Origin of the sequence: Alteromonas gracilis (assembly GCF_002993325.1) — a bacterium.
Classification (GTDB): Bacteria; Pseudomonadota; Gammaproteobacteria; order Enterobacterales; family Alteromonadaceae; genus Alteromonas; species Alteromonas gracilis.
Genome location: NZ_PVNO01000022.1, coordinates 115,343 through 168,269, shown reverse-complemented (window position 1 = coordinate 168,269; position 52,927 = coordinate 115,343). Strand labels below are relative to the sequence as shown.

At 44.6% G+C, this 52,927-nt stretch carries 39 protein-coding genes (1 of these 39 only partly in view); 19 read left to right on the top strand and 20 right to left on the bottom strand.

Annotated elements, in window-relative coordinates; translation table 11 throughout:
- From tuf to C6Y39_RS18735, 4 genes are all read left to right on the top strand, one after another.
- Positions 1-1,149 (top strand): elongation factor Tu (gene tuf / locus C6Y39_RS06250; protein WP_105930447.1); only part of this gene is annotated, 1,149 nt, incomplete at its 5' end.
- Positions 1,150-1,852: 703 nt separating this feature from the next.
- Positions 1,853-4,417, top strand: coding sequence for a sensor domain-containing protein (locus tag C6Y39_RS06240; RefSeq protein ID WP_105930436.1), 2,565 nt, complete (start codon positions 1,853-1,855; stop codon positions 4,415-4,417).
- A gap of 167 nt (positions 4,418-4,584) precedes the next feature.
- Complete coding sequence (locus C6Y39_RS06235; RefSeq protein ID WP_105930435.1) at positions 4,585-5,937, top strand: alkaline phosphatase PhoX; 1,353 nt, start codon at positions 4,585-4,587, stop codon at positions 5,935-5,937.
- 311 nt (positions 5,938-6,248) lie between these two features.
- Positions 6,249-6,425, top strand: a complete 177-nt coding sequence (locus C6Y39_RS18735; protein WP_159120431.1) for a hypothetical protein — start codon at positions 6,249-6,251, stop codon at positions 6,423-6,425.
- Between the two features lie 163 nt (positions 6,426-6,588).
- On the opposite strand, the gene C6Y39_RS06230 is transcribed toward C6Y39_RS18735, so the two are convergent.
- Together C6Y39_RS06230 and C6Y39_RS06225 are read right to left on the bottom strand one after the other, a co-directional pair.
- Entirely contained in the window at positions 6,589-8,232 is a 1,644-nt protein-coding gene (locus C6Y39_RS06230; protein WP_105930434.1) for an alkaline phosphatase D family protein, read from the bottom strand.
- Positions 8,233-8,321: 89 nt separating this feature from the next.
- A complete protein-coding gene (locus C6Y39_RS06225; protein WP_105930433.1) occupies positions 8,322-10,559 on the bottom strand; it encodes a DNRLRE domain-containing protein in 2,238 nt (745 codons plus the stop codon).
- Positions 10,560-10,703: 144 nt separating this feature from the next.
- On the opposite strand from C6Y39_RS06225, the gene C6Y39_RS06220 reads away from it, so the two are divergent.
- The 4 genes from C6Y39_RS06220 (at position 10,704) to C6Y39_RS06205 (ending at position 16,252) form a co-directional block, all read left to right on the top strand.
- Positions 10,704-12,203: an ethylbenzene dehydrogenase-related protein gene (locus tag C6Y39_RS06220; RefSeq protein WP_105930432.1), complete on the top strand. Its 1,500-nt coding sequence runs from the start codon at positions 10,704-10,706 to the stop codon at positions 12,201-12,203.
- Between the two features lie 10 nt (positions 12,204-12,213).
- Complete coding sequence (locus C6Y39_RS06215; protein ID WP_167390629.1) at positions 12,214-12,915, top strand: Lcl domain-containing protein; 702 nt, start codon at positions 12,214-12,216, stop codon at positions 12,913-12,915.
- A 102-nt stretch (positions 12,916-13,017) separates the two neighbouring features.
- Positions 13,018-13,572, top strand: coding sequence for a hypothetical protein (locus tag C6Y39_RS06210; RefSeq protein ID WP_105930430.1), 555 nt, complete (start codon positions 13,018-13,020; stop codon positions 13,570-13,572).
- Positions 13,573-13,804: 232 nt separating this feature from the next.
- Positions 13,805-16,252, top strand: coding sequence for a S8 family serine peptidase (locus C6Y39_RS06205; RefSeq protein WP_105930429.1), 2,448 nt, complete (start codon positions 13,805-13,807; stop codon positions 16,250-16,252).
- A 275-nt stretch (positions 16,253-16,527) separates the two neighbouring features.
- On the opposite strand, the gene C6Y39_RS06200 is transcribed toward C6Y39_RS06205, so the two are convergent.
- The 6 genes from C6Y39_RS06200 to C6Y39_RS06175 all read right to left on the bottom strand — a co-directional run bounded on the left by C6Y39_RS06200 (position 16,528) and on the right by C6Y39_RS06175 (position 25,555).
- The gene (locus C6Y39_RS06200; protein ID WP_105930428.1) at positions 16,528-17,157 is read right to left on the bottom strand and encodes a response regulator; all 630 of its coding nucleotides are present in this window, start codon (positions 17,155-17,157) and stop codon (positions 16,528-16,530) included.
- Positions 17,154-17,843: a sensor histidine kinase gene (locus tag C6Y39_RS06195; RefSeq protein ID WP_105930427.1), complete on the bottom strand. Its 690-nt coding sequence runs from the start codon at positions 17,841-17,843 to the stop codon at positions 17,154-17,156. The genes C6Y39_RS06200 and C6Y39_RS06195 overlap by 4 nt, the downstream gene beginning before the upstream one ends.
- Positions 17,836-20,994 carry a protein kinase domain-containing protein gene (locus C6Y39_RS06190; protein WP_105930426.1) on the bottom strand — a complete coding sequence of 1,053 codons (3,159 nt, stop codon included), beginning with the start codon at positions 20,992-20,994 and terminating at the stop codon, positions 17,836-17,838. The genes C6Y39_RS06195 and C6Y39_RS06190 overlap by 8 nt, the downstream gene beginning before the upstream one ends.
- A gap of 150 nt (positions 20,995-21,144) precedes the next feature.
- Positions 21,145-21,984: a GAF domain-containing protein gene (locus C6Y39_RS06185; protein ID WP_105930425.1), complete on the bottom strand. Its 840-nt coding sequence runs from the start codon at positions 21,982-21,984 to the stop codon at positions 21,145-21,147.
- 156 nt (positions 21,985-22,140) lie between these two features.
- Entirely contained in the window at positions 22,141-22,986 is an 846-nt protein-coding gene (locus C6Y39_RS06180) for a DUF6689 family protein (RefSeq protein WP_105930424.1), read from the bottom strand.
- A gap of 91 nt (positions 22,987-23,077) precedes the next feature.
- Entirely contained in the window at positions 23,078-25,555 is a 2,478-nt protein-coding gene (locus C6Y39_RS06175; RefSeq protein ID WP_105930446.1) for a S8 family peptidase, read from the bottom strand.
- A gap of 368 nt (positions 25,556-25,923) precedes the next feature.
- Between C6Y39_RS06175 and C6Y39_RS06170 the strand changes: the two genes are divergently transcribed.
- The 3 genes from C6Y39_RS06170 (at position 25,924) to C6Y39_RS06160 (ending at position 29,441) form a co-directional block, all read left to right on the top strand.
- Positions 25,924-26,979: a chemotaxis protein gene (locus C6Y39_RS06170; RefSeq protein ID WP_105930423.1), complete on the top strand. Its 1,056-nt coding sequence runs from the start codon at positions 25,924-25,926 to the stop codon at positions 26,977-26,979.
- Positions 26,980-27,045: 66 nt separating this feature from the next.
- Positions 27,046-28,098, top strand: a complete 1,053-nt coding sequence (locus C6Y39_RS06165; RefSeq protein WP_105930422.1) for an aldo/keto reductase — start codon at positions 27,046-27,048, stop codon at positions 28,096-28,098.
- A 194-nt stretch (positions 28,099-28,292) separates the two neighbouring features.
- Positions 28,293-29,441, top strand: coding sequence for a Na/Pi symporter (locus C6Y39_RS06160; RefSeq protein WP_105930421.1), 1,149 nt, complete (start codon positions 28,293-28,295; stop codon positions 29,439-29,441).
- 114 nt (positions 29,442-29,555) lie between these two features.
- Here C6Y39_RS06160 and C6Y39_RS06155 read toward each other — a convergent pair whose 3' ends face one another.
- Positions 29,556-30,719: a DcaP family trimeric outer membrane transporter gene (locus tag C6Y39_RS06155; protein ID WP_105930420.1), complete on the bottom strand. Its 1,164-nt coding sequence runs from the start codon at positions 30,717-30,719 to the stop codon at positions 29,556-29,558.
- 256 nt (positions 30,720-30,975) lie between these two features.
- On the opposite strand from C6Y39_RS06155, the gene acs reads away from it, so the two are divergent.
- A complete protein-coding gene (acs, locus tag C6Y39_RS06150) occupies positions 30,976-32,922 on the top strand; it encodes an acetate--CoA ligase (protein WP_105930419.1) in 1,947 nt (648 codons plus the stop codon).
- 18 nt (positions 32,923-32,940) lie between these two features.
- Complete coding sequence (locus tag C6Y39_RS06145) at positions 32,941-33,585, top strand: response regulator transcription factor (RefSeq protein ID WP_105930418.1); 645 nt, start codon at positions 32,941-32,943, stop codon at positions 33,583-33,585.
- Here the strand turns inward: C6Y39_RS06145 and C6Y39_RS06140 are convergent.
- The 4 genes from C6Y39_RS06140 to rimK all read right to left on the bottom strand — a co-directional run bounded on the left by C6Y39_RS06140 (position 33,545) and on the right by rimK (position 37,026).
- Positions 33,545-34,516 carry a type 2 periplasmic-binding domain-containing protein gene (locus tag C6Y39_RS06140; RefSeq protein ID WP_105930417.1) on the bottom strand — a complete coding sequence of 324 codons (972 nt, stop codon included), beginning with the start codon at positions 34,514-34,516 and terminating at the stop codon, positions 33,545-33,547. The two genes, C6Y39_RS06145 and C6Y39_RS06140, sit on opposite strands and share 41 nt — an antisense overlap.
- Positions 34,517-34,592: 76 nt before the next feature.
- Entirely contained in the window at positions 34,593-35,027 is a 435-nt protein-coding gene (locus C6Y39_RS06135; protein ID WP_105930416.1) for an ATP-dependent zinc protease family protein, read from the bottom strand.
- 17 nt (positions 35,028-35,044) lie between these two features.
- Positions 35,045-36,076, bottom strand: coding sequence for a succinylglutamate desuccinylase/aspartoacylase family protein (locus C6Y39_RS06130; RefSeq protein ID WP_105930415.1), 1,032 nt, complete (start codon positions 36,074-36,076; stop codon positions 35,045-35,047).
- A gap of 44 nt (positions 36,077-36,120) precedes the next feature.
- Positions 36,121-37,026 carry a 30S ribosomal protein S6--L-glutamate ligase gene (gene rimK / locus C6Y39_RS06125; protein WP_105930414.1) on the bottom strand — a complete coding sequence of 302 codons (906 nt, stop codon included), beginning with the start codon at positions 37,024-37,026 and terminating at the stop codon, positions 36,121-36,123.
- A 539-nt stretch (positions 37,027-37,565) separates the two neighbouring features.
- Here rimK and C6Y39_RS06120 point away from each other — a divergent pair.
- Positions 37,566-38,189, top strand: coding sequence for a mechanosensitive ion channel family protein (locus C6Y39_RS06120; RefSeq protein ID WP_105930413.1), 624 nt, complete (start codon positions 37,566-37,568; stop codon positions 38,187-38,189).
- A gap of 46 nt (positions 38,190-38,235) precedes the next feature.
- On the opposite strand, the gene C6Y39_RS06115 is transcribed toward C6Y39_RS06120, so the two are convergent.
- Entirely contained in the window at positions 38,236-41,679 is a 3,444-nt protein-coding gene (locus C6Y39_RS06115; protein ID WP_105930412.1) for a PAS domain-containing hybrid sensor histidine kinase/response regulator, read from the bottom strand.
- A 256-nt stretch (positions 41,680-41,935) separates the two neighbouring features.
- On the opposite strand from C6Y39_RS06115, the gene C6Y39_RS06110 reads away from it, so the two are divergent.
- From C6Y39_RS06110 to C6Y39_RS06095, 4 genes are all read left to right on the top strand, one after another.
- A complete protein-coding gene (locus C6Y39_RS06110; protein ID WP_105930411.1) occupies positions 41,936-42,202 on the top strand; it encodes a DUF4212 domain-containing protein in 267 nt (88 codons plus the stop codon).
- Positions 42,203-42,205: 3 nt separating this feature from the next.
- The gene (locus C6Y39_RS06105; protein ID WP_105930410.1) at positions 42,206-43,912 is read left to right on the top strand and encodes a sodium:solute symporter family protein; all 1,707 of its coding nucleotides are present in this window, start codon (positions 42,206-42,208) and stop codon (positions 43,910-43,912) included.
- Positions 43,913-44,091: 179 nt separating this feature from the next.
- The gene (locus C6Y39_RS06100) at positions 44,092-45,933 is read left to right on the top strand and encodes a DUF294 nucleotidyltransferase-like domain-containing protein (RefSeq protein ID WP_105930409.1); all 1,842 of its coding nucleotides are present in this window, start codon (positions 44,092-44,094) and stop codon (positions 45,931-45,933) included.
- Positions 45,934-45,938: 5 nt separating this feature from the next.
- A complete protein-coding gene (locus tag C6Y39_RS06095; RefSeq protein WP_105930408.1) occupies positions 45,939-46,619 on the top strand; it encodes a 3'-5' exonuclease in 681 nt (226 codons plus the stop codon).
- A 4-nt stretch (positions 46,620-46,623) separates the two neighbouring features.
- On the opposite strand, the gene C6Y39_RS06090 is transcribed toward C6Y39_RS06095, so the two are convergent.
- The 3 genes from C6Y39_RS06090 to C6Y39_RS06080 all read right to left on the bottom strand — a co-directional run bounded on the left by C6Y39_RS06090 (position 46,624) and on the right by C6Y39_RS06080 (position 48,772).
- Positions 46,624-47,565 (bottom strand): GGDEF domain-containing response regulator, encoded by a 942-nt coding sequence (locus tag C6Y39_RS06090; protein ID WP_105930407.1) that lies wholly within the window; start codon positions 47,563-47,565, stop codon positions 46,624-46,626.
- Positions 47,566-47,683: 118 nt separating this feature from the next.
- Positions 47,684-48,103: an MAPEG family protein gene (locus C6Y39_RS06085; protein WP_105930406.1), complete on the bottom strand. Its 420-nt coding sequence runs from the start codon at positions 48,101-48,103 to the stop codon at positions 47,684-47,686.
- 162 nt (positions 48,104-48,265) lie between these two features.
- The gene (locus C6Y39_RS06080; protein ID WP_105930405.1) at positions 48,266-48,772 is read right to left on the bottom strand and encodes a fasciclin domain-containing protein; all 507 of its coding nucleotides are present in this window, start codon (positions 48,770-48,772) and stop codon (positions 48,266-48,268) included.
- Between the two features lie 284 nt (positions 48,773-49,056).
- On the opposite strand from C6Y39_RS06080, the gene C6Y39_RS06075 reads away from it, so the two are divergent.
- Positions 49,057-50,214: a tetratricopeptide repeat protein gene (locus C6Y39_RS06075; RefSeq protein ID WP_105930404.1), complete on the top strand. Its 1,158-nt coding sequence runs from the start codon at positions 49,057-49,059 to the stop codon at positions 50,212-50,214.
- Between the two features lie 55 nt (positions 50,215-50,269).
- Here C6Y39_RS06075 and C6Y39_RS06070 read toward each other — a convergent pair whose 3' ends face one another.
- From C6Y39_RS06070 to udk, 3 genes are all read right to left on the bottom strand, one after another.
- Entirely contained in the window at positions 50,270-51,109 is an 840-nt protein-coding gene (locus tag C6Y39_RS06070) for an isopenicillin N synthase family dioxygenase (protein WP_105930403.1), read from the bottom strand.
- A gap of 169 nt (positions 51,110-51,278) precedes the next feature.
- A complete protein-coding gene (locus C6Y39_RS06065) occupies positions 51,279-52,490 on the bottom strand; it encodes a NupC/NupG family nucleoside CNT transporter (RefSeq protein ID WP_105930402.1) in 1,212 nt (403 codons plus the stop codon).
- Between the two features lie 12 nt (positions 52,491-52,502).
- A protein-coding gene (gene udk / locus C6Y39_RS06060) for a uridine kinase (RefSeq protein ID WP_105930445.1) crosses the window boundary here: on the bottom strand, positions 52,503-52,927 show its 3' portion. 199 nt of this gene lie beyond the right edge of the window; 425 of the gene's 624 nt are visible here — the last part of the coding sequence; its start codon lies beyond the right edge, outside the window; it ends in the stop codon at positions 52,503-52,505.

The window sequence follows — 52,927 nt, the reverse complement described above, 5'->3', positions numbered from 1 at the left end:
GTAAACGTGGGTACAATCGGCCACGTTGACCACGGTAAAACTACCCTAACTGCAGCTATCACTACAGTTCTTTCTAAAACTTACGGCGGTTCTGCTCAGGCTTTCGATCAAATCGATAACGCGCCTGAAGAGAAAGCTCGTGGTATCACCATTTCTACTTCACACGTAGAATATGACACTCCTACTCGTCACTACGCGCACGTAGACTGCCCAGGACACGCTGATTACGTTAAAAACATGATCACTGGTGCTGCTCAGATGGACGGTGGTATCCTAGTAGTAGCTGCGACTGATGGCCCTATGCCACAGACTCGTGAGCACATCCTACTTGGTCGTCAGGTTGGTATTCCTTACATCATCGTATTCATGAACAAGTGTGACATGGTTGATGATGAAGAACTTCTAGAGCTAGTAGAAATGGAAGTTCGTGAACTTCTTAACGAATACGAATTCCCAGGTGATGACCTACCAGTTATCCAAGGTTCAGCGCTTAAAGCGCTTGAAGGCGACCCAGAGTGGGAAAAGAAAATTCTTGAGCTTGGTGAAGCGCTTGATTCATACATCCCAGAGCCAGAGCGTGCAATCGACAAGCCGTTCATCCTTCCAATCGAAGACGTATTCTCAATCTCAGGCCGTGGTACTGTTGTAACTGGTCGTGTTGAGCAAGGTATCGTTAAAGTTGGTGAAGAAGTAGAAATCGTAGGTATCAAAGATACGACTAAGACGACTTGTACTGGTGTTGAGATGTTCCGTAAGCTTCTTGACGAAGGCCGTGCGGGTGAGAACGTTGGTGTTCTTCTACGTGGTACTAAGCGTGATGAAGTTGAACGTGGTCAAGTACTAGCTAAGCCTGGTTCAATCACGCCACACGTTAACTTCGAAGCAGAAGTATACGTACTATCTAAAGATGAAGGTGGCCGTCATACTCCATTCTTCAAAGGCTACCGTCCACAGTTCTACTTCCGTACAACTGACGTAACTGGTGCTGTAGAGCTTCCAGAAGGCGTAGAAATGGTAATGCCTGGTGACAACCTTAAATTCAAAGTTGAGCTAATTGCTCCGATCGCGATGGAAGAAGGTCTTCGTTTCGCAATCCGTGAAGGTGGTCGTACAGTAGGTGCTGGTGTTGTATCTAAGATCCTAGACTAATCTAGACTTAGCAACACAAGCCAAAAAAGCGCACTTAGGTGCGCTTTTTTTATGCCTGCGATTTTTAGGTCGGGAGTGAAGCCCCATCAAAAACACGCCGTGAAGCCATCCATGGCGGCTTCGCAGCAGCGTCCCTGCTGCTGAGAGTTTTTGATGGGGCTTTACTCCCTCCTTGCTTGGCATAGCAAAAAGCTTGGGGAGGAAGGGAGTAATACGCCGTGAGCACATTTCACCTTTTATGTAAAAGCTCCGACACCGCATACGTGCGGCGTGTGGATTCAGAGGGCAAACACTCACTCTATCGTTAAACGGCATAACAAGAAGTCTGATGGGGAGAAGAAGTAACACGCCGCGGACCCACCCGTACTTTTGTATTAGCGGCTTCGCAACTGCTTCCATGCAGCTGAGAGTTCTAGAGTGAACAAGCTCCCCCTTTTGAATCTATCGAGCCTGCACGGAGAGGAAGAAACGCACCGTAAAGTCATCCTATCTTTTGTTTCAGCGGCTACGACACCGCATTCACCCTATGGCGGGATTTTGCGAGCAGTCGTTTGACATGGATAAGGGTAGTGGGTAGCTTTAATCGAAAGTTGAGCTAAGCTTAGGTATTGATAAATTTGAGATTTATCATTGCCATGTGTTTCTTTCGTGAGTGCGAAGTGGCAAGCTTCAGTTTAATGTTACATTAAGGTTTTATAAGGTAATGTCATTCGAGTCAGTCCTAAATGAATCAGAGTTCAGCACCATTATTTTGGAAAATCGTAGTGCCTACGAGCAAGATTTAATAGCGTTTAACGAGCTACTACAGGCTGACTATCTCTACTTGGGCGTCAAAAAAACAGATAGCATTTCCGTACTCATTGGGCTGTCTCATAACTCACCGATTTCAGAAATAGAATATGAGCTTAAAGGCTCTCCTTGTGAAAGTGTTTTGTTAACGGGGCCATGTGGCTATGAGTCAAACGTTTGCGAGCATTTTCCCGCCGATCAAACCCTTGAAGCGCTTGAAGCTCAAGGGTATTTGGGCGCAGGACTTATGAATGAAAAAAATCGTGATATTGGTGTACTCGTCGCTATATTTACAACGCCGAAAAAAGACATCACTGAGTGGCTACAAGTATTTTCAATTCAAGCGAAGCTTTTTTCTACGCAGCTTCAAAAGGACTTTTTTGCGATAAAAACTGCACACAACTTGTCGCTTATTGATGAGATAAGTCGTATGTCGCAAACAGGGTCATGGGAGTTTTACCCCGAAACTGAAAAGTTGATATGGTCACCGGAAACCTATCGAATCCACGGCCTGCCAGTAAGTAGTGAGATAAATGTTCAGAAAGCTATCGACTTTATCGCCACTGATTACACAGCCGAAATTACACGTGCATTTGAAAATCTACGCAATAGCCAGCAGCCCTATGACATTCAGTGCCAAATCATTGATACATCTGGTTCAGCAAGGTGGGTAAGAGCTTCTGGAAAGGCTGAGTTTTATAAGAACGGCGAAGTTAAACGTCTTTTTGGTGCGTTTGAAGATATTACCGAATACAAAACGGCGCTGATTCTCAACGAAGATCGCGCCAAAAGAATTCAAAGTATATTGAACAACATTAATGACGCCGTATTTAGTATTGATGCAAAAGGCACCATTACACACTGTAACGATGTTGCACTTAAAATGTTTGGCTATACGCGAGGTGAATTACTCGGTCACTCCGTTGAGATGTTAATGCCAGAGCCTTACGCCTCTAATCATTCTTACTACATGCGTAATTATATGGAGTCGGGAGTAGGCAAAATTATCGGTGTGGGTCGTCAGCTTCCAGCTAAACGCAAAAACGGCGACATTTTTCAGATGGAACTATCATTAACTGAAAGCAGCGACTTAGGTGAGAGGGGCTTTATTGGGGTTATTAGAGATATCAGTGAACGTATTGAAGCGCAGGATACCATTTATAACCTTGCTTACACCGACCCGGTTACTCATCTTCGAAATCAGCAGTGGTTTCATCAGCGTTTTAAAGATTTGATGCTGCGTGCATCAATGAATCAAGAATATATACATATTCTTCTGCTAGATATCGATAACATGGCGCAAATCAACACTCGGTTTGGCTTCGGTAATGGTAACTACGCCATAAGAAAGGTCGCCGAGCAGTTGCTTTTCGTCATCGGACACGACTATGAGATATTTAAGTATGGTGGTGATAGTTTTGTTGTGTTGTCGAAGAAAACCTACAGAAAAGAAGAACTCCACAAATTTGATTCGAGCTTAGTGGAAAGTGCGCTGCTCAATCCTCGTCACTTCGATATTATTCTAAACGCCGTGAAATGGTCTCTAACCGCATCGCTGGGAAGTGCTATTTTTAACCCACAAGGGCAAAGTTTCGAGTCGATTATTAATGTAATTGAACAAGCGGTTAAAAGAGCTAAACGCTCCGCACCTTTTGGGCTATGCCATATATCAGAAGAGGGTTTTAAAGAGTTCGATCGCTACTTAGATATAAAATCTAAGCTTGAGCAAGCGATAGAACACGATGAATTATCAATTGTGCTTCAGCCCCAAGTCACCCATGACGGAACGGTTTCTTCCTTCGAAGCGCTGGTGCGCTGGTATTCGAAAGAATTAGGGCAGGTGAGCCCAAGTGAATTTATTCCTATCGCAGAAGAGAGCTATGCCATCTGCGAAATAGGTGACATCGTTTTACGAAAAGTGCTGAACGTGATTAGTAACTTCGTAAAGAACGGCTTAAATACCAGTATTGCGATCAACATCAGCGCTAGACAAATCGTTATGCCAGACTTTGTTAACACGCTACTTTCTCGCGTAAATCAGTTCGGCATACCACCTCATATGTTAATGCTAGAGCTTACTGAAACCGCTTTAGTCGTAGATATAGAATTGGTTAAGGAAACCATGCTTGAACTGGCGAAGTTCGGTTTTCGTTTTTCAATTGATGATTTTGGTACCGGTTATTCCAGCCTTGCATACCTCAAAGTGCTTCCTATCAGCGAACTCAAGATAGATAAATATTTTGTGGACGACATAGGAAAAGACTTTGACGGAAAAGCCGCGCAGATTGTTGACGCTATTATTGAAATGGCAAGAGCGCTAAACGTTTCCTGCATTGCCGAAGGTGTAGAAAGCGAAGAGCAGTTAAACTATCTGATAGCTAAAGGCTGTGAAAAATTTCAAGGCTATTACTTCTCAAGGCCAGAACCACAAGCACATTGGGAAAGCCTTCAACAAAATACAAAGCTTCCCTACTGTTAAAACAGCGCCTGCAAATAGCGTTTATTGTATTGCTTAGTCTTAAGCGTGTTTTTACCGCTTTTTGTCGCTTTAACAGAAGGCATTCTTGTTAGTTTGCGGATCTCATGCTGTTATAGTGTAACAATACCAAACGATGATATTTACATTTAGCGCAGCAAGAGATTTTTATGATTACACGACGTCAATTTTTAGTGGGCTCTTTGGCATTTGGTGGTCTAGCTACCAGTGCTTTTGGTAAGCAATTGAATGTGGCGTCTATGCCGATGAGCGAAGGGTACGGAGCGCTCTTGCCCGACCCGCAAAAGCTACTCGATTTACCTAAGGGCTTTAGTTATAACGTTATCTCAAGCCTTGGTGATGTAATGTCTGATGGGATGCACGTTCCCGACAGAGCAGACGGTATGGGTTGCTTGCCCTTTAAAGGTAATAGTAACAAAGTGGCACTCATACGTAACCACGAGCTGCACCCTAAACATTTGAGTGCTCAGCCTGAGTCTATTCAACAACATACCAGTAAACTTGCCTACGACAACTACGCTGATGGTGTGGCGTTGCCCGGCGGCACCACAACGATGGTGTACAATCTTACCACGCAAACGGTAGAGCGAGAGTTTATTAGTCTTACTGGAACGGTAAGAAACTGCTCGGGTGGTATCACGCCTTGGGGCACGTGGCTAACGTGTGAAGAGTCGGTAGACCGTCCTCATGGCCCTAACGGTGATGTGGTAAACAAATCTCACGGCTATATCTTTGAAGTGCCAGCAGATGCCGATTCACTGATTGAAGCTAAACCACTTAAAGCAATGGGGCGTTTTAATCATGAAGCGGCTTGCGTTGACCCTAAAACCGGCATTGTTTATTTAACCGAAGATAGGGGCGATAGCTTGCTGTATCGCTTTGTGCCTAGCGAATACGGAAACTTGGCTGCTGGCGGGCAACTAGAAGCCTTAGTAGTAAAAAATAACCCCCAGTTTGATACGCGCAACTGGCGCTCCTCAACGATGCCTTTAGCGACTTGGTTTGACATTGAGTGGGTAGCGCTAGATAACCCAGAGAGTCCGGATGATGATTTACGCAAGCAAGGGTATGACAAGGGGGCTGCCTTGTTCGCTCGCGGTGAAGGCATGCACTGGGGAGACGATGAGTTGTACTTTTGCTGCACCAATGGCGGGAAAAAGCAGCTCGGTCAGGTAATGAAACTTGTTCCTTCCGAAAATGGTAAACAAGACAAGCTTCAGCTGTTTCTAGAAAGCGAAGACAAGAACTTGTATAACTTTGGTGATAATTTGACGGTGTGTCCAAACGGGCATTTGTTGGTGTGTGAAGACCAATACACCGACATCGTCGATAATCATTTGCGCGGCGTCACGCCAAGTGGAGAAGTATATAACTTTGCCAAGTTACACGCTCAAACAGAGCTTGCCGGCGCGTGCTTCTCGCCCGACGGCAATACGCTTTTCGTCAATATTTACTCACCCACTAAAACATTGGCGATTACAGGTCCTTGGGCCAGTGCGTAATACTTATCAATGCGAACTGGTGTATTGGGTATTTTCTCTAAGTAACATTGGAACGGTGTTTTACACATACGCCGTTCCTTACTTATGAGGTTCTTTGGTCTCAGGTTCCTTGCTCTCTCGCTCTAAAACTACATCACCTAGCCCGTGCGGTTTCCGACAATAAATTTGTCTTGAAACATCTGTAGTTTATTGCTGAATTAATTGAGCCAACAGGTTTATAATCTTAATTCTCTATCTTGTGAATCAAATTATCTTATTTTAATAGTTTTTTTAATCAATGATAATGCGCTTACTTTAACAAGGAAAGCGAAATGAACGCATTACTAAAAAAACTAACAATCACGACTAGCCAACGTGTAGCTACCACCCCAAATCAACCAATAAAGGTGCAGTGCAACTACACTGATAACTATTATGGTGATCAAGTATGTGTGGAAGTAAAAGCCCCTAAACCTCTTAGCAACCTTCATGTAGGCGTGCAGCTCTAAGAACCCTGATAAATTGAGTAATAACGAAACATGGTTCAGGTGATGTCCTCGCCATTGCATTTTTATAAAACAAAGAAGAACAGCAAAGGTATTAAGTAAAGGCGTAGAGTAATACTCCACGCCTTGCTAACACCAGCTAATGAGCCGCAGTAGGGGACTAATTTTAATTAAATGGGTTGTGGGTGTAGTCAAAAGATTTACCAAGGCTTTTGCGCTCAGATAGTCGCTGACTTCCACTTACTGTGTACAAACTCTTTGCAAGAAATGCCTTATATTTCGGGCTTTCTATAGTATCTACATACCACCAGTCACAGACTACTTTTTGATGGGTAGCATCAACAATCATAAAGCCGTGAGACTTTAACTCTACATACTTCATGTGAGGGTTCATAGTTGGAATTAACGCGGCAAGGGGATCTGCTACGGGGTCGCTTAGACCTGGTGATGTAACTGACGGCGTTACAAATTCGACTGCTAACGGTTGTTTACCTAGACGAATTCGATCATTGTAGGTGTATCCGTTTGTACTGTCCTCAAAAACCTCCATTCCCCAAGAAGTATGGATGTCGCCAGTTAGTACAACCGTGTTTTCTATGCTAAAGGCTTGTAAAGCATCAAGAATGCGCTGCCTCGATTCTGGGTAGCCATCCCACTGGTCCATGTTAAGCGCAAGAATATCTTTGGTGACCGGAATTCCTGCAGCTTCCAGATTTGGCGCGTTTAGCCCTTTGAATTGGCTAAACATCACCTGCTGTCCTATGAAGCGCCACTTGGACGTTGATGTAGTGAGCTTATCTAACAGCCAGCGCTCTTGCGTGTCACCAAGGAGTGTACGGTTAGTATCGTAGCGCTCTGCGGAAACAGGAGAGTCAACCTGTGGATCTCGCCCTTCAATTCGAGTATCAAGCATATACAAATCGAGCAATGAGCCCCATTCAAAATGGCGATATATGCTGCCTTCGCGAATTGGCACCCATTCATAATATGCCCGAATCGCAAAAGATTTGCGCAGTTGGTAATCGCCTTCGCCCTCGTTGTGGTTTTCAGCTCCACTTTTATTAGCATCGTTTGTTATTTCATGATCATCCCATACCGTAATAAAGGGATAGGTTGCATGAAGTAAAGCAAGATCTGGGTCCGTTTTGTATTGCGCGTGTCGAGTTCGGTAGTCACTTAAACTGGTTATTTCCTTATTTGGTAACGGTGCTCTACCTAAACGCGAGCCATCACCGTATTCATCTTCAGCGTATTCATACAAGTAATCTCCTAAATGAAGAACAGCGTCAATGTCCCCAACCATATTCTTGTTGGTAAGAGCATGATAAACATTGAAAAAGCCCCCAGGGTAATTAGAACAGCTTACCACTGCAAATCGCGCATGATTTGTCGTAACAGGTGCTGTTTTTGTCGTGCCAACACGACTTCTATATCCGTTGACTTCAAATTGATAAAAATACGTAGTATTCGGCATAAGGCCTTGAGCATCAGCTTTAACGGTATAGTCTCTGCTCTCATTCGTGGTCAAACGTTCACTCAACACGGCTTTTTTCATCGCACCGTCTAGAGCAACGTGAAGTGTTACTTGCGTTTCTGTCGCAACGTTGCTTATTCGAGTCCAAAGTACTACAGCATTAGGAAGAGGGTCGCCACTGGCAACCCCATGTCGGAAATAGTGGTTATTATCAAGTTTGAACCGCGTATTAAGCATCTCAAAAGGCACCGCCGAGGCGTTGAAGCCTAAAAGCGAAGCTGTTATTCCTGCACTTTTAAAAAATTGTCGGCGGCCATTATTTATTGAGTTTTTCATTGTATTGTCATCTCGTTAAGTAATGTAAGTAGCGCTTCAGTCACTTATGAATGAAAGGCTCACAATAGGTTAATCGCTTATGTAGGATGCTAATTTTCTGAGATACGCAACCTTAGCCCTTGATATTGAGAGCGAGCATGGACACCAATAGATAAGGCTTGCCCACTCGGGACGTCAATGACGCAGCGCTCTTCATTGTCTATGGCGTTTGAGCGACATGAAAAATCGCTAACGCTAACTTTTTGGCCAATTTGAACGTACAAGTCAGCATCGCCAAAGCCGTTTTCTAAATTGATGGATAGAGTCCTTGAACGCTGAGCAGCACTCACGACATAGGTTTCAAAAACGCCTCGTCTAGCGTGTAAGTTTTCAACAGTTTGAGGTGGAGTTAGCAGATTGTTGGGTGTTGAAAAGCACGATTCGCTTCCTGAAAAGTCCACGTGTAAAACAGGCGCTTTGCTGTTCTCGCTAGCGTCGATAAAGCGTTTTTGCAAAGGATGGTTCGATGATATTCCCACGCCAAATGCTGCGTGCTCTTTAAATTGTTGTTGAAGTGCTCGGACGGTAGCTTCATCAAGGGGGAGCGTGATGTTATTGCCCGCATCAATCACATCTATTACAGCGAATGTATCGTTGGAAAAGAGTGAATGACCGTTGTGCCAATTAACCGTATTTTCATTGAAGCTTGGTGTAACGAGAGATATTGCTATTGGAGTAGGGTTTGGATAAACGGGAACGATTTCACTAGCAAGTCCGGTAATCAAGCTTGTTTTGGCGGGATTAGATTGAAACGATAACGTTGCCCTATCTAGAGTGGCACATTTTGCAATATCACTCGCATCAAAGCTTATTAGCGCCTTCGTTTCACCGTACTTGGAATCGTTTTTAACTACCATCATACCGCTGGGGTAAGCATTATAGTTCATTGTGGGCTTCGCGCTGGCAATAAAACTGTCGTGTTGTGCCGTAAGTGTATATGCCCGTCGATTCTCTAAACCGGAAGGCGAGTAAGTTGTTAGCCCCTTTTCATTTTGTGTGAGTGTAAAGACTGCGCCAACGTCGTTGGCTACCCACCATTTAACATTTTCGGGAAGCGCTAGCGGATCCGCCTCCCTTTCTTGAACCGACAGTGTGCTGGCAGTATCGTCAAACTCTGCAGTGCGCACTTTTATCTCGCTTGCCGTAACGCTCAGTACTTTAAACTGTTGAATACTGGCAAGGTCAATGGTCCATGGATACGACTGGTTAGCTGAGCGTGCTGGCGCTCCCCAGCTGCCTTCTCCAACATAAACGGTGCCGCCATTATCTGAGCGAGCAAAAGCCATCGAGTTTGGCTCTGGAATCATTGGGTAAGTAAGTTTATTGATATGTGTATCGGACTCAACGACAAGGTTCATATTGTGCTGATAAAACAGAGACGCCCACCATTGAAACAAGCCTTCGTTAGATGACTTACCATCAAAATGAGGGAAAATAGGTTTATGATATTGCGCTAGACGCCATAAGGGTAAGTGCTCATTTGATTGTAAATCTGAAGCTAACCATTCATTCATTTGATCTGCATAAACTTGCCAACCGCTTTCTTGGAACTGGCTATTAAGCGTATAAACTCTGGCGAGTTCATTGACTGTTAACGCGCCATACGTATCTTGTTCGTCACAAACATTGTCGCGTACGAAATCAACGCCGAAGACCTGGCACAAGGTGGCATAGTTGGTGTCTTCATGATTACCGTGGGTAGGTATAACGGGATAAATGCGCTTATATATCTTTCCATCAATTACATCGTTTGACAGGGTTAATTGCCAATCTTCAAGAAAACCCGCCATTTCAAAAGGGGTATTACCATTGGTGAAGTCCCCGCCATGCATTACAAAAAGTGGGCGAATTTTAGCCACTAACTTGTTGCCTTCTCGCCGAGTTGTCCACCCCGTTCGTGTGTCGCCGCCAGCGATAGCTGTAAAAGGCGCTGGTTCCCGCGACGCCGTTTTGAACCACATTGGATCATCACAGCCTTCAAGGTCGCACACTTTGAAAAAAACGCTACTGTTGGCCGGCAAGTTAGTGAGCCGTACAAAGTAAGATTCAAGGCTAAAGAAATTTGCCCTATGGCTTATTTCAATGCGTTGCCATTGGCTTTCATCTGTTGATGTTCCATAAACAAGATAAGGGGATAAACTAATACCCTTAGGGGAGAAACCAACTATGGCCTCATGGGAAGGGTCGCTGTCCCATGCTAGGCGGTATAAGTGAGTAGCTGATATCGCTGCGCCTGCATAACTAAATAAAAGTAGAGCTAGGGTGGCTCTAAAACTACGTATAATCATGTGACTGTTTCCTCGGTTCTGTTTGATTCATAGTGAACGAAAAAACGAGAAGGCGAGATATAGGGGTAACACCCCATTGATAGCCAAGTCATAAAAAATTCATATTTCTGCAGCATATGGCTTCAATTAAGTTTATGTACAGATATGAAACACAAAACACTGTTTTTACTGAGTCATCTGGTGGTGGGGGGCTGCGTGCTTATTCAGTTACTCAGTGGCTTTCGTATAGCGTCACAGCAGCGTGACTTCTGGCTTTATTTTGACTGGCTATTACCACAAGGGCTCGTGCACATATGGCATGTAATTTCTGGCGTGCTCCTGCTTGTTTCTTTGCCGATAATGCTGTTTACGCTCTTGAATCAGCGAAAAGAAAGTGTGGTACTCAAAACGTTCAACCAGATTGGTTCACTAATTATTTGTGTGTCGGTAGTGTCTGGAGGGGGGCAGTTTTTTTTGGAACTCAGTCACACAGTGGTGCGTTTAACTCATTATTACAGTGCGGTAGGTTTACTTGCTTTTATTGCTCTTCACCCTTTGCGCTACTATTTTCAAAAGCCATTAGGCCACATTTATCAGATTGTAATTGCGCCGTTTTCTTACAAGAAAAGCTATCTTTATCTGGGGGCGATAGCGCTAGTGAGCGCAAGCTTATATCTGGTAACTCTCGCTCATCCTAAAACACTAGAAGCCAAGGCTATTGCCGATAATGTGTTTATTAAAATTGATGGCAAAGACGATGAAACTGATTGGTATCATGCTAGTGAGGTTTTTGTCGATACCTTTGCTGGTGCAAATTTTTATTCAGGAATGTCAAAAGTTTCGATGAAGGTACTGCATAACGCTACCGAGACTTATTTTTTCATACGATGGCAAGATCCCACCGAAAGTTTACTTCACTTACCTCTGGTTAAGACTGAGAAAGGTTGGCGTGTAAAGGGTCGCGGCTTTAGTCGATTTGATGAAAAGCAATATTACGAAGATAAACTTGCACTGTTATTTTCAAAAAGCTGCAGCATAGCAGCCGCTGCTACAGCCCATCTTGGCAATCAGCCTCGTTCTGAATTACCTGCTAATAAACATAAAAAGGGCTATCACTTTTCTTCTCATGGCGTGGTTGATTTGTGGCAATGGAAAGCTGTGAGAACTAATGCGATGTATTTAGTAGACGATAGCTATATAGGTAAGCCCGTTCCCCCGGTAATAGGTGAGAAGAGATATACCGCGGGATATCAACAAGACGGTGACATGGGAGGGAGTTATATACTGAATTGGAAGTGGTACAACAGTGAGAGCGTTGTGCCAAAACGTCTCCCCCTTGCACCTTCACATGATGCGCAAGGTTACGTTAGCTGGTTCGATTACAAAGCCTACTCTCCTGAGCTGGATAATTTGCCGGTGGGTAGTCTGATAAAGTCCGTGCTGTATCGCTCAAATCAAATTGAAGGCGGGCGAGCAGACGTGCGTGCTTTTGGTAGATATTCAAACGGTTATTGGAATCTTGAAATTGTGCGCAAGAAAAAAGCAGCAGAAGAGACAGATATCGATTTGTCGAACGGAATTTGTCTATGGGTGAGCGCGTTCGACCACGCTCAAACTGCACATACTCGCCATGTTAAGCCTCTTCGTCTTATCTATAAATTATAAAGGTACGGCCATGCATATATTGATTAAAAAACTGTTGGCACTTGCTGCTGTCGTATTAATTAGCACGGAATTTGGAACGCTTTATCAGGCTTTTAAAAGTGCTCCTAGTCTGTTTGAAACGGCAGATTCGAGGGAATATCGATTTGTTAAACTGAACCAACAAGGGCAAGCCATTTCAAACGAACAGGGTCCTTGGCATTGTGTTTTCGACAGAGAATTAAATGTTATCTGGTTGGTGGGAAGAGATGATGAATCACCTTTTGACAGCTACTGGAGCTACAGTTGGTTTGACAGAGAGCAAGGCAAAGGCGTGCAGCAGCGGGGAAGTTGCTATTTCAACAAAAACGGGTGCGACACAAGCTTAATTCAACAGCAGGCGATAGAGCGAAACGTATGTAATGTAACTCATTGGCGGTTGCCCCATGCGGATGAATTGATAGCGTTGTTACAAACGCCGACTAAACCCAATGGGCCTTTTATACAAAGCGCGTTTTTTCCACATATCCAAAAAGGTGATTATTGGTCGCAAACGCAAAGTCACGATATTGATACGCAAGCGCTTACGCATCTGAAAGAAGGCGCAGTTGCCGTCAGTTTTAAACATGGAACAAGCCGAGTTTTACCCTTTAGAAATGCAGCGCATACAATGCTTGTTGCAGACATAAAAGAAAAAGCGCCAACGGTTTCAGGTAAATACATCGAAATAAAATAAAGCGCTATATCATTACCAATAATATGTAGGGGGAACTCCCTATTTGTTTACTGCGCAGTTAGTTAAATACTATAGAAACTCAATCTTTACGGTAGATTTGCTATGAAGTCACTACTTGCAGCGGTACTTATTGCTTTTTCAACATCACCATTTGCGGGAGTTATTACCTATGACTTTACACGCTTGATAATAGGTGACGAGTCAAATCAAACGAGTTTATTTGGGCAAATTACATTTGATGAAAACGAAACCCAGTTCAATAGGGACACATGGTTGTCGTTTTTCTTTCAGCTAGAATTTGATGGCGATATCTATAAAATTCTAGAGGATGACATTGCTGACTTTGCGATAGTTGATTTAGATGGTGGTGTATTTGGTGATGAAAGCGGCGAAGGTTTTGAGTTTTTTATTGAGGACTCAAGCGTTCCTTACGAGTTTACTATTAGTTCAGGGTTAGCAGGTTTAGGACAAACGGATACATGTGTTTTCTTCGAAAGTGGTGATCGCTGTGCGGGTGGTTTGTTTCAACTGGTTAAAACAGTAGAGCCTAATAATGGCTCCAACAATGGCTTAACACAAGTGAGTGAACCCGCGTCTTTCGCAACAGCTATGCTCATTCTATTAACGTTTGCTTCCATGAGGCAGCGCAAGCAGTAAGGCTTCTTTACTTTGAGTGAGTGGTTTATTTCCATCACCACGTTTGTTCCCCCTCCAACCTATTAATCTTTCCGGTTGTTGGTATGTTTGCCCTCCATCTGTGAGGGCTTTTTTCTTTTTGAAATTTATGTTTTTGCGAAGCGTTTTAAAACGGCTCTTATAGGGGGAACTCCCCATAGTTTTACCTCTTTGCTTGTTAAATACTCAAGGGGTACTTAAAGAGAGGTGTATTATGAAATTCCTTAATAAGAAAACCGTATTATCAGTAGCTATTGCTTGTGCCCTACCAGCAAGTATGGTGAATGCAAAAACGTTCGACAAAACATTGGCCGATGCACTTGCTGCTTCGCCACTAGAGCTACAACAAGTTATTGTTACATTTGAAGGTAAGGGACCTGCCACAACAGAACAAATTACAGCACTTGAATCGTTAGGTATCACTGGCGGAGTTAGCCTTCGCAACGTGCCTATTGTTGGCGTGCTAGCGAACAAACAGCAAGTAGAAGCGCTTTATCAACGGGATGACGTAGTTTCGGTATGGAATAACGATCCACTAGAACTAGAAAATCATGAGTCTACCCAAATCACGGGCGTTCAGGCGTTACAAGCTGACCGCGATATTCGTATAAATGGCATGCCAGTATCGGGTAAAGGCATTGGTGTTGTAGTCAATGACTCGGGTGTTGACGGCACACATAGCGATTTAGCATTTCCTGATCACGTTGTTCAGAACGTACTAGCCCAGGTGAATTTAAATAGCTACAGCGGCATTTTACCTATTACTTACCAAGAAAATGTGTCTAACACCGATATTCTAGGCGGTCACGGTACCCACGTGGCAGGCACAGTAGGTGGCAACGGCGCCAAAAGCGGTGGTTTGCATGCGGGTGTAGCGCCGGGTGCAGATATCATTGGTTATGGCTCGGGCGCAGGTCTGTTCATTCTAGATACTATCGGTGGCTTCGACTACGCGTTGACGCACCAGTTCGACTACAACATTCGAGTCATTTCTAACTCTTTTGGCAACACTGGCGATGTGGGTACAGAGTTTAACCCTGACGACCCAACTAATGTGGTGACTAAAGCATTGGCAGACAACGGCATTATTACTGTTTTCTCAGCAGGTAACTCAGGCCCAGGCGAATCGACAATTACCGGCAACTTTAAAAAAGCACCTTGGGTAATTACGGTAGCTGCGGGCAACAAGCAGGGCGAGTTGGCTGACTTTAGTTCACGGGGTGTTGACGGAAAGGGAGGGCAAGCGGTTGTCGATGGTGAGGTGTTTACGTGGGAAGATCGTCCTACCGTAACGGCGCCAGGTGTAGACGTCATTTCTGCACGAGCTTCACTGTCTAGTTTAGGCGCACTGAGTGCTACAGCCGACGCTGAAATGATTGAGCCACAGCACCTACCTTTTTATACTGTATCGAGCGGTACTTCAATGGCTGCACCACACGTGTCAGGTATTGTTGCACTTATGCTAGAAGCAAATCCAAACCTTCAATGGGAAGATGTGAAACGCATACTTCAAGAGACGGCAACACCAATGGCCGGCATGGACGAGTGGGAAGTGGGTGCTGGTTATGTTAACGCTTATGCCGCCGTAACTGCTGTACTTGAAGGCGAAGAAGTATTTGGCGATACAGTGAAAAAGAATCGCAAATTTAATGCATTTGCAAATGTGGCTGAAGGTGAAACCTATACGCGGTCTACAACCTACTTGCCAGTCGGTGAGTCACCGACTGAAACATTTGAGGTTGGTCCTGAAGTATCCATGGTAGTGGCAAATGCTTCAATTGAAACAGCTACGGCGTTTGTACTAGAAGACCCGGCAGGCAATACCTACGGCTCTGGCATCGGCTTACCTGTACTAGGGTCTTCTGTAGGTACTGCAGCGCCAGGTATGCCGGGCACGTGGAAACTGTATAGCCGCGGTATTGGCAGCATTAGCGGTGTGTCGGTTGACCCGCTAGGTGTTACAAACGGTGTGGGTATCCCTGGGACTAACGATGTAAACATTCGTTTGTTAGTGACATCAGGTTACACCGGCATTGATGATGCCGCAGGTCACCCAGCTAAACCTTTTATTGAATACGTTGTTGCAAACGAGCTAATGGACGCAAAGGAAAGCGGTTTTGCACCAAATGCACCACTTACCCGTGTAGAGCTTGCTGATACGCTAGCGCTTAGTGCTAACCTTCGCCAAACTAACGATGGCAACGCGGTTAACTATAGTGATGTGAGTGCAGAGCATGCTGCTGCGGTAAACTCTGCGACGTCGACAGGTGCAGTGCTAGGGGATTTAGAGATGAATACGCAACCTGTGATGCAAGTCGATGGCAATGTCTTTGGTAGCAATCAGCAGGTGACGAAAGAAGAAATGGCATATTCGATGGTTCAAGCTTTGGGCCTTCAAAATGAAGCGCAAAGCTTTGATGCTGACAAGGTTATAGCTATCGTGCTTGGCGAAGCAGTAGAGGTTGAAGATACTGATGCTATTGCACCTGAGTATCGTGGCTATGTTCAGCAGGCACTAGCCGCTGGATTAATGCAGGTGGAAGTGAGAGTAGAGCAAGCGCCATTTGCTCTCCAGCCTACGCTTAAAGCCTTCTTTAACCCACAGAATGGAGTGTCACGAGGCGAGGCTGCGTTTATCCTAACGCAATATGCAGAACTTTAATTTCTGATATAAGAGGGGCCTTGCTCCATCTGAAACACGGCGTAAACCCATCCATGGGGCCTTCGCCACAGCACCCATGCTGTGGAGAGTTTCAGATGAAGCAAAGCCCCTCTTTTTTGTTTAATTTTCGCCGAAAGTTTATCGCTCAATATTGGAATTTGTTCACGGGCGCTCTGCCGTAGTCTCCCTGCTGCTGAAGGGTTTGAATGTCACAACCAGATCTCGTGTAGTTTGCGGGGGAAGGAAGCATTGCTTTAACCTAAAAGCGGGTACAGCTACTCTAGCAAGCCTGCTTTTCCAGCCATCCTGATAAGTTCTGCGGAACTGCTTAAGTTGAGCTTTTTATAAATATTGCTGCGATGATTTTCTGCGGTTTTAAGGCTCATATCTAGTAGTTCGGCAATCTTCTTACTGGTGTTGCCTGCGGCAACTAAGAAAAAGACTTCACGCTCTCTTCGCGTTAATACACTTAATGGCGATATATGCTTTTGGCATTGCTCATCCAAAGGTTTGGTTATCTCATCGGGGAAGCACGTTTTGTTGGCAGCCACTTTTTTTATTGCGTCAACCAGACTGTCTCCAGAAGATTCTTTTAAAATGTACCCCTTGGCACCAGCATCGCGCATGGCTTCTATGTATTCCACCTCATTGTGCATTGAAAGCACGAGTATCTTTGCGTCTCTGCGCTGAGATAATATTTTATCAATGGCAACCAGCCCGCTCATACGCGGCATAGAAATGTCCATTAAGATAACGTCAGGGGAGAGTTTTAGTACTGCTGCAATAAGCTCAACGCCATCGTCGCATTCTCCCACCACGCTAATATTTGGGTTTGCGTTTAGCATCTGAGACACGCCTTGGCGCATAAGTACATGGTCATCGGCTAGCACTACACGAATTGTCATACGGGTACCGTTACTGTTGTTCTTGTGCCTTTTCCAATGGCGGCGTCTATTTCTAGCGTCGCGTTGAACGCTTCTGCTCTATCGCGAATACTTGAAAGACCAATTCCTGGCTCTATTGTCTTACTGTCAAACCCTACACCATTATCAAGAATATCTAAACGAACAACGTGATGATGGTAAGAAATGGTTAGGGTAAGGTCAGTGGCTTCACTATGTTTTATAGCATTTACCAGCGTCTCTTGCGCAATTCTGAATAGGAGCGTGCTTATGTCTTTAGGCAGATCGGACGGTAATGTTATATCTGTGTGATAGTTAATATCTTCGTCACTTAGCAAATTTCGACAAAGCCAGTTAAGTGCGGGTTTAAGGCCTAAGTCATCTAGGATAGTGGGGCTCATTAGCCGTGATAACTGCCTGACATCATTTAGTGCCATTTCAGCAATACTGTGTAAGGCCTCTATTTCAGGCGATGAAGAAGATAACGCCTGAAGCCGTCTGGTCAAGCCGGTAAGCAACTGCCCTATACCGTCGTGAAGCTCTCTAGAAAGCTTCGCCTTTTCAGATTCTTGTTGAGCCCATAGACGCTTAGCAAGCTGTTGCAGTATTTCTTGGTCGGCATCCAGTCGCGCTTGCAGCGTTGCCTGTAATGCCTTAATACTCTCTATTTCTTTGGTTAAATCATTCAAGGTAGGCGTTCCTGTAGTCGCCAGCTTGCTTTTCTGGCAATTGAGTTAGCCACTGCGTCGTTAATTCATTCACCGTTTCTGTTTTGCCAGGAACGGCTCGATAATAAAGATGGTTGCGCCAGTATGAAGGGTATAGGGCGAGCTTTTGCTTGAGCTTTTCGATAGATTCTCCATCCCCAAGTGATGCTTTTACATAAAGCCACTGAAGATAAGACTGATAATAGGTAGGTTTGATAAGCGATCTCAGTTTTTCCATGGCGCTACTATTTTCACTCAGAGAAAGCCGCTGCTGCATGTCGAGCAGAATCTTTATTTCGGTAATAACCGGCACATTACTGTTATCTACAAGCGTATTGTAGATCTCGTCTAGTTCGTTATTCAGTGTGCCTTGATGGTGCTTAAGCCCCAGTGTTAACCATTGAAAAACGGCAAACTGCTCGTGACGCTCTTTGCTAATTGTTGGTGCTACAGTTTCAAGGCTATTTTCCAAACATGACCAGTTTGCAGTGAGTAAACATATTTCAGCTTCCCATAGAAGAACCTCAGTTTTTGCTCTGCTATCTTCAGCGCCCTGGGCCAAGCGTCTTGCATCCGCGGCGTGTTTGGTGGCTTCTGCCAAGTTACCGTTTGCAAAATTTAAGTAGCTGAACAGCAGGTGGTTATAGAGCTTTTCTTGATTATGCTGAGCACTAAGCTTTTGCTCAACAGTCGTTAAGTAATTGCTAGCTGTGTTCTTATCACCTTTCACCAGGCTTAATTGTGCGAGATTTTGCTGCGTTCGAAGCAAGTGAGAATTATCACCGTTTCTCTCAAATAGCATCCTTGCCTGCTGCCAGTAAATTTCAGCAAGTGAGATATCACCAATTAAAAAGTGCATATAAGCCACATTGCTCATGCTTTGTGGCTGAAGCACTTTGTCATCGGTTTGCACCCGTAAGTCGAGACCTCGTTTATAATAACCTAACGCTTTTGCAAACTGCCCTCGCTCTTCAAACATAAAGCCTAAGGTATCGTTCACATGGGCTTCCTGTGCTAAGTCACCTAAATCGTGCAATAGCTTCACGGCCTCTTCGAGCGACGCTTCCGCGGTAGCATAATCACCAGTAAGCGAGGCAGCTATAGCCAGGTTTGCTAGCGTTTTTGCCCGTTCAGAAGGCTGTGTTTCTGCATCGCGCAGTGTTAGTGCGTCGTTAAAATATTGCGCCGCTGTCACATTGTCGGCAGTGCGAAGGTAAGCAATACCAAAAGCGTTGAGTACTAAACTCTCACCCTGAGTATCTTTTGCCTGACGAAACGCCACCAGTGCTCGTGTTAATGATTCGCTGGTGGCGGTGTCAATGTCTCCGTTTATAATTTGCAAACGAGCAAGTTCAAACCACAGTTGTCCATCATTAGGGCGCAGTATTAATGCGTTTTTATAGTCAGTCATTGCTTTGGCATCTTCGCCTGCCCACTGATATATGTCTGCACGTATTGATAGTAATTCAGGTCGGTTTGGAAACTGGGCAACCAGGGCGTCTATCGACTGTATAGCAAGAGGCAAGTCCTCGTTGAGTTCAGCTCTTAATAATTCGGCCTGTAATCGCCAATACTGTGCCAAGTTGGGAATGTTGCTTAAACTATCTAATGCCTGCCTTGCACCATCATAGTCACCGCCATTCATTGCATTACGGGCTTTTGCTACCCACCCCCCCGGATAGTCCGGTGTTGTGGCAATTATAGCGTCAATGGTGTCTGAGCTATTTAACGTCTTTCCCTTTTGCCACGCACTATCTAAGGCATCAAGGTAACGTAAATCGGGAAGCGGCTGGGGCGATTGAGTTTCAATAGCGTCAAATAGCGACTGGACAAGTTTGTTGGCAAACGCACTCAAATCATCGGAGAGGGTGTTGGCATCTACATTATGCGACACGGTAAAAATTGCTGTATTGGCCGGCATACTTAGTACGCTGGCGTGGAGCAAATATGTACTACTGCTGGTGGGCGTAGCATCAAGTAATAATACGCTGTTTGCCACAAGCGAGGCGGCTAAGTCGACTCTATCGCTGTCATTGCTAAATGGTGACAAAGCCAAATTTGCAACCAAGGTTTGGGTTTGCGCTCTATCATCCAATACAATATAGGGGTGAGTAGATAGTGAATAGCGAAGTAGGTTGTTTATAGTATCTAAAAGCGGGTACTGAGGGTCATTCAATACCAACAGCTGAATAGGTTGATCGGTTGCTAATTGAGGCTGATCTTTTCGATGCGAGGAATAGGAAAAGATACTCGCACTCACGATCAATACTAATAAAGCAATAGCGGAAAAAGTGAATCGTGGGCTGAAGCTATTCCCTGTGTCACTACTTTTGCCTGCGTCGCTCACACTAAGCGCCTGCTCTAGAGAAAGCCTTTTAGCGGGGAGGTGGTGAGTTAACTGGTTGATGCAGGCCTTGCGTTTTTTAGCCCATAGATAGTGGTAAAGGCCAACGCCTTCTTTTTCAACACAGTCCAACATGTCCTCTAAAACCTTGCCTAGGCTATAGGTGTCGGAGTGTTCAGTTGCTTTCCCGGTTTGGATGACTTCTGGAGCAGTGTAGCGTTGATGACCACTCGTTTGAACACCAGACAATGCGCTTTGTCCAATACCAAAATCAATAAGTTTGATGTCTTCATGGTGATCAATAAGGATATTGTCGGGTTTTATATCACCGTGTTTAATGCCTATTGCTTTGCATGCCAACAAGGCGCTGATTAGCTGTTGCTGCCACTTATCGAAATCGGCTTTGCTGATAGGTTGTCGAATACGAGTGTACAGTGGCTCGCCTTCGATGAACGCCATTGTAAAAAAAGCGGTGTCGCCGTCAGAAAAAACGTCATGTACACGAATGATGTTAGGGTGTTGCAGTTGTCTGGCAATGTTAACTTCATTGCGGATGGTTTGCATTTTTACCGGATCGCTTGCACCACCTTCAATGACCTTAAGCGCTACTTTTACATCAAGCAACTCGTCAATAGCACTGTAAACGGAAGCTTGAGCCCCTGACCCAAGTCGCTCAACAATGAGAAAGCGATTAGCTAAACGAGAATTGGGCACGATAGATGCCCCTGAAGCTAAAACTTCAGTTTTAAGAGAATCGGTCTGCGACGAGAATACATCTGGCCTGTTCAAAGCCCTCTCCACACTTCACTAATCACCATCGCAACGTAAGCAATAGACGATTGGCGTCGCGATAATTATTGTTCTTATACAAAAGGCTATTTTGTGATTTTAAGGCTTCCATGCAGGTAGAAATTTGCACAGTAAATTTAAACCAGCCCTCTAGCTTATAAGTGAAAGTTTATGCTCTATTGTGTGGAATAACAAACGCATCGAAATCATATTTGCCAAAGAGGTGGCAAATTCAATGTCCGTTTGGGTGAAGTAACGCCGCCCTTTTATTGAGTCTGCGTACAAAACGCCGACGGGAGTTTCGTTTAAGCATACAGGAACGCAAATAGCAGCCTGAATACCGTAATTTATTACACTTTGTTGCTTGTTGAGTGATTCGTCGCAAACAATATTACCGATAGCGCGAACTGCATTGGTTTGCATGCACTGATTAATAATAGTGCGGCTTCCCGTAAATTCCTCACCCTGCATCCAGCTCTCGTAGCCCACACCAAGTTGATAATCATTCGTTCTATCGAACAAAATGAGGGAGGCTCGTTCACAGCCTAAAGACTGAAGTAAACACTCTCTGGCAAGATTAATCAGCGCAGTGCTGCCATTGCAGCGTTGAAGCTGCGTTTGATATTGCTTTAATTGCTGCTTTCTCCATTCCCGGTGACTATCGAGTTTAACCACGTTGTGCAAAGCAATCGGAGTAAATTCACAGGGTACAGGACCAAGTTGCAAAACTTGCGGCTTGACTAGGGTTAGGTGCTTCACTTGAATTCCCGCACTAAAACACCCTGTAGAGCTCATGTCATTAAGCTGCCATACGTGGTCGTTGTCAGCCTGCTTGTTGGCTCGTAATACGATATGGGAGCGAGAGACTTGGGGGTGTGGAATAACGATGTCTGCACTTTCAGAGCGGCCGACGTGATACTCACGACCCTCAAAAAGCAAGTGCTCACTTACGCTTCCATTTTTTTCAGTAAAAGCTATTTGCAATGGCATCGCATTTCCTTCGACACGTGAATGATAGCGGCTCCGTAATCCATCCATTTTGAATTAAGTGGATGAGGGCGTTTTCAATACGTTCAGTGAACATTACATTCTTTCATGGTTGCGAAGGTTATCAGCACAACCATAAAAAATCGTCGCCGGCGCGGACTACAGCGTTCTTAAACTGAAGCGCAATGTTTGAAGCTGAGTGAGAAGTAAACCTTTAACATTCACTACATCGCCGCTTGAGCGCCACACATCGGCAATTTCGCTGCCTGACGCGTTATCAATAAGTAAAATAAGGCTGTCTACTGCCGATAATGCCGCGTCGTCGTTGTTCACTGCTAGCGCGGCCTGAATATCATTTATTCCATTTTCTATTGCCGATTCTAACAATGCAGTAATTTTGTCGCGGTTGTCATTAACTGTGCTGGTTAATGAAGCAATTTTGCTGTTGATAACCGACGTAGAAGAGCGGTTATCAAGCAGTATAATAAAATCGGAAAACTGCCCTGTACTGCCACGTGCACGAAAACTGCCAGATGAAGTAAGGGTCGTTATATCTTCGAATGCCCCGCCGTTATGTGATGTAAACAAGCGCCATGGAATAGTTGGGGTGTAATGGATAGCTTTGGTGTAAAGCTCAACGGTAGCTAAGCCTTCAAAGCCAAACCCTGCATCTGGTTTAGGCGAAATAGAAACAAGAACAGGGAAGCCTGAAACTGCGTTAGTCAGTACAGATGGTAGTCGGCTTGTAATGGTTAAGTCTGTAGGGTCAAGTAATTCAGCGGTAATCTCAATATTGTTGGCATTAAGACCAATACTGTTTTCGAACTCAACGGATAGATCTACTTCTATTAAGGTGCTCAGCGTCAGTTTCGCCTGAATTTTATTGTCGGCGACAGTAAGGGTTGTAGGTGTAACTATTTGCGCTTGCGCAGTAGAAAACAAAAGTAAAGCAGTGGTGGCAACAACGGTAGTAAGTTGTCTGAATTTCATCGCATTAAACATCATAGGATGACCTCTTTCAGTATTGGTTAAAATTTAGCCTATAACGGTGCCATTATCAATCTAAATAATGGCACCGTTTTCAGAGGCTTGCGATTTATTCAAAATACTGAACAAAGAAGCGCGATGCGAGCACCGCGTAATGCGCTCTGGTTATCACAGTATCTGGCGCAAAGCGCGCAGTGATGGTTGGCACAATGCTAAATGGACTTTGCTCTACACCGAACTCAGCATTAATCAGTGACAAGGTAAGGGCTAGCTGCACGTAGCCTTTCATGTCAGCTGGAATGCTGTCTTGGTCTTCTAGCACGATTTGCTCGCCATTATAGTCAACAACGATATCGGCGTTGGGATCGAAGCTTAGCGCTGCTTCCTCAAGGCCCAACATTTGAACAAGTGAATAAGCAATATCTAACTTGGTAACACTTGCAAATGGGTCTGCGCTGCCGCCAACACTTCTTAGAACAGGTGCTTGGTTACGAAGCTTGTCTTTAAGCGCACCACCTTTAACCATGACCGATTCTACAAACGCTTTATCAAAACCAGGTACTGAGCCGATGTTAGGGCGCTCTTCGTTTAATAGGTCGCGGTACTGTCTTACCGCTCCACCCATCACAGCATAGCGTGCAAAGTCTTTGCGTTTTAGACGCGCATCTGGAGAGAAACCGCGATTGTTAATGGCATCCATAAGTCGCTCGCTAACAGCAAATTCAATGGCGTTTTGCTGAGGGTGGCCCTCTACATCGTCCATACCTTCAAAGCCACCACTATTTTCGAATGATACAGTAACGTTAAAGGTCTCAGGCAGGCCAGGGCCGTTAGTTAAACCTAGTGGATCAGCTTCCACACCAGATAATGACGTCAAGCCGTATACATAAACACCCCACGTACCGGGCATTGCTGGCGCAGCAACTCGCATGGTAGTGGTTAGCACAGGAGTGGTGAGATTGCCGCGATATTCCGTACCATCAGGAGCAACCAATACCAATTTAGTAAGGTTAGCAAGCGTGTCTGCCGAAGCTTTGACGAGTACTTCCTCGGTGCCTACTTCAAACTCAACGATTTCGGGAGCGCCGATGGGGGCATAAAACACATCAAAGTTTTCTACACGTTCACTGGTAGAAACGAGAGCATTCGCCTTAAAGCTTTTTTCAACAAGATTGTTGACTGTAACCTTGTGGTCCAAATCTTCATTGAGGGCTGCTGCCACTGCTGAACGAGCGTTTACATACCCAGCACCCACCTCCCATCGCTCATACCCTGGCATATTGGTTGCTGTTTCTTGAAGTAACCGCTTGATTGTGAGGTTGTCTAAGTTAGGGTTAGCCTCAAGCATTAACGCGATAATGCCTGAAACATGTGGTGTTGCCATTGAGGTGCCAGAAATCATCGTGTAGAAGGGGATGTTCTGTGGCTCAATTGCACCTAAATCAGCATCTCCGCCGTTTGCTGCCGCGTTCAATACTGCGCGAGTGGAAATAATATCTACACCGGGGGCAACGATCGTTACGTCGTTAGTATATGTCCAATCAGTGCCATCTGGCATAGTAAAGTCGCCAGACTCGCTTTTAAGTCCACGAGATGAAAAATTTGCTAGCTTGCCAAACTTATCACCAGCACCAACTGAGATGCCCCACGGAATTTGCGCATAGGGGTTATGCGAGTCTTCGCCTGGACCACTGTTACCTGCTGCAAAAACGCTAATCATCCCCATGGTGTGCGCTTTGTAGCTTGCCAGCGATACCGGGCCTAATGGCTCGTATTTTCCGCTGGAACCCCACGAGTTACTAATAACCTTGATAGGATTATCGAAGGTGTACTGCTTACTAATTGCGTAATCAAAGCCACCAATCGTATCAAGTAGTAAAACTGCGGCGCCTGAACCATATCCAACAATATCTGCATCCGGCGCCGCGCCTTTATGCTTGCCGCCAGACAACACGCCACTACCCGCGATGGTGCCCGTAACATGAGTGCCGTGCCCAGAGTTGAGGTCGGTATTTACTTGGTTAGACAGAGTAGGCCCAGTAACGCCTACGATTGAGAGCGCGCCAGGATTTAAAATTGCTTGAACATTATCGACTACCGTATCACCAAAGAAATGGTCTTGGTGAGATGCATCAATACCCGAATCAATAACCAGAACAGTTGAACCTTTACCCGTGAATTCGAGGTTGTTTCGCGAGACGAAGTCCTCTCCTTGTAAATCTGCAACGCCAGTAATTTCGCGCGCATCGGCATTAAATAATTCCATTTTTCGGTTAGCAAAAACGGAACGTACACCATCAAATTTTGCGATGGCTTCAATTTGTGCTTTGGTGGCAACGACACCTATTATTGGTAAATTTTTAAACTGAACACCCTCAGTGATGCCTAAGTTTAAAAGTTGAGTAATTTGCGACTCAGCTAGTGGTGACATTTGATCATAAGTCACAACAGCCATTAGAGATTCGGCAGGTGAAAGCGTCATCAGTTTGTCTGCCATTTGAGAACCAATGTACGCATCAGCAAGTGTATAAGCTGATGGACTTGCAAGCATAGCAGCAGCTAACGTAGATAGGGCGAACTTCTTCATATTCTTCTCCAAATTCATGAGGCTGCGCTTTCACTTGGTACAAAGAGAATATTGCCTACAATATTTTCATAAGCACCTTCGACCGCGTTTTACGTTATTAGGTTTATAACGCTTACATCACGCGAACATCATAAGGTGGGGTCGCAGCAAAGTACGACTTAATAGTGGCGGTTTGAATGGCTCTCGAACATAGGGGTTTCACCCTAGTTTTTTAATTTTTTATAGCCAGTAAGAAATCACTACGAATGTTTAATTAAAAATGTCATCTGCCGCACCTATATTGGAGGCATTAAGTAAGGAAGCAAAAGAAAATTGTTTTCCACCTTTCTTTCCAAAGGTGTCGGCTTTTCGTCTGTGAGGTGTTTTTCATGAAGTTCGATTCAATAAAATCTCGATTAGTATTGATGACGCTAATCTGTGTCATCGGCATGGGAGGGCTGGTAGCTAGCCAGCATTATTTTACACAGCAACTAATAACCCTCAATCAGCAGCGTGACGTGCTTTTACGCATGGGACAAGACTTGCTTCAAATGCGCCGGCATGAAAAAGACTTTCTCCTAAGGTCAGACGAAGCCTATTTTATAAAATTTTCGCAGCAAGCCGTTTCATTCAATACTCGGCTAGATAGTTTGGTGCCCATGTTCAGTCAGTATGATCTACCAATTACAGATGTGGAAAGCCTGTCGAATTCCATAGAAACCTATCGAGAAAAGTTTCAAGAGGTCGTAGCACTGCAGCGCCAAATTGGCTTAACGTTAAATAGTGGTATTCGCAGCGAAATAACCAACCTAGAGAATCGATTATCTGAGACTGAAGTCAATCGAGCACCAACACGTGAGCTATTTGGTGATTTGCAGCTAGCAACTCGCAACTTTCAAATAACCCAAGAAGCGGTTTATGCTCGAGAAATTGAAGAACTCAGCACTCGCTTGGTGTCGATGTTCGACGATGATCAAAATCTGAATGCGACGCTTCAACGATATCAGTCTGCGCTTTCGGCTTTGGTTAACAACTACTTAAGGTTCGGTTTAACTCATAACGATGGACTACGCGGTGAGTTTAGACAAAGCGCTCATAACGTTGAGAACCAACTTAAAAGTGTTGATAACGCGCTTCAACCTCTTATTGAACAACAGGAAGCTCAAGTACGTATCTACGGTTTAGGCATTGCCGCGCTCACATCTGTCGTATTAATTCTGGTTTTAATCAAGAGTTTTGCGACATTTCATCGGGCTTTTGTTAACTTTCTTACTTTCTTTTATCGCTGCAGGCGTGAGTATCAAAAAATTGATACCAGAAAGTTAGGGTTTGCAGAATTAAAATCACTTGCTGAACTGGCAAACGAGATGGTCGAGTCAAAACGAAATATTGAGGCGCGATTAGCCAGTGTTGAAGCCGAGTTGGCCAATAAAAAAGCATCATAGTACCTAGTAGGGACTTTGTTGCACCAAGCGATCAGCTCGATATTGCATTAAAAAGGTATAAGTAAAATGAAGTTTAACCGTTTGGGAACGAGCGATTTACAAGTGTCAGACATATGTTTGGGCACTATGACTTGGGGTATTCAAAATACTCAGCAAGATGCTGACGAGCAATTGGCCTATGCGTTAGATAAAGGCGTGAATTTCATTGATACCGCAGAAATGTATCCAGTACCGCCAAACGTTGATACCTACGGCGACACAGAGCGTGTTATTGGAAATTGGCTTTCACGCAACGCGTCCAAGCGTAAAGACATCATACTGATGACTAAAATAGCCGGCAGCGGACTTAAGTATATTCGCAATGCGGGTCCAATTACTTCTGGCGCGATTGCCAATGCGTTAACGTACTCTTTGGAACGTTTGAATACAGATTATATAGACGTTTATCAACTTCACTGGCCAAACAGAGTTACCCCTCACTTTGGTAAACATTGGCCGGATGGCGCAAATCCAACAAAAACCGATCGTGAGAAAGAACTCGACGGTATGCGAGATATCCTAATGGGGATCAAGCGCGCCCTTGATGAAGGAAAAATTAGGCACTGGGGGCTGTCGGATGATACGCCTTGGGGAATTCACGCTTTTCTTATGCTCTGTAAAGAGCTTGATATGCCTTTGCCCGTGTCTATTCAAAACGAGTTCAGCCTACTTCACGCGAAGGATTGGCCGTATCTCATTGAAATGTGTGAGCTTGAAAATATTGCTTATTTACCATGGTCGCCACTGGCCACGGGTATGCTAAGTGGTAAATATCAAAACGGTGCGCGCCCGGAAGGGAGCCGATGGACATTAGCTCAGCGTATGGGATTATTCAGAGATAAACCGCCTGCGCAAGCTGCCACTGCTGAATACATAAAAATTGCTCAAAAAGCTGGTGTGACGCCCTCTCAACTTGCTTTAGCCTGGTGTAAACAAGTACCCGGTGTTACTTCTACTATCATAGGGGCAACAACAATGCCTCAGCTGAAAGAAAATATAGAAGCGTTTGATATGGATTTGTCTCAAGAGACGTTGAAGGCTACTCATGACGTACTGCGCCAATATCCTATGGGTTTTTAGGCCCGCATAAGTTTCGGGCTTCACCCTTGTTGTTTAGATGGTGCAAGGCCGCTATAAAAGACATAGTGCAAGTTGAAGGGCTCGAATCTTTTTAGCCCATCTTTTCGCAAAAGTGGCGGGCGTTTCCCGTCATTTTTGTGTCACACGTTGGTAATACTATGGGTTTTTCTGTCATAACTTGTACCCATTATTAAATGATTGACCCACAGATAATTTCCGCCAGTTCATTAGAAAAGAACAACAACTGGCAACGATGGCTTCTTCTTATTTTACTTGTTTATGTCATGCTACTTGCCGTAAGTATGATTGGCAGCGGTTTTAAATATGCGGCTGGCGAGCAAGCGCGAGAGCTTTTCAACTTCGCTTCAAACCCTATCATGGGCTTGATTATCGGCATGGTGTCTACCGCTTTAATTCAGTCTTCAAGCACGGTTACTTCGATTATTGTTGGAATGGTTGCTGGTGGATTACCTATTACCATTGCCGTGCCCATGATGATGGGCGCAAATATCGGAACCAGCATCACAAATACACTGGTAAGCCTTGGGCACGTTGCGAAAAAAGAAGAGTTTCAGCGGGCTTTTAATGCCGCTACCATCCACGACTTTTTCAATGTTTTATCGGTGCTAATATTTCTACCGCTTGAGATGGCGTTTGGCATTCTAGAGTATTTAAGTGGGCAAGTTGTAGCGCTTATTCACACTGGGGAAGCGTTAGGAGTAAGTGGGTTTAATCCCATAAAGGCAGCCACACAGCCCGTAACAGATTTAGTTTCTCAATCACTTCAGTTTTTGCCGTCGGTTTATCCGGGCATCGTCAAAATCCTTTTGGGTATTGCACTTATCATGGTTTCAATCACCTACATGGGCAAAATCATGAAATCGCTTATGGTGGGCAAAGCTAAGGACCTATTACATAAAAGCATTGGGCAAGGCCCCATATCAGGTATTACATCCGGCGCTCTGATGACGGTTTTGGTTCAGTCATCATCTACCACCACATCGCTCATGGTGCCTCTGGTTGGTGCTGGCGTTTTGAAAGCCCGTGAGATATATCCTTTCACCCTGGGGGCTAATATCGGAACGTGTATCACTGCGTTAATTGCTGCCTTAGGAGTAGTGGGTGTAAATAGTGGGTTCGCTTTGCAAATTGCACTGGTACATCTTATTTATAACGTACTTGGCGTAACGCTTATTTACGGTATCCCTGTTCTGCGAAATATCCCTATTAACTTGTCGTATCAGCTATCAGTTCTGGCAGCGGAAAGGAAAGTGTATGGTGCGGCCTATGTCGGTGGACTTTTCTTCGTCGTTCCATTGGGTATTATCTTTACGACTATTTAGTCCCCAAAAAGCGGGTTTTCTGAGTGGCAGGGCATAGCTTTTTACTTAACAGATAAAGAAAACCGGCGCTTCTTACTGAAGAAGCGCCGGTTTTTTTGTTACGTCTTAATTTTCTTAGAATGCGTATTTCGCTGAGACTTGGAAACGGTTCATGTCGCCTTCAAGGCCTGATTCAACTTCTCGTTTTGCGAAAGCGTATTCGGCACCTACGGTTAATGCCTTAGTTGGCGAATATAGGTAGTTCACACGGGTGCTATATGTGCTTTCGGTGGTAGCCAAGCCAGTTAGCGATACATCATTGTCAGCTTCAAAGGCCGAGAACATAATGCTACTGCGCGCCTTATCGCTCCACTTGTGGCGATATGCAATGCCGTAGCCTGTTGAGTCGATAGCTTCGAGGTCACCGCTTTCGTTAAGAACAGCGCCATTTACAGCATTAAGCGCTGAATATCGGCCTAGACCGCTACCGGTATTGAATGTAAAACGGATATCATCGCCGTTCGACAGGTTGTATTTACCTGTCACTGACACACCAAAGCTGGTTTCGTCAGCATCAATGCCAGCGGCATTGTCATAAGAAAGCTGTCTAACTAAGCCCGCAACCTTTACATAACCCCAGTCCTGTTTTGACGTATATGCCGCGATTAAGTCAGGGATTGCGTTGTCGTCACTGGTGATACGGCCGCCTCCACCGAATGGCGTTATGGTAGATTCCGGGTTTTCTAGTGCAATTTGAAGGCCGCCGTTGGTATATCTCAGCATGACTTGGCGTCCGAACGTTATGCCGTCAGTTGTACCAATAAAGTCGAGTGATTCAGGCAGGGCACCTACATCCATAAACGTGGTCCAGGTTTGGCCTACCAACCAGTTTTTGTACGTTATATAGGCGTGGCGAACGCGTGGTACGTAAGAGTTACTAATACGCTCATCACCACCACTGGTAACAACAAAATCAAGTTCAAACACACCGTTTATCGTATCGCCTTCTTCTGTCGGCGTAGACGTTGCGAAACGGAATCGTGAAGTTCGAATATGTGCATCAAATTGTGGGTCTTCGTCAACGCCACCAACAGGAGTTAGTGAAGGGATGTAAAAGTCTCGGCCAACGCTACCCGAAGCAATGGTGCCGTCTGAGTAGTCACTGACCATGGCGTCAACTTTGACATAGCCTGTGAATTTCACACTTGTATCGCCGATCGTTGCTGCTTGTGCTGCACCGCTTGATGCTGCTAGGCACAGCGCTACCGCCGTCGCCGTATTTTTTATTTTAGCTTTCATCGTGTCTGTTCCAAAAGTGGTTAAATAAATGTAAATTCAACGTTAACATTACTGATTGTGTACGTATTATCGCAAAATTAAATACGCCTATGGTCGCATAAGACCATAGTCGTAATACTTTTCCGTAATACTTGACGCTTAGCACCTAAGTAGGGTGTTGCTAAGACCAAAGTCTCATTTTGCTTTGTGCTTGAATGGCTAGAGTGTTTCACCATACAACAAGAATTTTACATTATTGATATTGGAGGCAATCCTTATGAGCGCCAGCAAGACTTATCCTGTACCTGAGAACATTCTTCAGTCTACCCACCTCAATGCATCGCAATATGACGCGATGTATAAACAGTCAGTAGAAGCGCCGGAAGCGTTTTGGGCGGAACATTCGTCTATTCTTGAGTGGTATCAAAAACCTACGAAGATCAAAAACACGTTTTTCGGCGAGAATGATGTCTCAATAAAGTGGTTTGAGGATGGTGAACTAAACGCTAGTTACAACTGCATCGACCGCCACTTGGCTAAGAACGCCACTAAAGTCGCCTTCCATTGGGAAGGCGACTCTCCAGAAGATAGTCAAGATATCACTTATCAACAAGTGCATTATGAAGTGTGTAAATTAGCTAACGCGCTTAAAGGAATGGGTGTTGAAAAGGGTGACCGCGTCGCTATTTACATGCCGATGGTACCAGAGGCGGCGTACGCTATGCTGGCGTGTGCCCGAATCGGCGCTGTGCATTCGGTCATATTTGGTGGTTTCTCACCAAATGCGATTGCTGATCGCATTAATGACAGCAGTGCTAAAGTTGTTATTACTGCCGATGAAGGTCGTCGTGCGGGCAGAAGCATTCCATTAAAAGCGAATGTAGATAAAGCCTTAGCAAACGGCGCGTGTCCATCCATTACTCATGTCGTTGTTCACAAGCTAACGGGTGGCGATATCGATTGGAACGAAGAGCATGATGTATGGTGGCATGACGCCATCGAGGATATGTCAGGTCAGTGTGAACCTGAAGTGATGAACGCCGAGGACCCACTATTCATTCTTTACACGTCAGGGTCTACGGGCACACCTAAAGGCGTTGTTCATACAACCGGTGGCTACCTGCTTTATTCTGCAATGACATTTAAATATGCATTCGATTATAAAGATGATGATATTTATTGGTGTACCGCTGATGTGGGCTGGATCACAGGTCATAGCTATATGGTGTATGGACCTATGGTTAACGCTGCATCTCAAGTATTTTTTGAAGGGGTTCCTACCTATCCTGATGTAAAACGTATTGCTCAGGTCGTTGAAAAATATAAAGTAAACAGCCTTTATACCGCCCCAACGGCAATTCGCGCGCTCATGGCCCATGGTGATGTGCCAGCAGAAGGGTGTGATTTGTCTTCCCTTCGTTTACTCGGTACCGTCGGTGAGCCAATTAATCCAGAGGCGTGGGAGTGGTATCATCGTGTCATTGGTAAGGGACGTTGCCCTATCATAGATACTTGGTGGCAAACCGAAACGGGGGGTCATATGATTTTACCTCTGCCGGGCGCTACGGAGTTAAAACCAGGGTCCGCAAGTCGACCATTTTTCGGTATTCAGCCTGCCTTATTTGATGCCGATGGCAATGAATTGGAAGGTGCAGCTGAGGGCAATCTAGTTATAAAAGACAGCTGGCCAAGCCAGGCCCGCACCGTTTATGGTGATCATCAGCGCTTTATAAACACTTACTTCAGTGCATACAAGGGCGTTTATTTTACCGGTGACGGCGCGCGCTGTGATGAAGACGGTTACTATTGGATCACAGGGCGTGTAGATGATGTACTGAACGTATCAGGGCATCGCTTAGGTACCGCTGAAATTGAAAGTGCGCTGGTCGCCCATCCTAAAGTCGCTGAAGCGGCAGTAGTCGGGTACCCTCATGATATCAAAGGGCAGGGGATTTACGTTTACGTTACGCCTAATGAAGGTGTTGAGGCTGACGAAGCACTAACCAAAGAGCTTAAAGCCTGGGTACGCCAAGAGTTAAGCCCTATCGCTACCCCTGACATGATCCAGTGGTCTAATGGTTTGCCCAAGACTCGCTCGGGTAAAATCATGCGCCGCATCTTACGTAAGATTGCTGCCAATGAACATGAGCAGTTAGGCGACACGTCTACATTGGCGGATCCGTCGGTTGTTGATACACTGATAGAGGAACGTCTAAATAAATAAGCATTAAGGGCACAGACAATGATAACTCTTCTGATCGCTGATGATCATCCGCTGTATCGCGATGCACTGAGAGGCGCTTTGTCCTTGTCTCTGCCAGCCTTGACGCTTAAAGAGGCTGGCGATTTACCTACTACTGTCGATATTCTCAATAACGAGGATATCGACTTATTACTTTTAGATTTGCATATGCCGGGCAGTAATGACCTGTTTGGCCTTTTGCATATCCGCAAGCTTTTCCCCGATCTTCCTGTTGCCGTAGTGTCAGGTACAGAAGACACGACACTGATTTCAAAGATTATTAGCGTTGGCGCGCTCGGCTTTATTCCTAAAACCGCGAGTGCCCAGGATATTGCGAACGCCGTAGAGGCGATTTTAGATGGTGATGTTTGGCTACCGGATAATCTCAGCGACAATGTCGATGAAGTTGATGAAGCGTTCTCTGAGCTTGCAGATAAAGTAGCGTCACTAACGCCTTCTCAATACAAAGTTTTATGCTATATGCGGGACGGACTGTTAAATAAACAAATAGGCTTCAATTTAGATATAGCCGAAGCAACAGTAAAAGCGCATGTAACTGCCATCTTCAAAAAGCTTGGTATTAATAACCGGACTCAGGCTGTCCTCATCGCTTCTCAGCTTGAACTGGAGCCACCGACTCACTAGCGTTGAACTGTTGAATTGTTTTGGTCGCAGTAAACTCTGGAAGAAATTTTTCAAGGGCAATACGACTAGGTTCGCTTAACAGCGGGTTTTGAATTTTTAGTTCAGTGCGGCCATTGAGCATCGACATACCGTGTCGAAAATTATCCTGAGAGAGCAGAAGTTCCTGAAACCTTCCTGATTCAAACATGATAAGCAAGCCCTCAGCAATTCGGTTAGCTAACGCGTGATTGTCGCTTCTTACAAAGAAGAAAATAGGGCTTGGATAGGAAATAATAAGGTTGTCGTCTATGGCAAGCCCTCGAGTTAGCTTTTCATCTTCAAACTCTTCTCTAATTTCCATTACACTGCGCGGAAAGATGTCGGCAAATCCTTCAGAGACAATACGAAAGGAAGCGCGGTAGGTCGTTTCTAAAACCGGCAGGTCATTAGCGCGAAAGATTTTTGTATCAGGCCAGTCGTAGCCAAGAACTGTTCTGAACGATTTGAGCTCTTCCAAGGTTTTAACGTACTTAAGGCGCTCATCTCCCTCTTTTACAAAAAGCGCACGCTTCCCGAAAAGCCCGGCCATTATTGGTATGCGGACAGGAAGAAACTGGCGTTCTCTTTCCGTTGACGTTACGCTCCAAGTGACATCTAACAGGTTGTGTTCAAGGCTACGTAATTGGCGTTCTTGCGCCGACTCTTGACCACTAACCATAATCTCGAAAGTACCGTATTGAGGTTCTGTAACCAGAAGCGCTTCAGTCAGCAGCGTTTTAGCGTATGCATATACACTGTCTCTTCCAGGGTGAACATTAGGCAAACGAATTAGGGTATGGGGTAAGTCGTTATTTACTTTATTGAATGCTGGCTCTGTCGCGTGAGCACAAGAAAGCGAGAACGCGCTTAGCAGTGGTAACACTACACCTAAAATTATTGCCCTAACGTCCATATGTGTTATCTCATGCGGTCGACGCACGCCTTGTTAAGAGAGGCTTCATCATTACCTTTGACCTGGCTGATGACTTTTAATCCTTCCCCGTAAGCAGAAAATCATATTCGGGGTCTACAATAAATTGCCCGCTCATTGCCTCGCGACCCAGTAACATAAGATAGGTCATTTCCGAGCGGTCAGTGAGGGTTAACTGAATATCCCACTGATATCCGTCCATTATTATAGGCGTAATTATCACATATCGCCTCTCTCGTGTAGCGGTTGAGCTTTTTACTCGCTTTTGGCCTTCTACACGGGCTTCTCTTCGCACTACGCGATCAACGTTATGAATATCAGGGTGGATATCAAATTTAATCCACAGCTCGCCGTCTTGCTCAAATTCTTCGATATTGTCTACGTGTAGCGAAGAGGTTGCCGCCCCTGTATCTACACGCACATTTAAATCTGTAATTGCAAGCTTGGGTAAATCGCACAGCTCTACTGCACCGACAATTTTCTTTTTGTTCATCAGTTTATCTACCAATTTTATAAAATAGGAGCCTGCTCTAGTGGCAGTAAATTATCCTGTAGTAGTTCCACATGTTCTGCAACCGTATCTGGCTCTGAGAAGTACGCAATGTGATAAACCGCCTCGCCTTCTTGCGTTAGCGGTATATTTTGTTTACCAATAACCACGCCCTCTGCCGGGCTCTCTAAACTGTCTAAATAGTTACCGAATGGGTCTGCAATAATTGCAAGTTTGTCACCTTTCTCTACGTGGTCACCCAGCTGTGCTAAGTGGGTTACAAAGCCGCTTTCTGGCGCTCTTACCCACCCACTTTGTCTGGCGATAAACCGCTCAATGTTATGGCCTTTACTTCGGCTTTTATTGAGCATGCCCAAGTGGCGCATGGTGTTTATAATACCCCTTACGCCGGCACGAATAGAAAACTCATCATAGCGCAGCGCTTGCCCGGCTTCATAAAGCAATATTTTAACGCCACTTTCACTTGCCGCTTCGCGTAAAGAGCCATCCCGTAATTCTGCGTTCAAAAGTACGGGAACACCAAATGCTTTGGCCATTTCTAGGACATCTTCGTCGTCTAAATCTGCACGAATCTGAGGCAGATTGCTTCGATGTATAGCACCGGTGTGCAAATCAATGCCCACATCACATTTACTTACGACTTCTTTAAAAAATAAATTCGCTAATCGTCCGGCCAAAGAGCCTTTTTTGCTGCCTGGAAAACTGCGATTTAAATCTCGTCGGTCAGGTAAATAACGAGATTGGTTGAGTACGCCGTATACGTTCACCATTGGCACCGCGATAAGGGTTCCTCTTAAACGCTCTATAGCTTTTGAGCGGATAAGCCGTCCCACAATTTCGATGCCGTTGAGTTCATCACCGTGAATGGCAGCGCTGACAAACATAATTGGGCCAGGGCGCTTACCTCTTTTCACAAAAACGGGAATGCTCATATTGGTCGCCGTGTACAACGGCGGCATTTCCAACTCAATCTTTTTTGTTTCGCCAGGGGCAATGGTTTGACCCCCAATTGTTAAAACATCATTTACCACTAACGTTTCCCATATCTTGTTTTTTCACAGCAAAAGTTTAAAGGCTAGCCTCTGCCACGGGTTTTCGTTTTATGGGGCTCAGCGCTTTTTTCGATAAACTCAATGATCATGCTTGCTACGTCTTTGTTGGTTGCTTTCTCGATACCTTCTAAGCCAGGAGATGAATTTACTTCCATTACCACTGGCCCGTTATTTGACCGCAAGATATCTACACCACAACAGTTGAGCCCCATGGTCTTAGCCGCATCTACAGCCGTTTTGCGTTCAGCAGGACTTAGACGTACTAAGCTTGCCTGTCCACCGCGATGAAGGTTAGAACGAAACTCTCCCGGTGCTGCTTGGCGTTTCATAGCGGCAACCACTTTCCCGCCCACTACGAAACAACGAATATCTGCGCCGCCCGCTTCTTTTATAAATTCTTGTACCAATATGCTGGCGTTTAGCCCCATAAAGGCTTCAATAATAGACTCAGCAGCTTTTTGTGTATCAGCAAGTACAACGCCGATACCTTGGGTGCCTTCAAGAAGCTTTATCACTACAGGGGCACCACCAACAGTTTTGATGACATCATCAATTTTGTCAGGGTGGTGGGCAAAACCCGTTCTCGGCATTCCAATGCCTTTGCGTGAAAGAAGCTGCAGCGAGCGAAGCTTGTCTCGTGAGCGACTAATCGCGACTGACTCGTTCAGGCTGTAAGTGCCCATCATTTCAAACTGACGCACGACGGAGGTGCCGTAAAAACTCACAGAAGCGCCGATTCGAGGAATAACGGCGTCGTAATAAGGAAGTTTTTTCCCATGGTATCGTACAGACGGTCGCGCACTTGTGATATCCATGTAGCAATGCATGGTGTCGATGACGTCAACCTCATGCCCGCGAGCCTGTCCAGCTTCGACTAAGCGTGAAGTAGAGTAAAGACGAGGATTTCTGGAAAGTATTGCAATGCGCATTATAAAAAGCCTGTAGTTTGTGTTTTATTTGTCGTTAAGTCGACATGCCCTATAACACGTTAGAACGCGAAGATAGATTAGACAAGTCATTTTTGCGCGCATAGTAATGTATGTGGTAAATAGAGTCTTACGAATATTTCTTGTTGTGGCGATTGCTTTTAATGCATGAACTTGTGTTTTATACCAGTCCGCATAGATAATTACCCACTCAGCGAGCGTTAAAATGTTCGTAATCGCGGCGTGTTACCGAAGGTATAGTGGTTCTACATCAAGGTGACACAACAAAGAGTACGGACATTTTAAACTCGCCCTTCGGGAAGGTCTGGCAAGCTTCCTAGCTTCATTCTGGGAATTTGAAAGGGAACAACCATTCCTGCATTCCCACGCTTCGCTAGGAAACTTGCCAGCGCCTTCTGAGTGGGTAATTATCTATACGGACTGGTATTAGTCACGTTAGCATTGTTGAAAGACCGTCTTTAGGTCGTAAAAAGCTTAAGTTTCAGTATGCTATAAGTAAAAATAAGAGAGGGGTTAAATTGATGAACGAGTGGTGGCATGCGTTTTTGACGTGGTTGACTCAGTACCAGTCAAATGTCGTGTGGAGTGGTCTGGCTTTACTATTTTATTTAGCGATGTCTCGCAAGCTTCTGCCCAAATTAGAAACCAATATTGAAAAATCTAAGCTGAAGTCTAGTAGCGCGCTCAAGGGGCTGTTCGCCGCACGCGTGATTGTAGCGACTGTTACTGTTGCACTGTTGCTGCTTGCATGGGGCATTGATTTCTCAGGTTTACTGGTGCTCTCAACGTCTATTATTACGGTAACAGGCGTCGCACTCTTTGCAAGCTGGTCGCTTATCAGCAATATCACTGCGTATTTCATTTTACTAACTAACGTTGCCTATCGCAGAGGCAACTATGTGCGTATTCTCGATGGCGATAACTATATTGAGGGCGTAATCGCCGATTTAGGGCCGTTCAGCACCCGATTAGTTACCGCTGACCGCGAAACGTTGATGTACCCCAACAATTTAATTCTAACCCGACCTGTGTTACTCAACCCTAAACAAAAATGGGGTGCAATGGGAAAAGTGGTGGCTAAATCGAATGTTGAGTCACCCGTTACGAAAACCGACGACAGCAAGCCTCATGAAGAGTTGCTATAGTCGGTTTAGGGCTTTCCTAATAGAAAGTTAGCGTAACAAGGCAGAACTACACGTTTTTTGCTTCTCTGATATAGCGGGTCATACTTTGAAGCAGAGCCCGTAGTTTTGCCGGTTTAAGGGGTTTAGCTAAAAAATTAACTCCCTGTGCTTTGCATTGGGTTACCAAGCTTTCATCTGGTGTTGCTGTGATTAACGCCGCAGGCATTACTACATTTAACCGATGTCTAATCTCTTCGATAAGTGCTAGCCCATTTTTCTCACTATCGTGACTGAGTTGGTAATCCATTAGAAGAATTTGGGGCTGAATGGTTTCACATATTTTAAGGGCATCATCCCAATTATTTGCTAGCACAACATTAATTCCCCATTTTTGTAATAGCGTTTGCATCGCGTCCAGGTTTTCCCTTTGGTCGTCCACACAAAGAACATCCATGCCGGTAAATGTCGTGGAGCGGGGCTTGCTTGTTTCGCTCGACACTACTTTAGATTCGGCTTTCGCAAGAGAAAACGTAAAGCAACTGCCTTTACCTATTTGCGACCTTACTTGTATGTCGCTATCTAGCTGTAAACTTAACCGGCGTACTACGCCTAACCCGAGCCCAATGCCGTGTTCTTTGCTCTCGTTAGCGCGGAAAAAGTCGCCGAAAATACTGTCTTTTTTATCGTTGGATATACCAATTCCAGTGTCGAGTATTTTGAAATGAACGGTATTGCCAATCGGTTTGACGACAAATAATACTCTTCCACTTTCTGTATATTTCACAGCATTTGAAAGCAAGTTTTGCGTAATTCGGTAAAGATAAGTCTTATCTGCTCTGACCCAGCATGAGCGTATAATGGCTTTGAACCCCAGCCCTTTTTCTTTTGCTCTCATGGCCATTTCGTCCACGAGAGGAGAAAGAAGAGTGCGAACATCGATAGACTCAAAGTCAGGTTTCATTTCACCCTGGTCTAAGCGTGCAATATCTAACAGTGTGCCAATAAGGGTTTCGCTAGAGGTTACGCTATGCCCCAACTTTTGAATAATAGCGTGGGCTGACTCTGAAAGTTCTTGTTCTTCTAGAGCGCTGACATAAAGCTTGGCAGCGTTTAGCGGTTGCAGTACATCGTGACTGGCCAGAGCAAGAAAGCGGGTTTTACTTGCATTAGCGTCTTCAGCTGCTTTTCGCGCTCTTATTAGTTCCTTCTCAGCTTCTGAGCGTCGTTCAATTTCAAGACGCAGTTCGGCGTTTATTGAATGCACTTCTTCAGTACGTTTTTTAATTCTGGCCTCAAGGTCAATATTCGATTCTTCAAGTGCCTGCTGAATTTCTACGTGGCCGGTTATATCGTTGAAGCTTGTTACAAAGCCTCCCCCGGGTAAAGGGTTGCCTACCATTTCGATAACGCGACCGTCTTTACGCTGGCGAGTAAAGCGGTGGGGCATGCCTGACCTTAGATGGCTAAGGCGCTTTTCCACTTCTCCATCGACATTATCGGTACCAAACTCTCCCTGAGATGCATTGTATCGTATGAGTTTTTCGATAGGCGTACCGACAGCCAGCAGGTTATCAGGGTAGGGATAAAGGTTCGCGTATCGTTTATTCCAAGCCACCAGATTGAGGTGCTTATCTACAACGCTAATGCCTTGATCCATATTCTCAAGCGAAGTTAATAGCGCGGTCATGTTAAATTGCATGGCCTGAGTGGTATCGTCAAAGAAGTTAATAACTTCTGTAAAATCCATTTTTTTACCACGCAATGCACTGTCTAGCAGTACTTTAGCGCTCGATGCGCCTATCACTCCACCGAGAGCCCGCTCACAAAAAGATAAAAATGACTCGTCAGGAGTACTGTCGTGGTCGAGATTGCAGTGATTTAACTGCTGGTATTGTCCAAGCAGTTGTTTACAACGACCTGTACCCATAAAGGTTGAAAGTAGGGTGACAAGGTCGGATACGGTGACACTAATAGTTTGCGTTTTTACGGTATTGTTGCCAGAGATGGCCGGAGAAACAAAGGCTTCGGCCTGTATGCGGTCGATAAGACGCTGAGGCGCGAAATGTGAAAAAAGAATATAAACAAAACTATTTGCCGCTAAGCTAATCATTGCCCCTTGGCTAATTAGCTCATTTTGTTCCAGCTGGGAGACTTGTTCACTCACAATAGGAAGTACTAGCCAGAGCACCCAGATAACCAAGCCCACCATCAGACCAGCATACACTCCGTGTGCATGAGCCCGCTTCCAGTAAAGCCCGCCAACAATGGCAGGCATCAGTTGAATAACCAGGGAGAACGCAATTAGTCCGATGGAATGAAGAGAGCGACTGCTCGTCATTTGTTGATGGTACAAAAATGCCATCAGCAAAATAAAGGCAATGACAATCCGCCGAATTAAGCGAATTTTTTTCGATACGTCTTTCTTGTCGTCGGTATTTCCCGTGAACGCCAAAATGCGAGGAAGGATGACATCGTTGGTCAGCATAGTACTAAGGGTTAGTGTTGCTACGATGATCATGGCCGTTGCTGCAGAAAGGCCGCCTACAAATACAATAACTTGGAGCAGGGCTGATTCTGAAAACATTGCCAATGACAACACATAAGAGTCGGGCTCTATGCCTTGTCCTGCAAATATTGATTTACCGGCAATAGCAATGATAGGGATTACTGCGGAAATCACCGCAAGGTATAAGGGAAAGAGCCAGCGTGCGGTTCGTAGGTGCCCTAAGCTTAAGTTATCAATGATTGCCACGTGAAATTGTCTTGGCAAGCAGACAATAGCTGCTGCTGCCATGATGGTCTGTGCGATAAAGCTAAACGAACCAAATTGGGCTAACGCGATTTCGTTAGTGAAGCTTTCAAAAAATGGCCCAGTTTGAGTGCGTTTCCACGCGCTGTAACCAACAATGGCAACAAGAACCAATGCCAGTAATTTTATTGTCGATTCAAAAGCAATGGCCAACATTAAACCACGGCGGTATTCCGTTACATCAGTTTGCCGTGTACCAAAATAAATGGCGAAGGCTGCGATAAAGCCCGTTGCGGCAATAATGATGCCGTTGCTGTTAGGTTGTTGTGTCAGCAATTGGAAGGTGGCGCCTACGGCTTTCAATTGAAGTGCAATGTAAGGAATAGTGGCAAGTAGCGCGATAAGTGTAACAACTAGCGCAACAGTCTGACGTTTACCGTAGCGCGAGGCGATAAAATCAGAAATGGTGGTAATGTGCTGCTTTTTGCTAACGAACGTAAGTTTATAAATAAACTTGTAACCTAACACGTAAACCAGGATAGGCCCCAGCATGATCGGAAGATAAATCCATGTGTCTCTGCTTGCTTGGCCCACCATGCCAAAGAATGTCCACGCGGTACAGTAGATGGCAAGAGCTAACGAATAAATCGCAGGGTGAGACGTCAGCGCTCGCGCGGTGGGCGAATTTTTTTCTCCCCAGCTTGCTAGTGAAAAAAGCAAGAAGAGATATAAAACAGCAAGTGTGACCCAACCAAAAACCATAAGATTCCTTTAACGAGGTTTTAACAACTGTGTTGTTATTATAATCATTTCGACCATAGTCTACCTACGACCATGGTCTCATTTTGAATTTCACCTTCCAGGTCTAGAGTAATACGCAAGCTCCTAAGTGCTTGACTTTGCTGCTGGTGATTGTTTTTAGAAAATTGCCATTTTAGCAGCAATAACGTTAACAAAGCCGGGCGTTAGGAATATGTAAAAACATAACAATCAATTAACCTGATGTGAGGGTGAAACAATGGCATTTAGAAACGAAGAGGACAAGAAAGCGTATTGGAGCGAAAACCTCGCTCTACTCGCTAAGCTGTTAGTCGTTTGGTTTATCGTATCATTCGGCGCCGGCATTATTTTTGTCGATATCTTAAATGAAATCCAATTTTTTGGCTTTAAATTAGGCTTCTGGTTTGCACAACAGGGCTCAATTTATGTATTTGTTGCATTGATCTTTGTCTATATGGCGAAGATGAACGCCATGGATAAACGCTACGGCGTAGATGAGGAGTAAATCATGGACGTTCAAACATTAACGTTTATTATCGTTGGCGGATCGTTTGCGCTATATATCGCAATTGCAATTTGGGCTCGTGCAGGGTCAACCAATGACTTCTACGTAGCGGGTGGCGGTGTGCCTCCGGTCATGAATGGTATGGCTACTGCGGCAGACTGGATGTCGGCTGCATCGTTTATTTCGATGGCAGGTCTCATTTCTTTTATGGGGTATGACGGTGCGGTTTACCTAATGGGGTGGACAGGCGGTTACGTATTGTTAGCCTTGTGTTTAGCGCCTTACCTGCGTAAATTCGGCAAATTCACAGTGCCTGATTTTATCGGCGATCGTTACTACTCTCAAACTGCACGTACGGTTGCCGTATTCTGTGCAATTTTTGTTTGCTTCACCTATGTCGCCGGCCAGATGCGTGGCGTGGGCGTAGTATTCAGCCGATTCTTAGAAGTTGATATTGTAACGGGCGTAGTCATCGGTATGGTAATTGTGTTCTTCTACACCGTATTAGGTGGCATGAAAGGTATTACCTATACACAGGTAGCGCAGTATTGCGTAATGATCTTTGCCTATATCGTACCAGCGGTATTTATTTCAATGATGGTTACAGGTCACATCCTGCCGCAAACTGGCTTTGGAGCAACGCTTGCCGATGGCTCGGGGATGCACATGCTGCAAAAACTTGATAACTTATCCGTCGAACTTGGGTTTAACGAATACACATCGGGCACCAAAAGTACTATCGACGTATTCTTCATTACCTTTGCGCTTATGGTAGGTACTGCGGGTCTTCCTCACGTAATTGTTCGTTTCTTTACCGTACCTAAGGTACATGATGCGCGTAAATCTGCAGGTTATGCACTAGCGTTCATTGCAATCTTATATACAACAGCGCCTTCGCTTGCCGCATTTGCTCGCGTTAATATGATTGAAACCATCAATGGTCCAGAGATGACAGGTACCAGCTATGAAGAAGCGCCATCTTGGATTAAGAATTGGGAACAAACGGGCCTTATCGTTTTTGAAGATAAAAATGGCGACGGTAAGATGTTCTATTCGGGTGATGAGCGCAACGAAATGAAAGTTGACCGCGACATCATGGTATTGGCTAACCCCGAAATTGCAAACTTACCAGCTTGGGTAATTGCACTCGTGGCAGCGGGTGGTGTGGCAGCAGCCTTGTCTACCTCTGCGGGCTTATTGTTAGTTATCTCAACATCTGTGTCTCACGATCTGTTGAAACGAAACTTTATGCCAAATATTACCGATAAAGCTGAGCTTATGTACGCACGTCTTGCGGCGGGGGTTGCCATTGTTATCGCAGGCTACTTCGGTATCAATCCGCCCGGCTTTGTTGCACAGGTGGTAGCCTTTGCCTTCGGCTTGGCGGCATCAAGCTTCTTCCCAGCAATCATCATGGGTATCTTTAGCAAGCGCATGAACGATAAAGGTGCCATTGCCGGGATGATTTCAGGTATAGCGTTCACTGCGGCTTACATCATTTACTTCAAGTTTGTAAACCCAGCAGCGAATACTCCTGACAACTGGTGGTTCGGTATTTCACCGGAAGGTATTGGTACGTTAGGTATGATGGTTAACTTCATTGTAGCTTTCCTAGTGTTCAAGGCTACCGATGAAGCGCCTGAAGAAATTCAAGAGCTAGTAGAAAGCATCCGCTATCCAAAAGGCGCGGGTGAGGCATCAGCTCACTAGTTTGACACAGCCTAACGTTAGGCGATAGCAAATCGAAACCAACCTATTGGCGAAAGTGAATAGGTTGGTTTTTTCTTTTGGCTCTTTCTTTTATTTTTGGGGCGAGATCATCTTTGCTGCGTATGTGGGCTAAAATTTACGAAACAAAGGCGAACAAACCCTATCACTGGACGATTTCTATGACTGCAATGGCTAAACAAGTAGAAGATTTTCTGGATACGTCGGCGCCGTTTGATAAGCTCGATAGCGAACAGAAGCTTCAATTAGTTAAACACGCGGATTTAATTTACGTGACGGCTGACAATGTTGGTGAACTTCACCAAGGGGCTCCGTCGCTTTTCTTAATTCAAAGCGGTCAATTCTCTGTACAAGACTCAGATGCACCCTTACGACATTTAAGCGAAGGGGACTACTTCGGCTATTCGAGCATCATGGAAAAACGTCCATTTCCTTTAACCGTTAGTGTGGATAGTCCGGGGTTGGTTTATTGTTTCGATGCTTCTGTGATCGAGCCACTGTTTAACGATACCGCGATACGTAATTTCTTTGATGGGCTTCGAAATAATGCTCTGCAAAATCATGCGATATCTGACACCAATTCCATGTGGTTGTATAAGGGCCTTTCAGGTGTCATCGAAAAGTCGCCCGTTTCGGTAGAAGAAAACACCTCAATTTCAGCGGCTGCTCAGCTGATGACAGAGCAGAAAGTTTCATCCTTACTGGTGACTAAAGAAGACAAACTTATCGGCATTGTGACCGACCGGGACCTTAGATCACGAGTGGTTGCTAAGTCGTTAGATACAGCGTTGTCGGTTGACCACATAATGACGTCCAACCCTGCCCAAATAATGGGAAATAGAACATTATTTGATGCGTTAGCGTTAATGACCGAACGAAATATTCATCATTTGCCCGTGATTGATCATCAATCGCTTGTGCCATTAGGAATGGTGACAGCGAGCGACATTATTCGGCATCAACGAGGAAACGTTCTTTTTATTATCGGCGAACTGAGCAAAGCAGAGAATTTATATGAATTAACCCGTTTATCTTGGCAGCTTCCTCATTATTTTTCGGCGCATGCAAAAAAAGCGGGTGATTACGACATAGCGGGAAAGATTTTGTCCCAGGCGACAGACATCATGACCAGAAAGTTGATCGGTTTCTTTCAACAAGACAACGGCAAAGCCCCAATGATGTTTTCTTGGCTGGTATATGGTTCCCAAGCACGGGAAGACCAGACTATGGGGTCTGATCAAGACAATGGACTGTTGCTCGCAAATCGCCCCACAGAGTCGCAAGCAGACTACTTTGCAGCTATGGCTGAGTATGTTTGCAATGGGCTTGCGAAGTGCGGAATAAAATTATGCGATGGCAATATTATGGCTAGTAATCCAAAGCTTCGCTTGTCGTTAGATGAGGCGGTGGAAGAGGCGAAACAATGGGTTAACGCACCGACAAAAGATGCCATTATGCATTTTAATATCTTCCTTGATGTTCGATGTGCCGCAGGTGATGTTAGTTTATTCAAGCAGCTACAAAAGCGCAGAGCACCTTTAATGCAGCAGAATATGTTTCTAGCGGCCTTAGCCAGGCACAGTAATGAAATATCGGTTCCTTTATCGATGTTTCAAAAGTTTATTTATGAAAAAGCTAAAAACGACAAGCGAAAGGAAAAAGACGTTATCGATCTTAAAACTCGAGCAGTTGCACTTATTAATAATATTGCCCGTATTTATGCGCTTGCAGATGGTATATTGCTTCCCAATACACTCGCTCGCTTAGACGCGCTTTCTTCAAGCTCTCAGCTTTCTAAGCGAGATGCGGCTAACCTCAGAGATATCTGGCTATTCTTAAATCGTTTGCGCTGGCGTCATCAGTTAGAAAACAAAGTTACGGACAACAGAGTATCCGTATCAATGCTATCTTCGATAGAAAAGCATCAGTTAAAAGCCGCATTTAAAGCGATTGATCGTACTAATCAAGCCATGGTGATGAAATTTTCTGGTGGTGTAAGTTAACCGCTATGATGAAAAAATTTATACATGCTTGTAGTTCATTTCTTTTTAAGAGAAATAAATTTAGACGCTATCTACGCGATAGGCGTCTTTGCGATACCACGTTTGTAGCGTTAGATTTGGAGCTCACTTCGTTAGATGCAGACAAATCACAAATTACGTCAATGGGTTATGTGGTGGGTAGAGCAGGACGTATAGCCCTTTCTTCGAGCGGCTATCATATTATTAAAACAAACGGGGATTTGGGGCAAAGCCCAGTTATTCATGGACTAACGCAAGATATTCTGGCACAAGGTGAAGACATAGCAGAAGCATTGACCGCTATATCGTCGCTATTCAAGGAAAACATTTTATTATTTCACAATGCCCGACTCGACCTTATGGCGCTAAATTCTGCGTTTAAGCAATGCCAGCTTCCTCAAATAGAGATCATGTATATCGATACCCTCCAATTGGCGTTGTACCAATTAAACAAGCAGCATCAGGTGCTACCGAGTAACAGTGCAACACTTACAGTGTGCCGACAGCGTTTAGATTTACCCGCATTCCCTGCTCATAATGCTTTAGATGATGCGCTCGCTACTATACAGTTGTTTTTCGCACAGCTGAATGAATTGGGTATCACTCAAGGGGATGGGCTAGAGACGCTTTTACATACAAAAGCAGTGGGAAGGTATCAGCTTGGCTAGTCACTTATAAGCTTTTCGTTAGCGAGGGCATTTTCAATTGGTTTCGACCACCTGTCTTTGCCAAATACAGATTTTTATCTGCTTCTAACATGACATAATCAATGGTTTTATTGTCGTCCGCTTGTTTAATCGCTAACCCTGCACTCAGTGTAACGCGTTCATATTCAGAAGCTGCGTGGGGCAGGTTGAGGTCATAGACAGTAGTAAGTAACCGCTCTGTCACCAACTTTGCGCCTTCAAGATCAGTGTTAGGCAATATGACTAAGAACTCTTCTCCCCCGATCCTTACCAACTTATCCATGGGTCGTAGCAGCGCTTCATTGATGGTTTTGCTTACCTTCCATAAACAGCTATCTCCGTCTAAGTGCCCATACATATCATTGTATAACTTGAAATAATCCACATCGAATATGACTAAGGCAAGAGGACAAACATTGCGGAGCCCATCTTTTACTAAACGCGGAAGATAGTCATCTAGATAGTGTCGGTTGTAGGCGCCGGTGAGTTTGTCAATGTAGATAAGCTTTTCAAGTAAATCATATCTCAGCTTATGGTTTAGGTGTGACTTTACCCGATTGCGCAAGGTGCATGCGTTTACGGGCTTTAAAACGAAATCGACACATCCAGAATTCCAGCATTTATTTTCGTCTTCATCAGAGCTAGAAGAGGTGACAAAAATAATAGGAATATTAGCAAGGGAAGGTTTTTTTCTTAATAATAGCGTTGTCTCATGCCCATCAAGTTCAGGCATAGAAACGTCCATTAAAATTAAGTCTGGTGTGCGAAATTTACAATAATCGATCGCATCTTGCCCTGATGCTACAGAAACGCAAGAAACCATATCTTCAAGTAGCGTTTCTAGCACCAGTCTGCTGCTCGCTTGGTCGTCGACAATTAACACAGTGCAATCATCTAAAGTGCGTTCGCCGACCTGTTTATTATACACACTCAGTCCTATCTGCGGGAGGAACCATCTACCATACACATTACTCCTGTAAGGTTCAAAAGTGGATTAAACATAAGTTCAATTTAACAACATTTAATTCTGGTCTATCGAAATGATGTTAAGTAAACAATTGGAAGAAAGCGAGAATGAAAACGGCAAGGTTGCAGAGCACACCAATCATGTAGAAATAGCTTCTTGGGCTAGGATTCTTTTCAGTGGCAATAGCATAGTAAAGGGCCATGTGGATAATTCTGCACAGTGCATATAACCAAATGAGCGATGCCAAAATGTTGGTCGGGGCACCTAAAAAAATACAAAACAGCGCGGGAAGTGTGAATTGATGCACGTTTTCTAACGAATTATGAAACGTTCTGTGGCTTCTAAAAACAAAACTGTCGTGACTTAACTCTTCGCTTACTTTACCCGGAATATAGGTTGACTGTTTTCGATGTGCAATCGCAGCCACGATATTCTGTACAAAAACGGTCAAACAAATTACCAGTAAACCAGCAATGCTATAGGTATATACCGAAAACATAAGAACTCCTTTTCAGACTATAGTAACGTCTATTAATAAATCAGTTTGTTTAGCATCTAGTAAGTGAATTTGTACGAGAAGTATAAAGAATAAGATCGGGCGGTTAAAAAAACGGAAGCACTGACGTATCAGTGCTTCGGAGCCTTTTATAGTTTCTTTGTATTATAATGCAGCCGCTACTTCAGCAGGCAGCAATACAGTATCAATTACGTGAATTACGCCATTGCTTGTCATGATATCCGCTTTAATTACCTTCGCATTGTTGATCATAACGTTGCCCATCTTTGCCGAGATGTCTACTTGACTACCTTCTACCGTTGTTGCATTAGAAAGCGTTGATACGTCTTCTGCCGTCACTTTACCTGCTACAACGTGGTAAGTCAGAATTTGAACAAGCGTTTGCTTGTTTTCTGGCTTCAACAACATTTCAACGGTACCAGCTGGTAGGGCAGCAAATGCTTCATCAGTAGGAGCAAACACAGTGAAAGGACCGTCACCTTTTAACGTCGACACTAAATCAGCAGCCTTTACCGCGGCGACAAGAGTTGAGAACATTTTGTTACCAGCTGCGGTATCTACGATGTCCATATTTTCAGCATCTTTATGATGCCCAGCGAAAGCTGAAGCACTAAAAAGAATAACGACAAACGCACTAATTAACTTTTTCATACTATTTCCTATACATGATTAAAAATTTAACACGAAATTATGTGCTCTCTAGTTACTTGCCACTTCATTCAGCTAGCGAGCGTTACTGAACTGACAATGGTTACGGTAGAAAGGTACTAATTGATGATTAACTTTCCGTAATCTTACAAAAAGCTTGCTTCGCCCCGGAAAAGCACGAGATAAACACTTGCGCCGAATAGCTAAAAAGGCGAGATGTAAATAAAATGTAAATGTGGGGTGGTGAGCTATACTTATAACATCGAGTACAAAAAAGGGTGCCTGAAATGAATGCTCGAGTAACTGCCTTATTAATGTTTTGTCTTATCATAGGGGCGTGTAAGTCTACTGAAACAGAAACGACTAACGCTGCGCCCACCTTACTTAATGACAGCCTGTTTCCTACATACAGCTTGTTTCCCGTTGAAACCCCTGAAGAGATATTTTTCTTAGATGAAGACGCAAAGCGCTTTGCGGAAAAAGCGGTGTATGAGAAGAGCATCTTACAAAAGAATGTGAAAGGCTTGGTTAAGGCAATATTCGATCATGCCGATCAAGGTATGCTTTATCGCAACAGCGCAAATACTACTGCGAATACAACTTTCCACAACCGCGCGGCAAATTGCCTTTCATTATCAATTATGACTTACGCTCTTGCTGAGCATGTGGGTCTCAATGCGACATTCTACGAGGTAGATATCCCTGAATATTGGACGCGTCGAGACGGATATAGCCTGCTCAATGGCCATATTAATTTGCGAGTATCAGTGCCTAACGATGGTGTAGTTGCAGCCCTTGGCGGCGCTTGGGCTGATGTGGATTTCGACCCTCAGATGTTACGAAATTATTTTCCGCGTAACGCCGTATCTCTTAACAAAGTGATATCAATGTACTACAACAACAAAGGAGCGGACGCTCTGGTGGCCAATAGTTACACCCGAGCCTACAGTTATTTTCGTGCAGCGGCGAAGCTATCGCCAGAGTTACAGCAAAGCTGGGTTAACTTGGGCGTGTTATATCGCATGGTCGATGAATATGAACAAGCAGAAATAGCCTATAAACATGCGCTGTCGCTTAATGACGATAACCTAACAGCGTGGGAAAATTTATCTATTCTTTATATTTATCAAGACAGAGACGTTGAAGCTTCCCGCATTACTCAAATGGTAGAAACAAAGCGCAAAACCAATCCTTTTTACCATTATATCTTGGGAGAGCAAGCATTCGATTCTGGTGATATCGAGATAGCAATTAGCCACTACGAAAAAGGCCTAAGGCTGGATAAAAGCCGTCATGAGTTACTCTTTGGCATGGCGAAAGCACAACACGAGTTAGGGGATGTGAGTGAAGCCCAGCGCTATTTACAGCAGGCCGTTAAGCATTCACCCAACGAGCAGGATAGGCAACGCTATACTTCAAAGCTTGCAGCAATAGCTAGTAGGTAAAAAAAAGCCGCAGACTAGCTGCGGCAAAAGAATAACACTACAAAAGGAACTTAATTTATATAACGCCCAGCTCACGAAGGCGCTCTTGCAGGTATGACCCTGCGGTATGACGTTCTGAAAGAACAACATCTGGTCGTGGGTGTAAAAACAGTGGCAACGAGATACGAGATTTCGTCATATCAGCACCGTCTGGGTTTACAACCCTATGAGTAGTTGATGGGAAGTATTCGCCTGATGCTTCTTGAAGCATGTCGCCAATATTCACAATTAAGTTCCCGAAATCACAAGGAACGTCAATCCAACTACCGTCTTTAGCTTGTACTTGCAATCCTGGCTCGTTAGCCGCAGGTAAGATAGTAATCAAGTTAATATCTTCGTGCGCAGCGGCGCGAATTGCGTCTACTTCTTCATCACCTTTCAGTGGTGGGTAGTGCAGTATACGTAGCAAGGTTTGATCTGAATCTTTGATCATGTCGCCTAGCGGTTGACTGTACTTATCACTCACCTCTGAAGGAGAATGCTTTTCTATCCAACCCAACAGCTCTTTCGCTAGCGTGTTTGCTTCCTCATAATATTGAGAAATTTGAGGACGTAGTGCTTCAGGGCACTGACCCCATGGATAGAAGTGGTAATACTCTTTAATATCTTTTTTCGTAAAGCCTTTAGCTACCTCAGATACGCTCTGAGGGAAAAATCCGTCTTGTTTACCTTTGTTGTACAGGTAATCATTCTTCTCTTCACTGTCGAAGAAGCCCTGCCAATTGTCGTAAATACCTTGAACTAATGACTGTTGGATAGGGTGATTTTTCAAAACACCGAACCCTGTCTCGCGAAGTGACTTCACGAATTCTTCTTGTGCGTTTTCCGCTTGGTAATCAACAGCAACTAATTGCATAACTTTATCCCGTATATTTTGACTGCGGCATTATAAAGGTAGACGGGCTACAGAAAAAAGTCGCAGAAATTGACATAAATCAACCCCGCGATGAATTGGCGCGTAATTTACAGAAACCTGACTAGTTAGTCTAGTTTTTTCTTGACCAACTGGTCTAATTTAATGATCTTTAACCTAGAGAGAGGAAAAAGCCTGCTAGTGCGGCACTCATTAAATTAGATAGCGTAGCTGCGATAACTGCTTTTAATCCTAATCGCGCAATTTCATTTCTGCGTGTTGGTGCCATTACACCAATTCCACCCATCAAGATTGCGATAGAAGAGAAGTTTGCAAAACCACAAAGAGCAAAGGTGATAATGGCCTGAGACGCTTCAGATAGCTGTGCTTGGTTTTCCAAGAAGTTAAGGTAGGCAACAAATTCGTTCACCACCATTTTCTGACCAATAAAGCTGCCTGCAAGTTGTGCTTCTTCCCATGGGACGCCGATTGCCCATGCAAGAGGTTGAAGTACATAACCCAGGATCCCTTCAAACGTTACGTTTTCATAGCCAAATAGCCCTGCACTCCAGCCTATAAGGCCGTTGAGCATCGCTATAAGTGCTATGAAAGCGAGTAGCATTGCGCCCACATTTAGCGCAAGCTGCATACCTGACGATGCGCCACTGGCGGCAGCGTCAAACACGTTAGCGTAAGCGGTATCTTCCGCTTCCACATTTTTAGATTCTATGCTGTCGGTGTTTGTCTCTGGCAATATTATTTTTGCCATCAGCAACCCTCCAGGAGCAGCCATAAAGCTGGCTGCAAGTAGGTATTTTAACTCTACCCCCATACCTGCATATCCGGCCATTACCGAACCCGCAATAGAAGCCAATCCACCCACCATAACCGCAAATAATTCAGACGTGGTCATATTAGGAATAAAAGGGCGCACGACCAATGGCGCTTCAGTTTGCCCAACAAAGATATTAGCGGCCGAAGACATTGATTCGGATTTGCTTGTTCCCAATAGCTTTTGTAGCGCGCCACCGATGATCTTTATTACGATATTCATCACTTTTAAATGATAAAGAACTGCAATCAAGGAGGAGAAAAATACGATAACCGGAAGTACATTAAACGCAAATATAAAGGCTATAGATTTGTCGCCAATAGGGCCAAACAAAAAGTTAATTCCATCTTGGCTGTAAGCAATAATATTGGCAACAAACTCTGTTGAAGCTAACAGAACCTCTTTTCCAGGCTCAGAATACAGGACAAATGCGCCAACGGATGCTTGAATAGCAAATGCGCCACCCACGGTGCGCAAATTTATACTGCGTTTCGCTGATGATAACGCAAAAGCAATACCCAGAAGGACTGCAATGCCCAGTAAACTTACCATAGAAATGTTCCCTTAAAGAAGCGCTTGCTGAATGTGTGATTTGATCACATCTAATGCAATTTGGTTTTTGCCACCTTGCGTCACTACTACGTCGGCAGTGAAGCGGCTTGGTTCGATAAATTGATGATACATAGGCTTTACAGTCTCTTCGTACTGTTTAGCAACAGATTCGATACTGCGACCACGTTCTTTAAGGTCACGCATCATCCTGCGCATCAGACAAATATCTAAAGGCGTATCAATAAAAATCTTAACGTCATAAAGAGGGAGCAAATCTGTTCGAGCCAACAACATAATACCCTCGAGAATGATAACAGGAGCCGGATTAAGGCGTTCTGTTTCAGGTAATCGAGTATGCGTTTTATAGCAGTAGTGCGGATAATCAATCGGCTGACCTTCGCGCAAAGCTTGCAGATGTGCTTTTAATAGTTCGTGTT

What these genes read in the sequence shown, in the direction of transcription:
- C6Y39_RS06240 (WP_105930436.1), top strand. Translation starts at nt 1,853, where the DNA reads ATGTCATTCGAGTCAGTCCTAAATGAATCAGAGTTCAGCACCATTATT.
- C6Y39_RS06235 (WP_105930435.1), top strand. Translation starts at nt 4,585, where the DNA reads ATGATTACACGACGTCAATTTTTAGTGGGCTCTTTGGCATTTGGTGGT.
- C6Y39_RS18735 (WP_159120431.1), top strand. Translation starts at nt 6,249, where the DNA reads ATGAACGCATTACTAAAAAAACTAACAATCACGACTAGCCAACGTGTA.
- C6Y39_RS06230 (WP_105930434.1), bottom strand. Translation starts at nt 8,232, where the DNA reads ATGAAAAACTCAATAAATAATGGCCGCCGACAATTTTTTAAAAGTGCA.
- C6Y39_RS06225 (WP_105930433.1), bottom strand. Translation starts at nt 10,559, where the DNA reads ATGATTATACGTAGTTTTAGAGCCACCCTAGCTCTACTTTTATTTAGT.
- C6Y39_RS06220 (WP_105930432.1), top strand. Translation starts at nt 10,704, where the DNA reads ATGAAACACAAAACACTGTTTTTACTGAGTCATCTGGTGGTGGGGGGC.
- C6Y39_RS06215 (WP_167390629.1), top strand. Translation starts at nt 12,214, where the DNA reads ATGCATATATTGATTAAAAAACTGTTGGCACTTGCTGCTGTCGTATTA.
- C6Y39_RS06210 (WP_105930430.1), top strand. Translation starts at nt 13,018, where the DNA reads ATGAAGTCACTACTTGCAGCGGTACTTATTGCTTTTTCAACATCACCA.
- C6Y39_RS06205 (WP_105930429.1), top strand. Translation starts at nt 13,805, where the DNA reads ATGAAATTCCTTAATAAGAAAACCGTATTATCAGTAGCTATTGCTTGT.
- C6Y39_RS06200 (WP_105930428.1), bottom strand. Translation starts at nt 17,157, where the DNA reads ATGACAATTCGTGTAGTGCTAGCCGATGACCATGTACTTATGCGCCAA.
- C6Y39_RS06185 (WP_105930425.1), bottom strand. Translation starts at nt 21,984, where the DNA reads ATGCCATTGCAAATAGCTTTTACTGAAAAAAATGGAAGCGTAAGTGAG.
- C6Y39_RS06180 (WP_105930424.1), bottom strand. Translation starts at nt 22,986, where the DNA reads ATGATGTTTAATGCGATGAAATTCAGACAACTTACTACCGTTGTTGCC.
- C6Y39_RS06175 (WP_105930446.1), bottom strand. Translation starts at nt 25,555, where the DNA reads ATGAAGAAGTTCGCCCTATCTACGTTAGCTGCTGCTATGCTTGCAAGT.
- C6Y39_RS06170 (WP_105930423.1), top strand. Translation starts at nt 25,924, where the DNA reads ATGAAGTTCGATTCAATAAAATCTCGATTAGTATTGATGACGCTAATC.
- C6Y39_RS06165 (WP_105930422.1), top strand. Translation starts at nt 27,046, where the DNA reads ATGAAGTTTAACCGTTTGGGAACGAGCGATTTACAAGTGTCAGACATA.
- C6Y39_RS06160 (WP_105930421.1), top strand. Translation starts at nt 28,293, where the DNA reads ATGATTGACCCACAGATAATTTCCGCCAGTTCATTAGAAAAGAACAAC.
- C6Y39_RS06155 (WP_105930420.1), bottom strand. Translation starts at nt 30,719, where the DNA reads ATGAAAGCTAAAATAAAAAATACGGCGACGGCGGTAGCGCTGTGCCTA.
- acs (WP_105930419.1), top strand. Translation starts at nt 30,976, where the DNA reads ATGAGCGCCAGCAAGACTTATCCTGTACCTGAGAACATTCTTCAGTCT.
- C6Y39_RS06145 (WP_105930418.1), top strand. Translation starts at nt 32,941, where the DNA reads ATGATAACTCTTCTGATCGCTGATGATCATCCGCTGTATCGCGATGCA.
- C6Y39_RS06140 (WP_105930417.1), bottom strand. Translation starts at nt 34,516, where the DNA reads ATGGACGTTAGGGCAATAATTTTAGGTGTAGTGTTACCACTGCTAAGC.
- C6Y39_RS06135 (WP_105930416.1), bottom strand. Translation starts at nt 35,027, where the DNA reads ATGAACAAAAAGAAAATTGTCGGTGCAGTAGAGCTGTGCGATTTACCC.
- rimK (WP_105930414.1), bottom strand. Translation starts at nt 37,026, where the DNA reads ATGCGCATTGCAATACTTTCCAGAAATCCTCGTCTTTACTCTACTTCA.
- C6Y39_RS06120 (WP_105930413.1), top strand. Translation starts at nt 37,566, where the DNA reads ATGAACGAGTGGTGGCATGCGTTTTTGACGTGGTTGACTCAGTACCAG.
- C6Y39_RS06115 (WP_105930412.1), bottom strand. Translation starts at nt 41,679, where the DNA reads ATGGTTTTTGGTTGGGTCACACTTGCTGTTTTATATCTCTTCTTGCTT.
- C6Y39_RS06110 (WP_105930411.1), top strand. Translation starts at nt 41,936, where the DNA reads ATGGCATTTAGAAACGAAGAGGACAAGAAAGCGTATTGGAGCGAAAAC.
- C6Y39_RS06105 (WP_105930410.1), top strand. Translation starts at nt 42,206, where the DNA reads ATGGACGTTCAAACATTAACGTTTATTATCGTTGGCGGATCGTTTGCG.
- C6Y39_RS06100 (WP_105930409.1), top strand. Translation starts at nt 44,092, where the DNA reads ATGACTGCAATGGCTAAACAAGTAGAAGATTTTCTGGATACGTCGGCG.
- C6Y39_RS06095 (WP_105930408.1), top strand. Translation starts at nt 45,939, where the DNA reads ATGATGAAAAAATTTATACATGCTTGTAGTTCATTTCTTTTTAAGAGA.
- C6Y39_RS06085 (WP_105930406.1), bottom strand. Translation starts at nt 48,103, where the DNA reads ATGTTTTCGGTATATACCTATAGCATTGCTGGTTTACTGGTAATTTGT.
- C6Y39_RS06080 (WP_105930405.1), bottom strand. Translation starts at nt 48,772, where the DNA reads ATGAAAAAGTTAATTAGTGCGTTTGTCGTTATTCTTTTTAGTGCTTCA.
- C6Y39_RS06075 (WP_105930404.1), top strand. Translation starts at nt 49,057, where the DNA reads ATGAATGCTCGAGTAACTGCCTTATTAATGTTTTGTCTTATCATAGGG.
- C6Y39_RS06070 (WP_105930403.1), bottom strand. Translation starts at nt 51,109, where the DNA reads ATGCAATTAGTTGCTGTTGATTACCAAGCGGAAAACGCACAAGAAGAA.
- C6Y39_RS06065 (WP_105930402.1), bottom strand. Translation starts at nt 52,490, where the DNA reads ATGGTAAGTTTACTGGGCATTGCAGTCCTTCTGGGTATTGCTTTTGCG.